The 57671-nt window shown below is 75.2% G+C and carries 47 protein-coding genes, 1 tRNA gene and 3 pseudogenes (2 of these 51 running past the window's edge); 29 read left to right on the plus strand and 22 right to left on the minus strand.

Annotation, left to right across the window (positions count from 1 at the left end; all coding sequences use genetic code 11):
• The 7 genes from QC029_RS03650 to QC029_RS03680 all read left to right on the plus strand — a co-directional run.
• Positions 1–460 carry the end of a LacI family DNA-binding transcriptional regulator gene (locus tag QC029_RS03650; protein WP_279553865.1) on the plus strand. The gene continues 548 nt to the left of window position 1, outside the view, so the window shows 460 of its 1008 coding nt (coding positions 549–1008); its start codon lies beyond the left edge, outside the window; the stop codon is at positions 458–460.
• Positions 461–629: 169 nt separating this feature from the next.
• Positions 630–2306 (plus strand): ABC transporter substrate-binding protein, encoded by a 1677-nt coding sequence (locus QC029_RS03655; RefSeq protein WP_279553866.1) that lies wholly within the window; start codon positions 630–632, stop codon positions 2304–2306.
• A 207-nt stretch (positions 2307–2513) separates the two neighbouring features.
• Positions 2514–3644, plus strand: coding sequence for an ABC transporter ATP-binding protein (locus QC029_RS03660; RefSeq protein WP_279553867.1), 1131 nt, complete (start codon positions 2514–2516; stop codon positions 3642–3644).
• On the plus strand, positions 3641–4621 hold the full coding sequence (locus QC029_RS03665; protein WP_279553868.1) for an ABC transporter permease: 981 nt from the start codon (positions 3641–3643) through the stop codon (positions 4619–4621). Before QC029_RS03660 ends, QC029_RS03665 begins: the two co-directional genes overlap by 4 nt.
• Positions 4622–4624: 3 nt before the next feature.
• Positions 4625–5659, plus strand: coding sequence for an ABC transporter permease (locus tag QC029_RS03670; protein WP_279553869.1), 1035 nt, complete (start codon positions 4625–4627; stop codon positions 5657–5659).
• Positions 5656–6723 carry an ABC transporter ATP-binding protein gene (locus QC029_RS03675; protein ID WP_279553870.1) on the plus strand — a complete coding sequence of 356 codons (1068 nt, stop codon included), beginning with the start codon at positions 5656–5658 and terminating at the stop codon, positions 6721–6723. The genes QC029_RS03670 and QC029_RS03675 overlap by 4 nt, the downstream gene beginning before the upstream one ends.
• 14 nt (positions 6724–6737) lie before the next feature.
• A complete protein-coding gene (locus tag QC029_RS03680; protein ID WP_279553965.1) occupies positions 6738–8150 on the plus strand; it encodes a GH1 family beta-glucosidase in 1413 nt (470 codons plus the stop codon).
• Here QC029_RS03680 and QC029_RS03685 read toward each other — a convergent pair.
• Together QC029_RS03685 and QC029_RS03690 are read right to left on the minus strand one after the other, a co-directional pair.
• Positions 8132–9097 (minus strand): 1-acyl-sn-glycerol-3-phosphate acyltransferase, encoded by a 966-nt coding sequence (locus tag QC029_RS03685; RefSeq protein ID WP_279553871.1) that lies wholly within the window; start codon positions 9095–9097, stop codon positions 8132–8134. The two genes, QC029_RS03680 and QC029_RS03685, sit on opposite strands and share 19 nt — an antisense overlap.
• 30 nt (positions 9098–9127) lie before the next feature.
• Positions 9128–9943 carry a GNAT family N-acetyltransferase gene (locus QC029_RS03690; RefSeq protein ID WP_279553872.1) on the minus strand — a complete coding sequence of 272 codons (816 nt, stop codon included), beginning with the start codon at positions 9941–9943 and terminating at the stop codon, positions 9128–9130.
• Between the two features lie 283 nt (positions 9944–10226).
• On the opposite strand from QC029_RS03690, the gene QC029_RS03695 reads away from it, so the two are divergent.
• Positions 10227–11252: a DUF3048 domain-containing protein gene (locus QC029_RS03695; RefSeq protein WP_279553873.1), complete on the plus strand. Its 1026-nt coding sequence runs from the start codon at positions 10227–10229 to the stop codon at positions 11250–11252.
• 101 nt (positions 11253–11353) lie between these two features.
• Here the strand turns inward: QC029_RS03695 and QC029_RS03700 are convergent, their stop codons facing one another.
• On the minus strand, positions 11354–12163 hold the full coding sequence (locus tag QC029_RS03700) for a PaaX family transcriptional regulator C-terminal domain-containing protein (protein WP_279553874.1): 810 nt from the start codon (positions 12161–12163) through the stop codon (positions 11354–11356).
• 114 nt (positions 12164–12277) lie between these two features.
• Here QC029_RS03700 and QC029_RS03705 point away from each other — a divergent pair, with 114 nt between their 5' ends.
• Positions 12278–13942 carry an acyl-CoA dehydrogenase family protein gene (locus tag QC029_RS03705; protein ID WP_279553875.1) on the plus strand — a complete coding sequence of 555 codons (1665 nt, stop codon included), beginning with the start codon at positions 12278–12280 and terminating at the stop codon, positions 13940–13942.
• 27 nt (positions 13943–13969) lie between these two features.
• On the opposite strand, the gene QC029_RS03710 is transcribed toward QC029_RS03705, so the two are convergent.
• On the minus strand, positions 13970–14797 hold the full coding sequence (locus QC029_RS03710) for an endo alpha-1,4 polygalactosaminidase (protein ID WP_279553876.1): 828 nt from the start codon (positions 14795–14797) through the stop codon (positions 13970–13972).
• A gap of 216 nt (positions 14798–15013) precedes the next feature.
• Between QC029_RS03710 and QC029_RS03715 the strand changes: the two genes are divergently transcribed.
• Genes QC029_RS03715 through QC029_RS03730 form a run of 4 tightly spaced genes read left to right on the plus strand, consistent with a single transcriptional unit; the run spans position 15014 to position 18517 of the window.
• Positions 15014–15514, plus strand: a complete 501-nt coding sequence (locus QC029_RS03715) for a helix-turn-helix transcriptional regulator (RefSeq protein WP_279553877.1) — start codon at positions 15014–15016, stop codon at positions 15512–15514.
• Positions 15511–16083 carry a hypothetical protein gene (locus QC029_RS03720; protein ID WP_279553878.1) on the plus strand — a complete coding sequence of 191 codons (573 nt, stop codon included), beginning with the start codon at positions 15511–15513 and terminating at the stop codon, positions 16081–16083. The genes QC029_RS03715 and QC029_RS03720 overlap by 4 nt, the downstream gene beginning before the upstream one ends.
• Complete coding sequence (locus tag QC029_RS03725) at positions 16080–17321, plus strand: MAB_1171c family putative transporter (RefSeq protein ID WP_279553879.1); 1242 nt, start codon at positions 16080–16082, stop codon at positions 17319–17321. The genes QC029_RS03720 and QC029_RS03725 overlap by 4 nt, the downstream gene beginning before the upstream one ends.
• A complete protein-coding gene (locus QC029_RS03730; RefSeq protein WP_279553880.1) occupies positions 17318–18517 on the plus strand; it encodes an NAD(P)/FAD-dependent oxidoreductase in 1200 nt (399 codons plus the stop codon). Before QC029_RS03725 ends, QC029_RS03730 begins: the two co-directional genes overlap by 4 nt.
• Before the next feature lie 74 nt (positions 18518–18591).
• Here the strand turns inward: QC029_RS03730 and QC029_RS03735 are convergent, their stop codons facing one another.
• The 6 genes from QC029_RS03735 to QC029_RS03760 form a co-directional block, all read right to left on the minus strand.
• Positions 18592–19500 (minus strand): LLM class flavin-dependent oxidoreductase, encoded by a 909-nt coding sequence (locus QC029_RS03735; RefSeq protein ID WP_279553881.1) that lies wholly within the window; start codon positions 19498–19500, stop codon positions 18592–18594.
• 374 nt (positions 19501–19874) lie between these two features.
• The gene (locus QC029_RS03740) at positions 19875–20123 is read right to left on the minus strand and encodes a WhiB family transcriptional regulator (protein WP_279553882.1); all 249 of its coding nucleotides are present in this window, start codon (positions 20121–20123) and stop codon (positions 19875–19877) included.
• A 495-nt stretch (positions 20124–20618) separates the two neighbouring features.
• Complete coding sequence (locus QC029_RS03745) at positions 20619–21470, minus strand: ABC transporter permease (RefSeq protein ID WP_279553883.1); 852 nt, start codon at positions 21468–21470, stop codon at positions 20619–20621.
• Positions 21467–22354, minus strand: a complete 888-nt coding sequence (locus QC029_RS03750; RefSeq protein ID WP_336621556.1) for an ABC transporter ATP-binding protein — start codon at positions 22352–22354, stop codon at positions 21467–21469. The genes QC029_RS03745 and QC029_RS03750 overlap by 4 nt, the downstream gene beginning before the upstream one ends.
• A gap of 384 nt (positions 22355–22738) precedes the next feature.
• A complete protein-coding gene (locus QC029_RS03755) occupies positions 22739–23878 on the minus strand; it encodes an alpha/beta fold hydrolase (protein ID WP_279553885.1) in 1140 nt (379 codons plus the stop codon).
• A gap of 206 nt (positions 23879–24084) precedes the next feature.
• Positions 24085–25047 (minus strand): iron-siderophore ABC transporter substrate-binding protein, encoded by a 963-nt coding sequence (locus tag QC029_RS03760; protein WP_279553886.1) that lies wholly within the window; start codon positions 25045–25047, stop codon positions 24085–24087.
• 83 nt (positions 25048–25130) lie between these two features.
• Here QC029_RS03760 and QC029_RS03765 point away from each other — a divergent pair, with 83 nt between their 5' ends.
• From QC029_RS03765 to QC029_RS03800, 8 genes are all read left to right on the plus strand, one after another.
• Positions 25131–26135, plus strand: a complete 1005-nt coding sequence (locus tag QC029_RS03765; protein WP_279553887.1) for an iron ABC transporter permease — start codon at positions 25131–25133, stop codon at positions 26133–26135.
• A 110-nt stretch (positions 26136–26245) separates the two neighbouring features.
• Positions 26246–27310 (plus strand): iron ABC transporter permease, encoded by a 1065-nt coding sequence (locus QC029_RS03770; protein ID WP_279553888.1) that lies wholly within the window; start codon positions 26246–26248, stop codon positions 27308–27310.
• Between the two features lie 89 nt (positions 27311–27399).
• Positions 27400–28203 carry an ABC transporter ATP-binding protein gene (locus tag QC029_RS03775; RefSeq protein ID WP_279553966.1) on the plus strand — a complete coding sequence of 268 codons (804 nt, stop codon included), beginning with the start codon at positions 27400–27402 and terminating at the stop codon, positions 28201–28203.
• Between the two features lie 64 nt (positions 28204–28267).
• A complete protein-coding gene (locus QC029_RS03780; RefSeq protein WP_279553889.1) occupies positions 28268–29182 on the plus strand; it encodes a carbohydrate kinase family protein in 915 nt (304 codons plus the stop codon).
• 92 nt (positions 29183–29274) lie between these two features.
• Entirely contained in the window at positions 29275–31158 is a 1884-nt protein-coding gene (locus tag QC029_RS03785; protein ID WP_279553890.1) for an RNA ligase family protein, read from the plus strand.
• Positions 31158–34175 (plus strand): poly(A) polymerase, encoded by a 3018-nt coding sequence (locus QC029_RS03790; protein WP_279553891.1) that lies wholly within the window; start codon positions 31158–31160, stop codon positions 34173–34175. The genes QC029_RS03785 and QC029_RS03790 overlap by 1 nt, the downstream gene beginning before the upstream one ends.
• Before the next feature lie 156 nt (positions 34176–34331).
• Positions 34332–34997: a nicotinamide riboside transporter PnuC gene (pnuC, locus tag QC029_RS03795; protein ID WP_279553893.1), complete on the plus strand. Its 666-nt coding sequence runs from the start codon at positions 34332–34334 to the stop codon at positions 34995–34997.
• Positions 34994–36091, plus strand: a complete 1098-nt coding sequence (locus QC029_RS03800; protein WP_279553894.1) for an AAA family ATPase — start codon at positions 34994–34996, stop codon at positions 36089–36091. Before pnuC ends, QC029_RS03800 begins: the two co-directional genes overlap by 4 nt.
• Positions 36092–36130: 39 nt before the next feature.
• Here QC029_RS03800 and QC029_RS03805 read toward each other — a convergent pair whose 3' ends face one another.
• Entirely contained in the window at positions 36131–36877 is a 747-nt protein-coding gene (locus QC029_RS03805) for a ThuA domain-containing protein (RefSeq protein ID WP_279553896.1), read from the minus strand.
• Between the two features lie 72 nt (positions 36878–36949).
• Entirely contained in the window at positions 36950–37942 is a 993-nt protein-coding gene (mgrA, locus tag QC029_RS03810; RefSeq protein WP_279553897.1) for an L-glyceraldehyde 3-phosphate reductase, read from the minus strand.
• A 654-nt stretch (positions 37943–38596) separates the two neighbouring features.
• On the opposite strand from mgrA, the gene QC029_RS03815 reads away from it, so the two are divergent.
• Positions 38597–39760, plus strand: a complete 1164-nt coding sequence (locus QC029_RS03815; protein ID WP_279553898.1) for a cellulase family glycosylhydrolase — start codon at positions 38597–38599, stop codon at positions 39758–39760.
• Between the two features lie 104 nt (positions 39761–39864).
• Here QC029_RS03815 and QC029_RS03820 read toward each other — a convergent pair whose 3' ends face one another.
• Positions 39865–41103 carry a right-handed parallel beta-helix repeat-containing protein gene (locus QC029_RS03820; RefSeq protein ID WP_279553899.1) on the minus strand — a complete coding sequence of 413 codons (1239 nt, stop codon included), beginning with the start codon at positions 41101–41103 and terminating at the stop codon, positions 39865–39867.
• A gap of 830 nt (positions 41104–41933) precedes the next feature.
• Between QC029_RS03820 and QC029_RS03825 the strand changes: the two are divergent.
• Positions 41934–44324 (plus strand): annotated as a pseudogene (locus QC029_RS03825) (AAA family ATPase); the annotation flags it as partial.
• 96 nt (positions 44325–44420) lie between these two features.
• Here QC029_RS03825 and htpG read toward each other — a convergent pair.
• From htpG to QC029_RS03840, 3 genes and pseudogenes are all read right to left on the minus strand, one after another.
• On the minus strand, positions 44421–46385 hold the full coding sequence (gene htpG, locus QC029_RS03830; protein WP_279553900.1) for a molecular chaperone HtpG: 1965 nt from the start codon (positions 46383–46385) through the stop codon (positions 44421–44423).
• Between the two features lie 584 nt (positions 46386–46969).
• Positions 46970–47131, minus strand: coding sequence for a hypothetical protein (locus QC029_RS03835; protein WP_279553967.1), 162 nt, complete (start codon positions 47129–47131; stop codon positions 46970–46972).
• A gap of 141 nt (positions 47132–47272) precedes the next feature.
• Positions 47273–47467 (minus strand): annotated as a pseudogene (locus tag QC029_RS03840) (hypothetical protein); the annotation flags it as partial.
• Here QC029_RS03840 and QC029_RS03845 point away from each other — a divergent pair.
• Together QC029_RS03845 and QC029_RS31055 are read left to right on the plus strand one after the other, a co-directional pair.
• Positions 47394–47648, plus strand: coding sequence for a Scr1 family TA system antitoxin-like transcriptional regulator (locus tag QC029_RS03845; protein WP_279553901.1), 255 nt, complete (start codon positions 47394–47396; stop codon positions 47646–47648). The pseudogene QC029_RS03840 and the gene QC029_RS03845 sit on opposite strands and share 74 nt — an antisense overlap.
• A pseudogene (locus QC029_RS31055) lies at positions 47645–47734 on the plus strand (DUF397 domain-containing protein); the annotation flags it as partial. The gene QC029_RS03845 and the pseudogene QC029_RS31055, both read left to right, overlap by 4 nt.
• 177 nt (positions 47735–47911) lie before the next feature.
• On the opposite strand, the gene QC029_RS03855 reads toward QC029_RS31055, so the two are convergent.
• From QC029_RS03855 to QC029_RS03865, 3 genes are all read right to left on the minus strand, one after another.
• A complete protein-coding gene (locus QC029_RS03855; RefSeq protein ID WP_279553902.1) occupies positions 47912–48472 on the minus strand; it encodes a DinB family protein in 561 nt (186 codons plus the stop codon).
• A 132-nt stretch (positions 48473–48604) separates the two neighbouring features.
• Positions 48605–49225: a restriction endonuclease gene (locus QC029_RS03860; protein WP_279553903.1), complete on the minus strand. Its 621-nt coding sequence runs from the start codon at positions 49223–49225 to the stop codon at positions 48605–48607.
• A gap of 810 nt (positions 49226–50035) precedes the next feature.
• Complete coding sequence (locus tag QC029_RS03865; RefSeq protein WP_279553904.1) at positions 50036–50767, minus strand: hypothetical protein; 732 nt, start codon at positions 50765–50767, stop codon at positions 50036–50038.
• A 279-nt stretch (positions 50768–51046) separates the two neighbouring features.
• On the opposite strand from QC029_RS03865, the gene QC029_RS03870 reads away from it, so the two are divergent.
• Entirely contained in the window at positions 51047–51952 is a 906-nt protein-coding gene (locus QC029_RS03870; RefSeq protein WP_279553905.1) for a helix-turn-helix transcriptional regulator, read from the plus strand.
• On the plus strand, positions 51949–52164 hold the full coding sequence (locus QC029_RS03875) for a DUF397 domain-containing protein (RefSeq protein ID WP_279553906.1): 216 nt from the start codon (positions 51949–51951) through the stop codon (positions 52162–52164). The genes QC029_RS03870 and QC029_RS03875 overlap by 4 nt, the downstream gene beginning before the upstream one ends.
• A gap of 136 nt (positions 52165–52300) precedes the next feature.
• On the opposite strand, the gene QC029_RS03880 is transcribed toward QC029_RS03875, so the two are convergent.
• The 3 genes from QC029_RS03880 to QC029_RS03890 form a co-directional block, all read right to left on the minus strand.
• Positions 52301–52385: transfer RNA gene (locus QC029_RS03880), tRNA-Leu, on the minus strand.
• 204 nt (positions 52386–52589) lie between these two features.
• Complete coding sequence (locus QC029_RS03885; protein WP_279553907.1) at positions 52590–53864, minus strand: NAD(P)/FAD-dependent oxidoreductase; 1275 nt, start codon at positions 53862–53864, stop codon at positions 52590–52592.
• A 132-nt stretch (positions 53865–53996) separates the two neighbouring features.
• Positions 53997–54677 carry an SDR family NAD(P)-dependent oxidoreductase gene (locus QC029_RS03890; protein WP_279553908.1) on the minus strand — a complete coding sequence of 227 codons (681 nt, stop codon included), beginning with the start codon at positions 54675–54677 and terminating at the stop codon, positions 53997–53999.
• A 185-nt stretch (positions 54678–54862) separates the two neighbouring features.
• On the opposite strand from QC029_RS03890, the gene QC029_RS03895 reads away from it, so the two are divergent.
• Entirely contained in the window at positions 54863–55783 is a 921-nt protein-coding gene (locus QC029_RS03895) for a formate dehydrogenase accessory sulfurtransferase FdhD (RefSeq protein WP_279553909.1), read from the plus strand.
• 272 nt (positions 55784–56055) lie between these two features.
• Positions 56056–57671: the 5' portion of a long-chain fatty acid--CoA ligase gene (locus QC029_RS03900; RefSeq protein ID WP_279553910.1), read on the plus strand. Its footprint extends 211 nt past the window's final position; 1616 of the gene's 1827 nt are visible here — the first part of the coding sequence; the start codon lies at positions 56056–56058; its stop codon lies off the right edge, out of view.

The following is a 57671-nucleotide window of genomic DNA, read 5'->3' on the forward strand; positions in this document are numbered from 1 at the left end:
CACCGGCCCGCGGCGGTTCGGCTGCGTGCGCGAGCGGCTGGACGGCTTCGTCCGCACCCTGGACGGGCACGGCGTCGGCCACGACCCCCGCCGCACCCTGGAGGGCGACTTCGGCGAGCGCTCCGGGGAGGAGGCCGTGGAGAAGCTGCTGGCCGACGGCGCCGCCGTGGACGCCGTCTTCGCCCACAACGACCTGAGCGCGATGGGCGCCCTGCGAGCCCTGCGCGCCGCCGGACGGCGGGTGCCCGACGACGTCGCCGTGATCGGCTTCGACGGCATCCCGCTGTCCGCGTACACCGATCCCCCGCTGACCACCGTCCGCCAGCCCCTGCGGGCCATGGGCGAAGCGGCCGCGGCCCTGCTGCTGGCCCGGGTCGGCGGCGATCCCCCGGACGGCGACCGCGTCGTCCTGCCCACCGAGCTGGTGGTCCGGGCGTCGGCCCCCGGCCCCACCCCCTAGAGCCCCGCCCCCCACCCCATCGCACCGCACTCCGCACCCCAACGCCGCGAAACCCTTCTGAGAGCGCTCTCATAAGCGGCGTCCCACCACTGTGAGAGCGCTCTCAGAACCATCGGCGATCGCGCCCTCACTCACCGCGATCGAACAGGAAGACCCAGGAGGAGACACCATGAGAGTCCGAGCCCGCACCAGAACCGCCGTCGCGGTGGCCCTGAGCGCCACCGTCCTGCTCGCCGGCTGCACCGCGGGCGCCCCCGGCGCGGGCGGCCCCTCGGCCAAGGGCGACAAGGGCGTGCTCACCGTCGGCATGCCCAACGGTCCGCAGACCAACAACAGCAACCCGTTCCTGGGCACCTCCGCGGGCGCCTCCCTGGGTTACCGCCACATGATCTACGAGCCGCTGGTGATGGTGAACGGCGTCCGCCCGGCCGACAAGGGCACGCCCTGGCTGGCCAGCGAGTGGAAGTGGTCGGACAACTACCGCAAGCTCACCCTGACCGTGCAGTCCGGGCCCACCTGGTCCGACGGGAAGAAGTTCAGCGCGGAGGACGTGGAGTTCACCTTCCGGCTGATCAAGGGGAACGGGGCGCTCAACATCAACGCCATCCCCTACGACGGCATCAGCCGCAAGGGCGACACCGTCGAACTGACCTTCCCCGAGCCGCAGTTCGTCAACCAGAGCAAGATCCTGACCACCTTCATCGTGCCCAAGCACATCTGGTCGAAGGTGAAGGACCCCGAGACCTGGCCCAACAAGGAACCGGTGGGCACCGGTCCGTACACGCTCAAGACCTTCACCCCGCAGACCATCACCCTCACCGCCCGCGACACCTACTGGCAGGAGAAGCCGAAGGTCGAGGAGCTGCGGTACACCTCCTACAACGACAACAACGCGCAGACCACGGCCCTGGCCAACGGCACCTGCGAGTGGTCCTTCGTCTTCACCCCGGACTACAAGAAGATCTACGTCTCCAAGGACCCCGAGCACAACAAGCTCTGGTTCCCCTCCGGACTCGGTGTCCACGGCCTGTGGTTCAACACCGCGAAGAAGCCCTTCGACGACCCGGCGCTGCGCCGCGCCATCAACCACGTGGTCGACCGCGAGGCCATCCACGTCCGGGCGCAGGCCACGCTCTACCCGAAGATCGAGAGCGTGACGGGCCTGCCGCTGCCGGCCGGTGAGCCCTTCCTCGCGCCCGAGTACAAGGACGCGAAGCAGACGGTGGACGTCGAGGCCGCCAAGAAGGAGCTGAAGGAGGCCGGCTACACCCTGGCGGGCGGCGTCCTGAAGGACCCCTCGGGCAAGCCGGTGACGATGACGCTCACCGACCCGGCCGGGTGGTCGGACTACCTCACCGGCCTGTCGATCATCAAGGACAACGTCAAGCAGATCGGCATCGAGGCCAAGGTCAGGACCCAGACGGTCGACGCCTGGACGACCGCGATGAACAAGGGCGACTTCGACGCCAGCCTGCACTGGACCAACAGCGGCGCCACCCCGTACGACATGTACCAGCACGTCATGGACGGCGAGCTGTACCAGCCGCTGGGCAAGGCGTCCCCCGGCGGCAACTTCGGCCGCTTCCGCAACGAGAAGGCCACCAAGGCGCTCAAGGAGTACGCCAACGCGAGCGACGAGAGCGTCCGCACCGAGGCGCTGAACGAGCTCCAGCGGATCATGGTCGAGGAAGTGCCGCTCATCGCCACCGCCGCCGCTCCCATCGGCGCCGAGTACACCACCCGCAACTGGGTCGGCTGGCCGACCGAGTCCGACCCGTACGCGCCGCCGCAGCCCACCCAGCCCAACTCCCTGGACGTCGTCCTGCACCTGCGCCCCGCCTCCTGACGGGAGGCCGACCGGCCGTCCGCCCCGCCGCGCATCCGATCCCATCCCCGCACGGCGGCGGGGCGGACCCCCGCCCCGGCGTCCCGCCGGGCGCCGCGGGCACGACACGGGCGGCGCGCCGCAGACAGCGCGCCGCGGGCAACACGCCACAGGCAGCACGCCGCAGGCAGCACGACAGCCACGACGACAGGGACCACAGGAAGAGCCATGTCCGAAGAACGCTCCGAAGAACACACGGCACCACCACCCGGCCCCGGCGAGCGCGTGGTGCTGGAGGCCCGGGGGGTGAGCAAGCACTTCCCCGTGCGGCGCGGCGCCCGCGCGCTGCTGGGCGGGCCGCGCCGGGCCGTCCACGCCGTGGACGACGTCTCGCTGCGGCTGCGCCGCGGCTCGGTGACCGCGCTGGTGGGCGAGTCCGGCTCCGGGAAGTCGACCGTCGCCCGGCTGCTCGCCCAGCTCTACCCGGTGACCGCCGGGGAGATCCTGCTGGACGGCGAGCCCGCACGGGCCGGACGGGGGCGGGCGTTCCGCGCGTACTGCCGGCACGTCCAGCTGATCTTCCAGGACCCGTTCGCCTCGCTCAACCCGGTGCACACCATCCGCTACCACCTGACCCGCGCGCTGCGCATCCACGGCCGGGCCGGGAGCGGTGCGGCGGAGCTGGAGAAGGCGCTGGCCGCGCTGCTGGAGCGCGTGCAGCTCACCCCGGCCTCCCGCTATCTGGACGCCTTCCCGCACGAGCTGTCCGGCGGGCAGCGCCAGCGGGTGGCCATCGCCCGCGCCATGGCCGCCGACCCCCGGGTGCTGCTGGCCGACGAGCCGGTGTCGATGCTGGACGTCTCCATCCGCCTCGGCGTGCTCAACCTGCTGCGCGACCTCAAGGAGCGGCTGGACCTGGCGATCCTCTACATCACCCACGACATCGCCTCCGCCCGCTACTTCGCGGACGAGACGCTGGTGATGTACGCGGGCCGGATGGTCGAGGGCGGCGACAGCGAGACCGTCACCCAGCGCCCGGCCCACCCCTACACCCGGCTGCTGCTGGCCTCCGCCCCCGACCCGGACCGGGTCACCGGGGACGGCACGGACGGGGACGGCGGGGACGAGCCGGCGGAGGAGGCCGACCCGTCGGCCGGCGAGCCGCCCAGCCTGATCTCGCCGCCCGAGGGCTGCCGCTTCCACCCGCGCTGCCCGCTGGCGATGGAGCGCTGCCGCACCCGGACGCCACCGCGCTTCGAGCTCGACGGCGGCCAGTGGGCGGCCTGTTGGCTGTACGACACCTCCGAGGGCGTGCCGGCCGCCGGCGCCTCCGGAGCCGGGCGGGGGGCCGCCTCGTGAAGTTCGTCCTCCAGCGCCTGGCGTTCTACCTGCTCACCGCGTGGGCGGCCATCACCATCAACTTCCTCATCCCCCGGCTGATGCCCGGCGATCCGGTGCAGTCGCTGCTCGCCCGCTACCAGGGCCAGCTCTCCAGCAAGTCCATCGCCTCCCTCGAGGCCCTCTTCGGTCTGGACCGCGACCGCTCGCTGTGGCAGCAGTACCTCGACTACTGGGGCAACCTGGCCCGCGGCGACCTGGGGACGTCGTTCACCTTCTTCCCCACCCCCGTCTCGGAGGTCATCGCCCAGAGCCTGCCGTGGACCCTGGCCCTGGTCGGCACCACGACCCTGATCAGCTTCCTGCTCGGCACCGGCGTCGGCATCTTCGCCGGCTGGAAGCGGGGCTCCTGGCTGGACGGGCTGCTGCCGGTGACCACCTTCATCTCGGCCATCCCGTACTTCTGGCTGGGGCTGATCGCCATCGCGCTGTTCGCGGTGCAGTGGCCCGTCTTCCCGGCGTCCGGCGGCTACGACACCTCCCTCGTCCCCTCCTTCAGCGGGGCGTTCGTCTCCAGCGCGCTGTACCACGCGGTGCTGCCGGGCGTGACCATCGTGCTCAGCGCGGTGGCCGGCTGGATCCTGGGGATGCGGAACATGATGGTGACCGTCTCCTCCGAGGACTACGTGATGGTCGCCCAGGCCAAGGGCCTGCCGGAGCGCCGGGTGATGTTCTCCTACGCCGCCCGCAACGCGATCCTGCCGAACGTCTCCGGCTTCGCCCTCTCGCTCGGCTTCATCGTCGGCGGCACGCTGCTGGTGGAGATGGTCTTCTCCTACCCCGGCATCGGCTACGTCCTCTTCCAGGGCGTCAACGCCAAGGACTACCCGCTGATGCAGGGCGTCTTCCTGATCATCACGCTCGCCGTGCTGGCCGCGAACCTCCTCGCCGACCTGCTCTACATGATCCTCGACCCGCGCACCCGAAGGGAGGGCTGACCGATGGCCGTCCAGGCGTCCGAGAGCGCCGCCACCGTCGCCGCCGCCCCGCCCGTGGCCCGCCGCGACCGGCTGCGCTTCCTGCGCAACGGCAAGACCGCGACCGGGCTGGCGATCCTGGGCCTGTTCGTCCTGCTCGCCGTCGCCGGGGAGTGGCTGGCCCCGTACGACCCGTCCGCGATGAGCGACGACGTGCTCCAGCCGCCCTCCTGGGCACACCCGTTCGGCACCACGCAGACCGGGCAGGACATCTTCTCCCAGGTGCTGGTGGGCACCCGCGGGGTGCTCGTGGTGGGGTTCGTCGCGGGCTTCTTCGCGACCGTGCTGTCGGTGCTGGTCGGGGTGAGCTCCGGTTTCCTCTCCGGGATCGGCGACGAGGTGCTCTCCGCGTTCACCAACATCTTCCTCGTCATCCCCGGCCTTCCGCTCATCATCATCATCGCCAGCTTCCTGCCGGACTCGGGCGACGTGATCATCGCGGTGGTCATCAGCCTCACCGCGTGGGCCTGGGGCGCGCGGGTGCTGCGCGCGCAGACCCTGTCGCTGCGCGGGCGGGACTACGTCCAGGCCGCGCGGGCCACGGGCGAGTCCACCTGGCGGATCATCGTCTTCGAGATCCTGCCGAACCTGACCGCCGTCATCGCCTCCGGCTTCGTCGGAACGGTGATCTTCGCGGTGCTCTCGGAGATCACCCTCGCCTTCATCGGCGTGGCCGACATCTCCCACTGGAACTGGGGAACCATCCTGTTCTGGGCGCAGAGCAACCAGGCGCTCGGCCAGGGCGCGTGGTGGTGGTTCGTGCCCGCCGGGCTGTGCATCGCGCTGCTGGGCACGGCACTGACGCTGGTCAACTTCGGCATCGACGAGTTCGTCAACCCCCGGCTGCGCACCTCCGTCCGGGTACGGGGCGGGGCCCGCATGCGGGTCGGCTTCACCCCCGTCGCCCGTACCCCGCGCGGCGGGGCGGGAGACGCCGAAGGCCCGGACGGCACGGACGGCACGGACGGCGCGCGCAAGACCGAGGAGACCCCCGTATGAGCACATCGGCCACCTCCCCCGTGAGCACCCCGCCGCACGCCGCGACGCGGCCGCCCGTGCTGGAGATCAGCGCCCTGTCCGTCGACTACGGCGTCGGGGACGGCGCGGTGCGGGCCCTGCACGACGTGGACCTGACCCTGCGGCGCGGCGAGGTGCTGGGCCTGGCCGGCGAGTCCGGCTCGGGCAAGTCCACCCTGGCCTACGCCGTCACCCGGCTGCTCTCCCCGCCCGGGGTGATCACCGGCGGGGACGTGCGGTACCACCCGCGCGAGGGCGGGCCGGTGGACGTCCTGGCCATGACACCGCAGGAGCTGCGGGCGTTCCGCTGGCAGGAGGTCTCCATCGTCTTCCAGGGGGCGATGAACTCCCTCAACCCCGTCCACACCGTCCGCACCCAGCTCACCGACGTGCTCAGGGCCCACCGGCCGCAGATGCCGCGGGCCGAGCGCGTCGAGCGGGCGCGGGAGCTGCTGTCGCTGGTGGGGATCTCCCCCGACCGGCTGGGCGCCTATCCGCACCAGCTCTCGGGCGGCATGCGGCAGCGGGTGATGATCGCGATGGCGCTGGCCCTGGAGCCGGAGATCGTCATCATGGACGAGCCGACCACCGCGCTGGACGTGGTGATGCAGCGCCAGATCCTGCGGCAGCTGGTGCGGCTCCGCGAGGAGCTGGACTTCTCGGTCGTCTTCATCACCCACGACATCTCGCTGCTGATCGAGTTCTCCGACCGGATCGCCATCATGTACGGCGGCCGGGTCGTGGAGCAGGCCGGGGCCGCCGACATCTACCGCGACCCCCGCCACCCGTACAGCCACGGGCTGCTGCACTCCTTCCCCGCGCTGCACGGCCCGCGCCGCGAGCTGACCGGCATACCCGGCTCCCCGCCGGACCTGCGGGCCATGCCGTCCGGCTGCGCCTTCCACCCCCGCTGTCCGAAGTCCTTCGAGCCCTGCGACCGGCGCACGCCCCGGCTCACGCCCGTCACCACCACCGACACCACCACCGACACCGGCCGCAGCGTCGCCTGCTGGCTCAACGACGACCGCCGATCTGGAGAAGCATGACCGCCACCACTCCCATGTCCCCCCCGACCGCCTCCGCCCCCGCGCCCGCGCCCGCGCCGATCGCCGGGCTGCCCGCGGACTTCCGCTGGGGGGTGGCCACCTCGTCGTACCAGATCGAGGGCGCCGTGGACGAGGACGGCCGCACCCCCTCCATCTGGGACACCTTCTGCCGGGTCCCCGGCGCCGTGGCCGGCGGCGAGAACGGCGACACGGCCTGCGACCACTACCACCGGATGCCGCAGGACGTGGAGCTGATCGCCTCCCTCGGCGTGGACACCTACCGCTTCTCGCTGGCCTGGCCCCGCATCCAGCCGGGCGGGCGCGGGAAGGGCAACCCGCACGGCATCGCCTTCTACGACCGGCTCACCGACGAGCTGCTGGAGCACGGCATCACCCCGTGGGTCACCCTCTACCACTGGGACCTGCCCCAGGAGCTGGAGGACGCCGGCGGCTGGCCCGCCCGCGACACCGCGTACCGCTTCGCCGACTACGCCGAGATCGCCCACGACGCGCTCGGCGACCGCGTCCGGCACTGGACGACGCTGAACGAGCCGTGGTGCTCGGCGGTGCTCGGCTACGACCAGGGGGTGCACGCGCCGGGCCGCCGCGACTTCGGCGACTCCATGCGGGCCGTCCACCACCTGCTGCTCGGCCACGGCCTGGCCGCGCGGCGGCTGCGCGCCGCCGGGCACGCGCCCGAGGAGCTGGGCATCACCCTCAACCTGGGCACCGCCACCCCGGCCACCGACAGCGAGGCCGACCGGGCCGCCGCGCGCCGCGCCGACGGCATGGGCACCCGGCTCTACCTGGACCCGCTGGTGCACGGGCGCTATCCGCAGGACGTGGTGGAGGACCTGTCCGCCAGGGGGGTGACCCTGCCCGTGGAGGACGGCGACCTGGAGGTGATCTCCACACCGCTGGACGTGCTCGGCGTCAACTTCTACTCCGGCCACGTCTTCTCCGGCACCACCGAGGACGGCGCCGCCACGGACGAGGACGGGCTGCCGGTGACACGGGTCGTCCCGCAGGGCCGGCCGCGCACGGCGATGGACTGGGAGATCGTCCCCGAGCGCCTGACCGAGCTGCTGGTGCGGCTGGAGAAGGACTACGGGCTGCCGACGGTGATCACCGAGAACGGCGCCGCCTTCGACGACGAGCCGGCGGCCGACGGCTCGGTGCACGACGCCGACCGCACCGCCTACCTCGCCGACCACATCCGCGCGGTGGCGGCGGCCCGGAGCGCGGGCGCGGACGTGCGCGGCTACTTCGCCTGGTCCCTGATGGACAACTTCGAGTGGGCCTACGGGTACGCCAAGCGGTTCGGCCTGGTCCACGTCGACTACGGCTCCCAGCGCCGCACCGTCAAGGACAGCGGGCTATGGTACCGGGACACCATCCGCCTCACCCGTCAGGCCGCCGCGGGCTGACGTCCGGACAGGTCCCGGCCGGTTCCCGTGCCGGTGGCGGGACCGGGCGGTGGCGGGCACGGACGACCGCCCGCCACCGCCGCCGTCTCCACCGCCGCCGTCAGGGCCGCCTCCACCGCCTCCCGCGCGGCGCCGGCCAGCGCGCGGCGGTCGGGGTGGGCGCCGGGCGGCAGCGGCGGCAGTACGGTCACCTCGGCGACCAGGCCCCGGGCGGCGGCCACCCGGCGCAGCGAGGCGGCCAGCGTGTCGTCGCCGACGAAGGCGGCCCGCGCGTCCACCGTGCCGCCCGCCTCCACCGCGCCGCCCGCCGCGCCGCCCGCCGCGCCGCGCGTCCGGTAGCGGATCGCCACCGGCTGCACGGGCACCCCGGCGTCCAGCGCGGCCTGGAACACCGCCCGCCGGAACGGCCCCCGCTGCCTGCCGCACCGGGTGCTGCCCTCGGGGAAGACCACCACGGTCGAGCCCGCGCGCAGGGCCGCGGCGATCTCCCCGACCGTTCCCGGCAGGGAGCGCAGCCGCTCCCGGTCGATGAAGAGGGTGCCCCCGCGGGCGGCCAGCCGCCCCAGCACCGGATACCGTCCGACCTCCCGCTTGGCCAGCATCCGGCCGGGCACGACGGCGGCCAGCAGCGGCACGTCCAGCCAGGAGACGTGGTTGGCCACCACCAGCGCCGGGCCGGCCGCGGGCGCGCCCGTGACCCGGACCCGTACGCCCAGCGCGGCGGCGATCGCCCGGTTCCACCGCCGCACCAGCCCCTCGCGGCGGGCCGGGGCGAGGCGGCGTACGGCCGGTGACAGCGCCACACCCGTCAGCAGGACGGCGGCCAGGGCCGCCCAGCGGACCGGCCGCAGCGCCGCCCCGGCCGCCGCCGGGCCGCGGGGCAGGCAGCCGGCCACGGTGCACGGCGAGAAGGGGAACCACGGGTTCGCCCGGCCTGCGGTGTCCATCGCTCCTCCCCTCTTCCGCCGCCGGTTCCGTCAGGCCGGGAGGAGGGCGAGGAAGTGGCGCAGGTAGCGCGGGTCGGTGTCGCGCAGCGAGAGCAGCACGTACAGGTCGGCGACGCCGAACTCCGGGTCGTGGGCGGGCTCCCCGCAGACCTTGGCGCCCAGCCGCAGGTAGCCGCGCAGCAGCGGGGGCAGCGCGGTGCGGGGGGCGGCGCCCGGCGCCTGCTCCACGCCCTCGGCGCGCCAGGGCAGCCGGGGGCGCACCCGGTACGCGACGGGCGCGAGGTGCCGTTCGGCGACCGTCTCCCACACGGCGGCGGCCGTCCTCCCGCCGTCGGCCAGCGGCAGGGAGCAGCACCCGCCGAGCCAGTTGTGCCCGGTGCGCGTCAGGTAGCGGGCGATGCCCGCCCACATCAGGGAGATGACGGCGCCGCCGCGGTGGTCGGGGTGGACGCAGGAGCGGCCCGCCTCCACCAGGTCGCCGCGCAGGCCCGCCAGTCCGTCCAGCTCGAACTCCCCCTCGGCGTACAGCCCTCCGGCGGCGCGCGCCCGTTCGGGCGGCAGCAGCCGGTAGGTGCCCACCACCTCCCCGGTCGCCCGCTCCCTCACCAGGAGGTGGTCGCAGTACGCGTCGAAGGGGTCGGCGTCCAGCCCCGGCTCGGGGGTGGCGAGGCGGGCGCCCATCTCCCCGGCGAAGACCTCGTACCGCAGGCGCTGCGCGGCCCGTACGTCCGCCTCGCCGCGGGCGAGGGAGACGGTGTAGCCGGTCCCGGCGGACGCGGACGCGGGGGCGGAGGGCTGGGCGGGGACGCCGGGGAGGGCGGTGGCGGGGACGGTGGGAACGGACACGACGGGTCCTCCTCATCCGGGCGGCGAGCGGAATCGCCGGACCACCGGGCGGCGGCCTGGCTCACCCCTTTCTTCGCCGGGCTGGCTGGATTCGGCGTGACCGCTCCGGGGAGCCGGGGTGTGCGCTGTCTGAACACACGCCCCCGGCGCGTCCGGGCCGCGGACGGCGCCGTGTCACCCGTTCGGAGCAGACGGACATGAAACCGCCCATCCCGGTCAAGGGATGGGGTGAGAGGTCATCACGGGGCGCGGCGGCGGCGCCCGGCCGGAGGGACGGCGAGCGATGCGGACGACACGGACGGCGGGGACGGGGGCGGCGCGGACGGCGGGGACGGCGGGAAGCAGGCGGGGCACGGGACGGCGGACCGCGCGGGCCCGGGCGCTGGCGGCGCTGCTGGTGTCCGCCGCGCTGCTGACGGGCTGCCCGGGCGGCGGCGACGGGGAGCAGGGGAGCCGCTCCCCGTTCACCGGCGAGGAGGTCCGGGACGCCTCGGCGCCGGTGCTCGCCGTGAAGATCGACAACGTGGCGGCGGCGCGCCCCCAGTCGGGGCTGGAGCAGGCCGACATCGTGTACGTGGAGCAGGTCGAGTCGGGGCTGACCCGGCTGCTGGCCGTGTACTCCTCCGACCTGCCGCCCTCCGTCGGCCCGGTGCGCAGCGCACGGGAGTCGGACATCGAGCTGCTGCGGCAGTTCGGCGAACCGGCGCTGGCCTACTCCGGGGCGCAGTCGAAGCTGGTGCCGGTGCTGGAGGCGTCCTCCCTCCGCCTGGTGCCGCCCGGCGAGGCGCCCGGCGCCTACTCGCGCAGCGCGGAGCGCTCCGCCCCGCACAACATGTACCTGGATCCCCGGGCCGCGCTGCGCGAGGCGCCCGACGGGGTGAGCGGTGCCTCCGACATCGGCTTCCGCTTCGGCTCGGCGCCGGAGGGCGGCCGGGCCGACACCGAGGAGGCCGTCCGTTTCCCGGCCGTCCGGTACGCCTTCGTCTGGTCGGCCGAGCACGACCGCTGGCTGGTGTCCATCGACGGCGAGGAGGCGACCGCCGCCGACGGCGGCCGGCTCGGGGCCCCCACGGTCGTCCTCCAGCGCGTGGTGATCCGCGACTCCCGCTTCCAGGACCGCGGCGGCAGCGTCAGCCCGTACTCGGAGACCACCGGCTCCGGCGAGGCGACGGTGCTGCGCGGCGGCCGGGCGTACGAAGCGCGCTGGTCGCGGCCGTCGGCGGAGAGCGGCACGCAGTTCACCACGCCCGGGGGCGACCCGGTGACCTTCGCCCGGGGGCAGGTGTGGGTGGTGCTCGCCCCGCGCTGAGCCGGCGCGGGCACGGGGCGGGCACGGAACGGGCACCGCCCCCGGGGGTGACCCGCTGCCCGCCGCCCGTCGCGCCGGCTGCCCGCTGCCCGCCGCGCCGGCTACCCCGGTGCCGCGTGGCGCTGGAGGACGGCGCGGAGATCCGCCTCGAAGGCGTCGTAGCGGGCGCGCAGCGCCGCGCCCGGCCAGTCGCCGGGCAGCAGACCGGCGGGGAGCAGGGGGTCGGCGAGCAGATGGCGCAGGACGGCGGCCGAGACGGTGAAGCGCCGGGCCAGGTCCCCGGCCTCCGCGGCGGCGTCGGCGGCGGCCGTCAGGGCGCGGGCGCCGGCCGCCCAGCCGTCCAGGTCCCACAGCGCGGCGGCCAGTTCGGCCGGGTCGCCGTCGGGGGCGCCGGTCAGCAGCGTGCACTGCTCGGCGACCACGGGCGGGCGGGCCCGCAGCAGGTTGGCGGGGCGCAGCCAGGTCCCCTCGCGCAGTTCGGCCAGGCGCAGGGCGGTCATGGCCTGGCGCAGGGCGCCCCGGTCGACCGCGGCCCGGCGCTCGGCGGTGACGACGGCGATCTCCCACTCGCCCCGCCAGTCGCGGGTGCGGGGCGCGCGGCTGTCGTCCTGGCGGGCCTGGCGCTCCAGCAGGCGCGCGGTGAGGCCGTACGAGCCGTCGGCGCGCTGGGCCAGGTCCCCGGCCGCGACCATCCGCGACAGCGCCACCCGCACCGTGCCCTCCGCGATCCCGAAGAGTTCGCCGACCCGGACCAGGGCCCTGGCGGGCAGGGCGGGCGGGTGGTGGCCGAGCAGGGTGCTGAGCACGATCGAGCGGGCCGTCAGGGGCCGCAGGGCGGGTGCCCGGGTGCCGTGGGTGCCGTGGGTGCCGTGAGTGCCGTGAGTGCCGTCCGGGCCTTCTGTGCCGTTCATGAGCAGCGCAATCCTAGCCGCCTGGGCCATTACAGCTTTCCGTCACGTATGCGGGATCTGTAATGTCAGAGTACGGGCACCGCCGTCCCGCCGCCGCTCCTGCCGGAGGTCGCCGTGAGCGCCACCCATGAAGTGATCAACCAGCCCCCGCCGCTGACCGGCTTCACCACCGCCGACGACCCCGCCGTACCGGAGGCCCTGCGCCGCCACGGCGCCGGGTGGGGCGAGGCGGAGGTCCGGGAGCTGGGCGCGCTGGCCGGCACGCCCGAGGTGCAGGACTGGGCCCGGATGGCCGAGGAGACCCCGCCCCGCCTGCGCACCCACGACCGCTACGGCCACCGCGTGGACGAGGTGGAGTTCCACCCCGCCTGGCACCGCCTGATGGAGACGGCCGTCCGGCACGGGCTGCACGCGGCGCCCTGGGCCGACGACCGCCCCGGCGCGCATCTGGTGCGCGCCGCCAAGTTCTACCTGTGGTCCCAGGCCGAGGCCGGGCACGGCTGCCCGGTCTCCATGACGTACGCCGCCGTCCCCGCGCTGCGCGCCCAGCCCGAACTGGCCGCCGCCTACGAGCCGCTGCTGGCCTCCCGCTCCTACGACGCCGGGCTGCGTCCGCCGCTGGGCAAGTCCGGGCTGATCGCGGGCATGTCGATGACGGAGAAGCAGGGCGGCTCGGACGTGCGGGCCAACACCACCGAGGCCGTCCCGGCCGGCGACGGCGGCTATCTGCTCACCGGCCACAAGTGGTTCACCTCCGCGCCGATGAGCGACGTCTTCCTGGTGCTCGCGCAGGCCGAGGAGGGGCTGACCTGCTTCCTGCTGCCGCGCGTCCTGCCGGACGGCACCCGCAACGCGATGCGCCTCCAGCGTCTGAAGGACAAGCTGGGCAACCGCTCCAACGCCTCCTCCGAGGTCGAGTACGACCGGGCCGTGGCCTGGCCGGTCGGGGAGCCGGGGCGCGGGGTGCGCACCATCGTGGAGATGGTGAACATGACCCGTCTGGACTGCGTCCTGGGCACGGCCGCCGGCATGCGCGCCGGACTGCGGCAGGCCCTCCACCACACCGCCCACCGGCGGGCCTTCGGCGCCGAGCTGATCGACCAGCCGCTGATGCGCTCGGTCCTGGCCGACCTGGCCGTCGAGTCGGAGGCGGCCACCACCCTCGGGCTGCGGCTGGCGGCGGCCGTGGACGCCGCGCACGCCGGGGACGCGTCGGAGGCGGCCTTCCGCCGCCTGGCCCTGGCGGTGTCCAAGTACTGGGTGTGCAAGCGCGGCAGCGCGCACGCGGCCGAGGCGCTGGAGTGCCTGGGCGGCAACGGCTACGTCGAGGAGTCGGGCATGCCGCGCCTGTACCGCGAGGCGCCGCTGCTGTCGATCTGGGAGGGCTCGGGCAACGTGGTCGCCCTCGACGTCCTGCGCGCCCTGGCCAGGGAACCCGCCGCGCTGGACGCCGTGCTGGCCGAGGTGGACGCCGCCGCCGGCGCCGACGCCCGGCTGGACGCGGCCGCGGCCGGGGTGCGGGCCATGCTGCCGGAGCTGCGCGACCCGCGGGTCGCGCAGCTCCGCGCCCGGGTCCTCGCCGAACGGCTGGCCCTCGTCCTCCAGGGCAGTCTGCTGGTGCGCCACAGCCACCCGGCCGTCGCCGACGCGTTCTGCGCCTCCCGGCTCGGCGGGGACTGGGGGTACGCCTTCGGCACCCTCCCGGCGGGCGCGGACCTCGGCGCGATCCTGGAGCGCGCCCGCCCGAAGGACGATGTCGCCCCGGCGCCCGCGCGGTGAGCGCCCGCGCGCCGGGGGCGGGCGCGGTCAGCAGGTGCGGAGCCAGGCGTCCAGGGCGGGGCGCTTGCGGATCGAGCTCAGGCGCAGCCGGCGCGAGGTGTCGCAGAACTCCCCGGTGGACAGGGCGTACTCGGCGTGCAGGACGGCCTTGCCCCGTTCGGTGAACGGGGAGAGCCGCGCGCACTCGCCGAACTCGGCGCACTCCTCGTTGACCGCGAAGTCGAAGTCGTCCACCAGCTCCGGGATCTGGTCGAGGTCGTTCTTCAGGCCGACCGAGAGCCCCCGCCGGTGGGCGAGTTCCGCGACCGTGCGGTTGAACGCGAGCTGGTGGGCGGCGGTGAGGGGGAAGCCGGTGTCGTTGCGGTAGCCGTCGAGCAGGTCGGGCTCGACCGCGTCGAAGCCCTTCCTCGCGCACATGTCGACGCGCGCGGCCAGGATCGGGCGCAGGACGTCCAGGCGGCGGATGTCCACCCAGCGCTCGCCGGGCCAGCCGTTGCCCCGGCCCAGGACGGAGGGCGGGTAGGCGTCCCGGTCGGGGCGGAAGTCCTCCCAGGCGCCGGCGTTGAGGTAGCAGATCACCCTGCGGCCGCGGGTGTGGAGGGCGGCCACGGTCGCCGCGCCGTTCTCGAAGCCGTCGATGTCGTAGACCTCGGCGTCCACGTCCGGGTCGACGCGGCCCTGGAGCTGCCACTGCCAGGTGGTGCCGGGCTCCGGCCGCCAGCGGGCTCCGTCCGGGGGCGCCCCGCCCGGCGGGGCGGGGCCCGAGCACGCCGCCGTGAGCAGCAGCAGGAGGCAGAGCAGCGGGGCGGCGAGGCGGCGGCCCCGGGGGTCCGGGCGGAAACGGCGGCGGGTCACGGGGCGATCATCCCGCAGCCGGGCGCGGGGCACTGCGGGCACTTCGGGTACCGCGGACACTGCGGGTGCCCGGACGGAAACGGTCCGCATCCGTCGCCGACCCGCACGGCTGGACTCCCCGTCGCCTTCCTGCCAACCTCTGTGCGTACAGGGGTCGTTGCCGCCGATCACGGGGAGGCCGCCCCGGTGGATCGCACGTGGTGGAGGTGAGGGTCGGTGCCCGACTCCGGTGGACGGCCGACGCTGGCCGCCAGGCTGGACCGGCTGTTCGACGAGGTGCGCCCGCACGGACCGCGGGGGCGCCGGTACACCAACGAGGAGGTGGCGGCGGCGGTACGGGAGGCCAACCCGGGCATCCGCGTGAGCGGCGCCTACCTCTCGGCGCTGCGCAAGGGCACCAAGCGCAACCCCTCCACCGAGTTGCTGACCGCCCTGGCCCGCTTCTTCGGCGTTCCCGCCTCCTCCTTCCTGGGCGAGGAGGACGCCGCGCCGGGAGCCGTGGAGGGCGAACTGGCCCTGCTGGCGGGCAACCTCGGGGTGCGCAACCTGGCGCTGCGCGCCCTGGAGCTGTCCCCGGAGGGCCTGGCGGCGGCCGCCGAGATCATCGAGCACGTCCTGGAACTGGACGGCCGGCACGGGTCCGGCGCGGCCCCCGCCGCCCCGGAGCCTCGACCGCTGACGACGGACAAGACGGACAGGGGGGACCGTTCTCCGTGAAGGAAAGGGAACTGCGCCGGCGGTGCCGACGGCTGCTCAACGAACTCGACATCCGGCCGCCCCTGGACGTGGCCGAGCTCTGCCGCCGGATGGGGCAGCGCCGCGGCAGGCCCCTGAGGCTGGTGCCCTACCCGATCCCCGTCCCGGGCCCGTTCGGCATGTGGGTCGGCGCTCCGGCGGCCGACTACATCGTCTACCAGCAGGAGACCAGCAGCGCCCACCAGCGCCACATCATCCTGCACGAGCTCGGCCACATGCTGGCCGACCACCGGAGCGACGAGCACGATCCGCGGGACCCCCACGAGGAAGCGCTGCTGACCGAACTGCGCCGCGGCACCGAGCACCTCCCGCCCGGCGAACTCCCCGACCTCGACCTCGACCCGGGCGCGGTACGGCGGGCCCTGCGGCGCACCGCCTACGACAGCGAGCAGGAGCGGGAGGCCGAGACGGTGGCCACGATCATCCTGGAGTGGGCCTCGGTACTGGACCACGTGGCCCCGCGGTCGTCCACCGACGCCGCCGCCGACCGCATCGGCACCTCCCTCGGCGACCGGCTGGGGTGGCTGTGAACCTGCTGCTGACCCTGTACGGCGCGGGCTCGTTCCTGGCCCTGGCCTGGATGGCCTACCGGCTGACGCGGGCGCCGCGCGACGTGCCGCTGTGGGCGGTGACCGGGCTGATCGCCTGCTGGGCCGCGGCCTACCCCTTCGGGCTGGCGGCCGACCGCGACGAGGTGTTCCTGGGCCTGGCGCCCATGACGTCCCGGCTGGTCCAGCACATCCTGGTGCTGGCCGCGGTCAACTGCATGGTGTACTTCTACCTCTTCTCCTCCCTGGAGCCCGCCCGGGCCCGCCGGCGCGCCGGCTGGTACGCGCTGGCGCTGATGGGCGCGGTGGCCGTCCTCATCGCGGCGGTGGCGGCCACCCCCGCCGGGACCCGCACCCGGGACCACACCGTCACCGGCGTGGCGGCGTTCTTCGTGACGGCCGACGTCTACCTCGGCGTCGGCTTCGCCCTGGGGTGGGTGTGGACCCGGCGCTACGCGCGGATGGCCGAGCCCCGGCTGGCGCGCGGGCTGCGGATCACCTCCCTGGGCATGGCGGCGATCGTCGTGGCCAACGCCCTGTTCGTCCCGGCCGTGCTGATGCGCTGGGCCGGTGGCGACAGCGCGCCCGAGTCGCTGGACACCGCCGGCGCCGCGGAGACGACGCTGGGCTGGTTCGGGGCGATGTTCTTCCTGCTGCCGGGCATCGTGCTGATCCTGGTCGGCGTCACCTACCCGGCCGCGGTGATGCGGCTGACGGCGCTGCGGGTGTGGTGGCGGCACCTGCGGGCGTACCGCGGGCTGGGACCGCTGTGGACGGCGCTGCACCGGCAGTTCCCCGAGGACGCGCTGCACCGGGTGCCCGTGCGGCCCTGGCGCGACGCGCTGAGCCTGCGCGGGGTGCACCGCCGCTACTACCGCCGGGCCATCGAGTGCCGGGACGGCCTGGTGCGCGTCAGCCCGTACCTCGCCGCCCTCGGCGGCGACGGGGAGGACGGCGGCGGGAAGGACGGCGGCGGGAGGGGCCGCGACGGCGGCGGCGACGGCGGGAAGGGCGCCCGTGCGGAGGCGGCGTCCCTGGAGGAGCTGGCGCTGCGGCTGCGGGAGGCGCTGCGGGCGCACGCCGCGGGCCGCCCGGTGGCCACCTCGGCGGTGCCCGTGGTCGTGCCGGCCGAGGGCGATCTGGACGCCGACGTGGAGCAGTTGGTGGCGCTGTCCCGGGCGCTGCGGGCGGTCGAGCACGCCGGGCGGGGCGCCGCGTGAGCGGCGCGGCCGGGCGCGTCCTGGTCGCCGGGGGCGGCATCGCCGGTCCGGTGGCGGCGATGGCGCTGCACAGGGCGGGCATGGAGGCGGTGGTGTACGAGGCGTACCCCACCGGCGCCGACGGCGCGGGCGCGTTCCTGTCGGTGTTCGCCAACGGCATGGACGCGCTGCGCGCGATCGGCGCGGACGGCCCGGTACTGGAGTGCTCCTTCCCCACCGAGCGCGTGGAGTTCACCGGCCGCACCGGGCGGCGGCTGGGCGAGGTGCCCATCGGCGGGGACGGCGGCGCGCGGGCCCCGCGCACCCTGCGCCGCTCCGACCTGTACCGGGCGCTGCGCGACGAGGCGGCGCGGCGCGGCATCCCCGTCGTGCACGGCAGGCGGCTCACCGGCGCGAGGACCGCGCCGGGCGGCGGCGTCACGGCCGTGTTCGAGGACGGCACCGAGGCGGAGGGCGATCTGCTGGTCGGCGCCGACGGGATCCACTCCGCCGTCCGCGCCCTCACCGACCCCTCCGCGCGCCGCCCCCGCCCGCTGGGCACGGCCGTCGTGTGCGGCCGGACCCGCCGCTCCCCGGTGACCGTTCCGCCGGGCACCTTCCGGATGGTCTACGGCAGGCGTGCGTTCTTCGCCCACCTCACCGCGCCGGACGGCGAGACCTGGTGGTTCGCCGACGTCCCCCGCGCCGGCACCGGGGAGGACGGCGGTCCCGCGCGGTGGCGGGAGCGCGCGATCGACGCCGTGGCCCGCGACCGCACCCCGGCCGCGGACGTCATCCGGGCCACCGGCGCGGAGGACGTCGTCGTCTTCACCGTCCACGACCTCGGTCCGGCCCCGCTGCCGCGCTGGTCCGCCGGACCGGTGGTCGTCGTGGGCGACGCGGCGCACGCCGCCTCGCCCAACGCCGGGCACGGCGCCTCCATGGCCATGGAGGACGGCGTCCAGCTCGCCCGGTGCCTGCGCGACCTCCCCGACCTGCCCCGGGCCCTGGCGGCGTACGAGGGGCTGCGCCGGGAGCGGGTGACGCGCCTGGTGGAGACGAGCGCGCGGATGAGCCGCCGGGCGGTGCCGGGGCCGGTGGGACGCGTACTGCGCGACCTGGCGCTCCCCCTGCTGCTGCGGCGCGGCCCCCGCAACGGCGCCGACTGGCTGATCGGTCACCACATCGACTGGGACGCGCCGGCCGGGGCCGCCTGACGACCCCGGCCCCTCTCCCGGGGAGGATTCACCGGCACACCGGCCGCGCGGTTCCGCCTCCCCGCCTGCTCCGTTCAGGGCACGAGCGGGCGGACCTCCTCGGCGGCGAAGCGCACAAAGCCCTCGGGGTCGGGCTCGTCGGCGGTGGGCTGGAGGACGACGGTGTCGGCCCCCGCCTCCGCCAGCCGCCGCACCGCTTCCGCGACCGCCGCCGCGTCCCCGGCCACGCCCAGGTCCGGTGCCGGTGTCAGTGTCAGTGTCGATGTCGGTGCAGGGGCCGGGGCGCCACTTCCGCGGCCGAGCTCGGCCGCGAGGCGCTCCCGCGCGTCGGCCCCGGTGGCGGTGTGGAGGTAGACGACCACCTCGTGCCGCCCGGCGCGCCCCACCGCCTCCCGCGCCTCGTCGACGACCCGCCGGGCCCGCCGTACCGCGTCGAGCGAGGCGGCGGCGTCCAGGATCGTCCCGTCGGCGGCCTCGCCGGACAGCCGCAGCGTACGCGGCCCGGTCGCCCCGGCGAGCACGGCGGGCGGCACCGGCGGCGGCCAGTCGAGGGCGACGCCGTCGAGCCGTACGTAACGCCCCTCGGTGGTGACCCGCTCGCCGCGCAGCAGCGCCCGCAGCGCGTCGAGGTACTCGCGCAGCAGCGTCATGGGCGACTCCGCCCGCGCCCCGACCTGCCCCATCCACGCCTGTACGCCGTGGCCGACGCCCAGCGCGAAGCGGCCGGGGAACAGCCGGTGCAGGGTGGCGGCCTCCATCGCCGTCAGCGCGACGTTCCGCAGGGGCACCGGCAGCAGCCCGACCCCGACGCGCAGCCTCTCCGTCCAGGCCAGGGCCGCGGCGGCGGTGGCGATGCCGCTCTCCAGGAAGCAGTCCTCCCAGAGCCACAGCTCCTCCAGGCCCGCCTCCTCCGCCGCGCGGGCCACGTCCCGCAGTCGTTCGGGGGGCAGTTGGGGCCGGAACACCGCGCCGAGAGCAGTCATGCGCCCCTTCCTACCCGTCCGCCGCCGGACGGACAACGGCTTTTCCGGGTGGCGGCGGGAGGCCGCGCCCCGGTCCCGTCCGCGATCCCGTCCACGGCCCCACCTCCGACCCCGTCCACAGTCCCGTCCGCGGCCCGGGCGCGATCACGGCGCGGACCCGCGTCGCCGGACCGGTCCGCAGCCTGGACGGACCGGTCCGGCGCGGCGCGTGCGCCCCGCGTCCGCAGCCCCACTGCGGACGCCGCCGACGGCGACGGCTGCCGCACCGCCCGGCGCGGTGCCCGACGCGCCCCCACACGCGTCGGACACCGCGCCGCCCCTCCCCCGTCCCCCCGCTCTCCCCGTCCGTCCCCCCGCCCGGCTCCGCTCGGCCGTCAGGCGCTGCGCCTGAGTCTGCGCCGCTCCTCCTCCGACAGCCCGCCCCACACCCCGTAGCGCTCGTCGTTGGTGAGGGCGTACTCCAGACACTCGATGCGCCCCTCGCACGACTGACAGATCTTCTTGGCGTCCACGGGTGTCCTGCCCGGTTCCGGGAAGAAGGGCTCGGAGCCGATCTGCGCGCACAGCGCGCGCTCCCACCATCCGGGCAACTGCCTGACCGGACCGGAGTAATCGATTGCCATGCGGCCACCCTGCCGAGTGCCGATCAACGAACCATCAACGTCCGATCAACGCGCGATGACCGGCCCCCGCACATCCCACCCTCCCACCTCCCCCGGACGCACGCCTCGGGGTTCGCCCGCCGGGCGTGTCCACGCACCGACGCGCGCGGAGCGAGACCGGTTCCGCACGGGACGCATGACGCACAGGCCGCAGCAGCGGCGGGGCCCCGCCGGCCACGGCGCCCCGCCGAACGCGCCGAACGCGGCGAGCGCCCGGCCGAGCGCCCCCTCACCCGGGTCGCCGCCCGGCTGCCGAAGCCCTTCCGGGACACGGCACGCCCCGCCCGTCTGCCGTGGTGCGCAGGAGCGAGCCCACCGGTCGGTGGTCCCCTTCCATCCCGGCGGCGACGGACCGGAGTTCGGGAAAGCGCCCGGCCGGAGCCGCTTCGGTTCCCCGCCCGACCAGGAGTGGGTCCCGACCGTCCGGCTCCGCCGGGCCGCATGCCCGGCGCATCGCTAACCGACCCGCTGCATCGCCTTCCGGTGCCGCTCCGCCATCGCGGCCCCGGACTCGCGGCGGGCCATCCTGCGCAGAACGGGCGGTGCGAGGAGCAGCCCGGCGACCGCCCAGGCGCCCAGGACGCCCACCGTCTCCAGGTGCCGCCAGGATTCGCCGATCTCGGCGGCGACCGCGTCGGCCGGCAGCAGCGCGGCCCGGAGACCGAGGCCGAGCCAGTACACGGGGAAGACCTGCCCGACGATCTGCAGCCACTCGGGCAGCTTCGACAGAGGGAAGTAGATCCCGGAGACCACGACGAGCCCCATCACCGGAAGCATCATCAGCCCGACGGTGCGGGGGCTGGTGACGAGTGAGCCGACGACAGCGCCCATCGGCAGGGTCGCCAGGAGACCCAGCGGCACCACCCACACCAGCGTCAGCAGCGTTCCTCCGCCCCGCTGCGCGACCCCGTCGACCAGGAACACACCGGCGGCGAAGGGGAGCGCCATGGAGACGAGGGCCATACCCGACACCATGACGACCTTGCCGACCAGATGGCCGACCATGCCGTGGGGCACGGCCTTGGCCCGCAGCAGCGTGCCGTCCTCGCGCTCGGTCGCGAGCAGCTGCGCCGTGGTCATCATCCCGGTGAACGCGAGGGTCATCCCCAGCATGCTCGGCAGCATGAACGCCCCCGCCGAGATGCCCGCGCCCTCCAGCCGATCGTCCCCGGCCAGGAACAGCGGCACGATGAGCAGGACCGTCCAGAGCACGTACCCGAACACGTCCTGGCCGCTGGTGAAGGTCTGCCTGAGCTCCGTCCAGCCGCGCCGCAGCCCCGTCCTCGCCGCGTACCACACCGGACTCATCGCGTCCCCTTCCCGAAGACGTCTGCCGCCCGCTCGCCGGGGGCGCCCTCCGCCTCCAGCTCTCGCACCATCGTCAGGTACGTGTCCTCCAGGCTCGCCCGGCGCACCTCCAGCCCGCCGACCGCGTCGCCGTGCTCCTCGAACAGCCGGCGGACGAACCGGGTGGGCTCGGCCGTCGCCTGCTCGAAGGGCCGTCCGTCCAGCGTCCAGCGCACGGTGGCCTCGGCCGACGCCTGCCGGGACAGCTCCGCGGCCGGGCCGTCGGCCACGATCCGGCCGCCGGCCAGGATGAGGATCCGGTCGGCGAGCTTCTCCGCCTCGGCGAGGTCGTGCGTGGTCATCAGAACGGTGGTGTCCTCGTTCGCGAGCCCGCGCACCAGGCCGTGGAACTCGTTCCTGGCCTCCGGGTCCAGACCGGCCGTCGGCTCGTCCAGGAACAGGAGCTCGGGCCTGCCCACGATGCCGACGGCCACGTCGAGACGCCTGCGCTGCCCGCCCGACAGGGTTCCGACCCGCTTGTGCGCCTGCTCGGTCAGCCCCACGGCGGCGATGAGCTCGTCGACGTCCCACGGCCGTCGCACGAGGGCGGTGGAGTACGGCGCGTAGTAGGCGCCCAGGTGGGCCAGCAGCTCCCGTACCCGCCACTTGCCGTGGTCGCGCCAGGACTGCAACACGATGCCCAGGCGCGCACGCCACCGTTCGTCCCCGTGAGCCGGATCGGCGCCGAGGACGGTCACGTCGCCGGCCGAGCGCATCCGGAAGCCTTCCAGGACCTCGATCGTGGTCGTCTTGCCCGCGCCGTTCGGACCGAGCAGCACGACGACTTCGCCCCGCCGGGCTGTGAAGCCCACTCCCTTCAGCACGTCCTGGCTGCGGTAGCGCATCCGCAGCTCCCGCACGTCGATGACCGTGTCGCTCCCCGGCGGCGGGCCGCCTCCGGTTCCGGGTATGGCGTGGTCGGCCGTCATCGGTGTTCCCCCGTCCGTCTCGTGCTCCGCCCTCCGGGGGCAGGGGCCGGAGGCTGTGCCGATGTCCGTGGTCATGGGACGACGCGTCCACGGCTGTCGCCGCCGTCGCCGCCCGGCAGCAGCCGCCCGGGCCCTCCCCGGACGGGCACACTACCGAACGACTGCCGGTGCGCCTCGGCGAGCGGGGGGTCGAGGAAGTCCTCCCGGCCGACGCGTACGCCTCCGCCCGGAGCGGGCCGGGCGCCACCGGCACCGCTGTGGCGCGGGGCACGGGGTGCGGCGGCCCCGGCACGGCACGGCCTACCCCTCCCGTCCCCGCCCCGTCCACCGGTCCAGCCAGGCGAAGGCGTCGTCCTGCATCCCGGGGGTGAAGACGTGCCCGAGGCCGGGGCGGACCTCCGTGTGCAGCCGCTCCCCCGCGTCCTGCGAGTGCCAGACCGCGCGCAGCTTGCGGTACGCCGTCTCCACTCCGGCGGCGGTGAACAGCGGGTCGTCCGCGCCGTCGGTGAAGTGGAGGGGCTTGGGGGCGGCGATGCTCGCCACGTCGGGGATGTCCAGGTGGCGCGGGAGGCCGGGGTGGAGCATGAAGTAGGCGGACTGGCCCCGCAGGGTGTTGTCGCCCGGCGCCATCATCTCCTTCAGCCCCGTCATCCAGCAGGCGGCCACCGCCGCGCGGACGTGGTCGGAGAGGGCGGCCACCTGCCAGGCCCGGTAGGCGCCCATGGAGAAGCCCAGCGCCGCGACCCGTTCCCCGTCCACGTCGGGGAGGGAGGCGAGGAAGGCGGCGGCGCGCTGGTCCTCGCGGGCCATGAGGCCGGCCGGTGAGGAGCCGAGGTTGAACAGGTTGCTCGCCAGGGCCTGCTGGCCCTCGTACGTCAGTCCGGAGCGATCGCCCCAGCCCGGGGCGTCGACGGCGAGTACGGCCCAGCCGCGGCGGGCGAGTTCGTCGCCGACGAAGCGTCCGCCGAAGTGCCGGTCCGCCCAGGCGCTCGCCGAGGACAGCCGCGTCCCGTCGTACCAGGGCCGTACGAGCTTCTCCTTGCCGATGTCGAACCGCGAGCCGTGGTCGTGCAGCAGGAGCACCGCCGGGTGCGGGCCCTTCCCCTCCGGCAGCAGCATCAGCGCGCGCACCCGGCTGAAGCGCGTCACGTTGAACAGGACGATTCGGCGGCGGTAGCCCTCGGCCCGCCGCTCGTCGGTGGTCTCGGGGGCGAACGGGGTGTGGTCGGGCGGCTGGAGGAGGTGCTCCTCGACCGTGGCGCGGGCGGTGCGGCGCCAGGTGCGGAAGTCCCGGATCGGGGAGGCGCCCCAGGCGAGGGGGAAGGTCAGCTCGTCCTTGAGGCGCTCGTGGAAGACCGGGAGGCCGCCGTCCACGACGGCCGGGGACTCGAAGCCGGAAGGGACCGGGGCGGTGCGGTCCCGCCCCCCGGTGTGCGTCATGCGCGTGCCCCCCCGGCCGTGGCCCCGTCGTGGGGTGAGACGAGTCGACGCGGAACCTAGCGGGCGGACGCCCGTGCGGGCAAGGGGCCCCGCCGGTCCGGGGATCGCCCGGACCGGCGGTCGCAGCCCGACGGTCGCAGTCCGGCGGCCACCGGTGGGGAGGGCTCGGGGACGGGCGTCCGGACGGCGCGGCGGCGCGGCCGGGCTCACCCGCCGTACGCGGCCTCGATGTCGTCGACGACCTTCTCCATCGCGAACGGTCCGGCGCTGCTGCTCCACACCTGGCCGTCGACGCCGCTGACCGCACCGTTCTCCACCGCCTTCAGCCGGGTGAAGGCCTTCTGCTCCTTCGCGGCCTCCAGGGCCTTCTCGCCCTCGGCGTTGAGGGTGGCGACGAAGACGCGGTCGGCGTCGATCTCGCCGAGGTTCTCCAGGGAGAGCGGGTCGGAGTGGGGGCTCTTGAGCTCCTGCGCGATCGGCATGACGGTGGCGCCCGCCTCCTTCAGCAGGGAGCTGGGCATGTTGGCGGCGTTCATCGCCATGGGGCCGGCGGGCATCCAGCGGACCACCACGGCCGTGCCCGGGTCCTTCCCGCCCGCGGCGCCGGCCGCGCGGTCCAGCAGGGCGCCGATCCTCTCGTCGAACGCCTCCTTCTCGCCCAGGGCCTCGGCGTAGGTCTCCGCCGGCCGCTTCCAGTCCCCGCTCTCCGGGACGACGGTGGGCGCCACGGCCTTGAGGGCCTCGTACTGGGACTTCTCCATCCTCGGCGAGGCGAGGATCAGGTCGGGGCCGGCCTTGAGGATCGCCTCGATGTTCGGCTCGTTCACGGTGGCGACCAGCGGGACGGACGCCGCCTTCTCCCCCAGGTAGCCGGGGGCGGCGTCCGCGCCGCGGGCGCTGCTCGTGCCGACCGGTTCGACGCCGAGGTACAGGGCGGTGTCCAGGGAGGTGTCACCGAGAGCGACGACGCGCCGGGGCTCGGCCGGAACCTCCACCACACCGAAGGCGGTCTCCACCGAGCGGGTGGACCGCGCCCCGTCGTCCGCCCCGCCGCCCGCGCCGTCGTCGCCCGATGCGGAACCGCCGCAGGCGCTCACCGCCATGAGCAGCGCGGATGCCGCGAAAGCCGGGACGAAACGGCCGGTTCTGGGCAGGGGGAAGCTGGGCATGACGCGCCTCCTGGACGGGGTTGGTGCCAGCGGATGAGCTTAGGCTAACCTAACTCATGTATCGACCATCGAGAAGGTGCCATGTGACGCTCCGTTATGTTCTGCTGCGCGGCCTGCTGCCGGTGGCCGGCGTACTGCTGGCCGTCGCGGTGGCCAGCCTGCTCGTAGGAGCCGGCGACGTCGGGCCCGCCCGGGCCGCCGCCGTGCTCCTCGGAGGCGGTGACGGCGACGCGGACGCCCGCTTCACCGTGCTGGAACTGCGGCTGCCGCGCACCGCCGTGGCGGTCGCCGTCGGCGCCGCGCTCGGCGTCGCCGGTGCCGTGCTCCAGGCCACCGCCCGCAATCCGCTGGCCGAACCCGGGCTGCTCGGGGTGAGCGCCGGGGCGTCCTTCGCCGTGGTCCTGGCGATCGTGCTCGGGGCGAGCGCCACGACCGTGGGCCCGTACGCCGCCGTGCTCGGCGCGGCGGCCGGCTGCCTGCTGGCCCTGGGGGCCGCCCGGCTGCGCGGCGCGGGCGACGACCCGGTCCGGCTGGTCCTGGCCGGCGCGGCGTTCAGCGGGATGGTGGGCGCGGCCTCCTCCGTACTGCTGCTGGTCGATCAGCGGGCCGCGGACGAGATCCGGTTCTGGACGGTGGGGTCGGTCGTCGGGCGCGGCACCGGCGACCTGCTGGCCGTCCTGCCCGTCCTGCTCGTCGGCCTGGCCGTGGCCGCCGCGGTGGGTCCCGCCCTGTCCGCGCTCGCCCTCGGGGACGACGTGGCCACCGGGCTCGGCCACCGCCCGCGCCGGGTGCGCGCGGCGGCCGTCGCCTCCGTCGCCCTGCTGGTCGGCGGGGCCACCGCGGTCGCCGGTCCGGTCGCCTTCGTCGGCCTGGTGGTGCCCTTCGCGGCCCGGGCGCTGGTCGGGCCGGACCTGAGGCGGCTGCTGGGGGTGTCGGTGCTGCTGGGCCCGGCCGTGGTCCTGCTCGCCGACGTCGTCTCGCGGCTGGTGGTCCGTCCGTACGAGATGCCGCTGGGCGTGATGACCGCGCTGTTCGGCGCGCCGGTCCTGGTCGCCGTCGTCCGATCGTCGAGGTTGCCGGCACTGTGAAGCTCCCGTCGAAGATTTCACCGAGGACCTCGCCGAAGACCCGGCCGAAGACCCCGGCCGGGGCGCTCGTCCCTCCGCAGCGGGAGCCGCGGGAGCCGCAGGGGCCGTCCGTGGCCGCCGTGCCGTCCGTGCCCGCCGCGCCGCCGGGCACGTTCCGCCTGGGCGCGGGCGGCCTCTCCGTCCTCGTGCCCCGCCGGCCGCTGCTCGCCGGCGCCGTGCTCGCGGCGGTCCTGGTCGCGGTGGGCGCGGTGTGCCTGTCCGCCGGGGAGGTCGCCGTGGCCCCACTGGACGCCCTGCGCGCGGCGGTGCTGGGGGAGGGAAGCCCGCGCGACCTGCTGGTCGTCGAGCGGCTGCGCATGCCCCGGGTCGAGGCCGGGATCGCGGTCGGCGCGGCCCTGGGGGCGGCCGGCTGCCTGATGCAGACGCTCTCGGGGAACCGGCTGGCCACCCCGGACACCGTGGGCCTGAACAACGGCGCGACCGCGTTCGCCGTCGCCGGGATCGTCGCCGTCCCCACGAGCCTGCTGCCGTCGGCGACGGCCCTCACCGGCGCGGCCACGGCCGCCGTGCTCACCCTCGCGCTCAGCGGCGGGGCCGGACGGCACGGCTACCGGTTCCTGGTCGTGGGGATGGGCGTGGGCGCGGTCTTCGGCGCGGTGACGAACCTGATCCTGTCCCGGGCGGAGATCGACGCGGCCAACGCCGCGTTCGCCTGGACCGTCGGCACCCTCAACGGCCGCTCGCAGACGGCGGTGACGGTGCTGGAGGCCGGGCTGCTGCTCTGCCTGCCGCTCGCGGTGGTCCTGGGCCGCCGTCTGGGCGTGCTCCGCTTCTCCGACGCGGTCGCCACCTCCCTGGGCGTGCGGGTGCGGTCCCTGCGCGCGGCGGTGCTGCTCACCTCCGTCGTCTGCGCGGGGCTGGCCGTGGCCGTCGCCGGGCCGCTGGGCATGATCGCCCTGGCCGCGCCCGAGGCGGCCCGGCGGCTGACCGGGCCCGGCCCCGTGCCCGTCCTGACGTCCGCGCTGGCCGGTGCCGTCCTCACGCTGCTGGCCGACCTGGTCGGCCGGACCGCGATGGCGCCGCTGGAGATCCCCGTGGGCCTGGTCACCGCCGTCGTCGGGGGCCCGTACCTGCTGTGGCTGCTGCTCACCACCCGCACGAGGAGAGTCCCGTGAACGCCGCGACACCCGCGACCGGCACCGCCGGCCCCGCCCCCGAGACCGCCCCCGAGACCGCGGACGGAGCCGCGGCCGGGGCCCACCGCCTGGAGGCCCGTTCCCTCACCCTCGCCCACGGACGCACGCCCGTCGTGCGGGAACTGGACGCCGAGCTGCCGCCGCAGCGGGTCACCGCGATCGTCGGCCCCAACGGCTGCGGCAAGTCGACGCTGCTCAGCGGGCTCGCGCGGCTCCTCGCGCCGCGCGGGGGCTCGGTGCTGCTGGACGGCCGGGAACTCGCCTCCGTCCCCACCCGGGAGGTGGCCCGCGTCATCGGCCTGCTGCCGCAGTCGGCCACGGCGCCGGACGGGCTGACGGTGCGCGACCTGGTGCGCTACGGCCGCCGCCCCCACCAGGGGCTGCTGCGCCAGTGGTCGCGTGCGGACGCCGAGGCGGTGGAGGCGGCGCTGGACGCGGCGGACCTGCGGGAGCTGGCGGACCGTCCGCTGGAGACGCTCTCCGGGGGCCAGCGGCAGCGCGCCTGGATCGCGATGGCGGTGGCGCAGGACACCGCCGTGCTCATGCTGGACGAGCCGACCTCCGCCCTGGACATCGGCCACCAGCTCGAGGTGCTGGAGATGGTCCGCTCCCTGGCCGCGCGGGGGCGCACGGTGGTGCTCGTCCTCCACGACCTGACCACCGCCTGCCGGTACGCCGACCACCTGCTGGCGATGCTGGACGGGCGGATCGTCGCGCGGGGCGCCCCGGCGGAGATCATGACGCCCGCCCTGGTGCGCACCCTGTACGGCGTGGAGAGCACCATCCTCACCGACCCCGTCCACGGCACCCCGGTGGTGTGCCCCACGGGCCTGGCGGCGGGTCCCGTGCCGGCGGGGCCCGCGGCGTCCTGACCCACCGCGGCGGGGCGGGCCGGGACCCATACTGGGGGGACGGCGGAGACGGGGAGGCGCGGCGGTGGCGGAACGGCACACGGAGTACGACGTCCTGGTGGTCGGGGGCAGCGGGGTGGACACCGTCGTCCGCGTCGACGCCCTGCCCGTCCCCCTCGCCGACTCCGTCCCCGTCGGCCCGATCGAGGAGCACCCCGGCCACACCGGCGGCTACGTGGCCCTCGGCGCCCGGGCGCTCGGCCTGCGCGTCGCGCTCCTGGACTTCGTCGGCGACGACCCGGCCGGCGCCCTGGTGCGCGAGCGGATGGCCGAGGGGGGCGTGGAGTTCCTCCCCCTGGTCTCCCCCGCCGGCACCCGCCGCGCGGTGAACCTGGTCGACGCCGCCGGCCGCCGGATGTCCTTCTACGACGGCCGCGACCCGGCCGGCCTGCGGATGCCGCGGGACTTCCACCTCCCCCACCTGCGGCGCGCCCGCCACGTCCACCTGTGCATCTCGCACTTCGCGCGCTTCCTCTACGACGACGTCGAGGCCCTCGGCGTCCCCGTCTCCACCGATCTGCACGACTGGGACGGACTGGCCGACCACCACCGGGAGTTCGCCCTCCGCTCCGACCTCGTCTTCCTCAGCGCGGCGGGCGCGGGCGAGGGCACGCCCGACCTGATGCGGCGGATCATGCGCGAGGGCCGGGCGGAGGCGGTGGTCGCCACGGCGGGCGCGGAGGGCTCCTACGTCCTCGTCCGGAACGGCGGTCCGGTCCCCCACCACGTCCCGGCGGCCGTCCCGCCCGCGCCGGTGGTGGACTCCAACGGCGCGGGCGACGCGTTCGCCTGCGGCTTCCTGTACGGCAGGCTCGCCGGGAGGGACGTACTGGAGTGCGCCCGTCTGGGCGCGGTGGCGGGCGCCCACGCCTGCACGGCGCCGGGGTCGGCCGCGCTCGCCGACGAGGAGGCGCTCCTGGCGGCGGAGCGGGGCCGCTGACCCGGTCGCGGCCGGCGGTTATTCGATGGATCGGCGCGCGCCGCGCTCCCTACAGTGACCCGCGTCCCCGACAGCGCGGCCAGGAGCGGAAGATGCGTGTGCCCTACCCCCGTACGCCGCATCTGCCGTGGTCGCCCGGGGCGTCGTCCGACGACGTGCGCGTCGCGGACCCGGCGGGGCTGCGGGGCGCGGAGGTGGTGGTCACCGAGAAGCTCGACGGGGAGAACACCACCCTCTACCGCGACGGGTTGCACGCCCGCTCGCCGGACTCCGCCCACCACCCCTCACGCGCCTGGGTGAAGGCGCTCCAGGGGCGGATCGGTCCCGCGATACCGCCGGGCTGGCGGGTGTGCGGGGAGAACCTGTACGCGCGCCACTCGATCGCCTACGAGGAGCTGGAGGGCTTCTTCCACGGCTTCTCGGTCTGGGACGACGGCGACCGCTGCCTGGACTGGGACCGCACCGTCCGCTTCCTGCGGCGCCTGGGGATACCGGTGCCGCGCGTGCTGTGGCGGGGCGTCTTCGACGAGCGGGCGCTGCGCGCCCTGCGCCCGGAGACCGCACGGCAGGAGGGGTACGTCGTACGGACCGCCGAGGGGTTCGCGCGCGGGGAGTTCGGACTGCGCGTGGCCAAGTGGGTGCGCCCCGGGCACGTGCGGACGGGCACGCACTGGATGTACGCCCCCGTCGTGGAGAACCGGCTGGGCCCGGCCGCCGCGCTGTGGGCCGTGCGGTCCGGGGCGGCGCCCGACGCGTCCGCCCTGGCGGCGGCGGTGGGCGCGGAGCCGGAGGACGGCGAGCAGGTCGTGAAGACCGGGCAGACCGAGCAGACCGGGAAGGCCGGGAAGGCCGGGAAGGCCGGGAAGGCCGGGAAGACCGGGCAGGCCGGGAAGAACGGGCAGGCCGGGAAGAACGAGCAGGCCGAGCAGACCGCGGCGGTCGTGGCCGGGGCCGCCGAGCGCCTCGACGAGCTGGGGCGGACCGGTGACGCCCGGCTGGCCGGCGTACTGGCCGCGCTGCTGCGCGACAGGCCGCGGGCGTCGACGGCCGCCCGCCTCGCCGCGCCGCTGGGCATGCCGCTGGCCCGGCGTGTGGCCGACCTCGTCGGACTCCACCCCCGCCTGCACCGCCCCCACCCCGACGAGGAGCGGCGGACCGGGCTGGTGCGCATGGCGTACGCCGCCGACCTGGGCGTGCTGCACGCGCTCGCCGCCGCGGTCCTCACCGGGCGCGGGGACGCGGAGGCGGCCGGGGCGCGCGAGCAGGTGGAGTGGTCCGCGCTCCACGCCGAGGCCGCCGGGCTGCTGGGCGAGGCGCCGCTCGCCGGTCTGCGGGCGGGGCTGCGCGAGGCCCTGGCCGGCCTGGACGCCGACGCCGCCGACCGGTGCTGGGCCGAGGCGCGGGAGTCGTACGCCCTCGGCCGCGTCGCCGACGTGCGGGGGGCCGTGGCGGCGAGCTGGCGGTGGCGGTCCGGGGCGTTCCCCCGGCTGGTCCAGCTGACCGGGCCGTCGGGCAGCGGCAAGAGCACCTTCGCCGAGCGCCTCGCGGGCGCCGACGCGTACGTCTGCCTCGACGTCCTGCGCCGGGAGCGGGGCTCCCGGCCCGGCCGGCGGGACGACGGGGAGGTCCTGCGCGACGGGCTGGACCGGCTCGACGCGGCCCTCGCCGGCGGCGGGACGGTGGTGTGGGACGCCACCTCCCTCACCCCGCACCAGCGCTCCGGGGTGCACGCGGTCGCGCGCCGCCGGGACGCGCTGGTCACGCACGCGGTCCTCCTCGTCGGCGAGGAGGAGCTGGAGCGGCGCAACGCGGTGCGCGCGCATCCGGTGCCGCTGCGGGTGCTCACCGCCCAGCTGCGCCGTTTCGCCCCGCCGTACCCGGGTGAGGCGCACCGCACGTGGTACGCCGGGGCGGACGGGGCGGTGGCGGACGCCGACGGCGTGCTGGCCCCGGCGCCCGGCGGAGAGGAGTGGTGATGCGCACCAGCGAGGAGGTCTACCACCAGGTCCGCTGGGACCCGCGCCTGGACCCGGCCCGCTTCGTGCTGGGGATCCGCCGGCGCGGCGCCGCGCCCAAGCGCATGCCGCTGACCGCCTTCACCCCCGGCGGCGACATCCCCTGGCACCGCGTCCTGTTCGTGGAGGCGGACGGCGAGGTGGTCTGGGACCGCGCCACGGGCGTGGACCGCGTCGGCACGTCCGCCGCCGGGCGCGTACGGGACCCGCGCCTGCTGCGGGCGCCGTTCTTCACCTCCCGCACGCCCCACGTCTGGGACCCGGCCGCCGGCTGGCGTCCCGCGGCCGGCGGCCGGGGGAGGCCCGCGGACGCTTCCCGGACGGGGGACGTCCGGGTCCTGACCTGGAACACCCTGTGGGACCGCTACGACAGCGACCTCATCGACACCGCCCGCCGCCGCCCCCTGCTGCTGGCGGCGCTGGAGGAGGCGGACGCCGACGTCATCGCGCTCCAGGAGGCCGAGGCCGGGCTGCTGGCCATGCTGCTGGACGCCCCCTGGGTGCGCGCCGGGTACACCCTGGGCACCGACCCGCGCGGGCGGGACGTCGACGACACCGGTCTGCTGCTGCTCAGCCGGCTGCCGGTGCGGGAGGCGGCGGTGCACGCCCTCAGCCCGCACAAGGCCGTCGCCGCCGTCACCGTGGAGACCGCCGCCGGCCCGCTCGTGGTCGCCGCCACCCACCTCACCAGCGACCACTCCCCCGACGGCCCGGCCCGCCGGAGCGCCGAACTCGCGCGGCTCGCCGAGGGGCTGGCCGGGGTGGGGGGAGGTCCGGACGGCGCCGCCGGGCTGGTCCTGGTGGGGGACTTCAACGACGGCGCGGACGGCGAGGCCGGCCCGGCCGCCGCGCTCGGCCTGCGGGACGCCTGGACGGAGGTCCACGGGCCGCACGACCGCACCCCCACCTTCGACCCCGGCGCCAACCCGCTGGCCGCCGTCTCCTCGCTCACCGGCCGGGCCTCCCGCCTGGACCGGATCCTGCTGCGCGGCGACGGCCCGCGCGTGACCGAGGCGGTGCTGCTCGGCGCCGCGCCCGCCGGGCAGGGGCTGTACGTCTCGGACCACTACGGCGTGGCGGCGCGGCTGCGGCTGGGCGGCGAGGGCGGCGAAGGCGCGGAGGGAGACAGGGGCGGGGACAGGGACAGGGGTGGTGACGGGGACGGGTCCGCCGTCCTCGACGCCGCGCCGACGGCCCGTACGGCGCTGGCGTGGACACCGCCCGGGGAACTGTGGCCGGTGCTCCAGGGGATCCGCCGGGAGCACGACCCGCAGATCCACCGCTGGCCGCCGCACGTCAACGTGCTCTTCGGCTTCGTGCCGGAGTCGGACTTCGAGCGGGCCGCGCCGCTGCTGGCCGCCGCGGTGGCCCGGACGGCTCCGTTCGTCGTGCGGCTGGAGGGGGTGCACACCTTCGGGCACCGCGAGGACGCCACCGTCTGGCTCGATCCGGCGGCCGGCGGCGAGGAGCCGTGGGCCGCGCTGCGGCGCGCGCTGGAGGAGCGGTTCCCGCGCTGCCGGGGGCACCGGAGGGGCTTCACCCCGCATCTGACGCTGGGCCGGACGGCGGACCCGCAGCGGGTCGCCGCCGAGTGCGAGGCCCGGCTGGAGGGCGTCCGGGGCGTCCCGGCGCGGGTCGGGGAGCTGGTGCTGCTCTCGCGCCGGGGCCGCGAGCCGATGCGGGCGCGGGCCTCGGTCGCGCTGGGGACGGGCGAGGTGCGCTGGCTCCCGGAGTCCGGGCCCGGCGGGGCCGACGGGTCCGGCGGGGCCGACGGGTCCGGCGGGGCCGACGGGTCCGGCGGGACCGACGAGCCTGCCGCCGAGTCCCCCGCCCGGAGCGCGCGGGCGCGGGAGACCGCGTGGCGCGTCGCCGGGGCGCTGGGCGAGGGCGCCGTGCACGTCGCCGGGTCGCGGCGCATGGGCTGCGCCGGGGCCGGGGCCGACCTGGACCTGGTGGCCGCGCTGCCGGGCCCGGCGGAGTCCCTCGACACGGCCGGGATCCGGGCCCGGGTGGCGGCGGCGCTGCCGGAGGCCGTCCGGGTGCGGCAGGTGACCGGGGCCAGGGTGCCGGGGCTGCGCCTGGCCGTCGGCGACCTGGAGGTCGATCTGGCCCTGGTCGCCACCGGGCCGCTCGACCCGGCCGATGCGGTGGAGCGCCGCGCGGAGCTGGGCGGGGCGGCGGCGGTCGCGCTGGGCGCGGTCGGCGACGCCGACGCCGTACGCGCCGCCGTACGGACCCCGGACGGCGACCGCCACGCCGCCTTCGCCCGGCTGGCCCGGCGGGTGAAGGCGTGGGCGAGGGCGCGCGGCCTGGACTCGGCGCCGTTCGGCGGGCTGCCCGGCCTGGCCTGGGCCGTTCTGGCGGCGGTGACGGTGCGCGAGGCCGGGGAGCTGTCCGACACCGATCTGCTGCGGCACTTCTACGGCACCTGGGCCGCCTGGGACTGGCGGGAGCCGGTGGGCCTGGCACAGGCGCCACCGGTCCCCCGCGCGGCGGTGACGGTCCTGACCCCGGCCGAGCCGGTCCGCTCCTGCACCGCGCAGGTCGGCCCCGGCGGCCGCGACCTGCTGGTCCGGGAGCTCTACCGGGCGTGGGAGGTCCTGGAGCCGGCGGCGGACGGCGGCGTCGTCCCCTGGTCCGAACTGCTCCGCCCGCCGCCCCTGCACCGCCGCCACGCGGCATGGGCCGTGGTGACGGTGGCGCCGCCCGGGGACGGGGATTTCGAGGAGGTCCTGGGCGCCGTCCGGGGCCGGATGCGGGCGCTGCTCACCGCCTTCGAGGAGGCCGGGGCGGCGGACGCACACGCCTGGCCCCGCCCCTTCGAGACCGGCCCGGCACTGGCGCGGTACGCGATCGGCCTGGGCCGCACCCCGCCGGACGCGGCCCGGGTCGCGGAGATCGCCGGGCGGTGGCGCGGGGGGCTGCCCGGCGTCGGGGTCGAGGCGGTGGAGTGCGGCGCGGTGCCGACCCTGCGCTGAGCGTCGTCCGGGGCGGGCCGCCCGTCACAGGCGTGCCCGCGGAGGGGCGCGCGCCCGTACGCCCCGTCCCCGCGCCCGTCCCGGCCGCCGGCAACCCGCTTGCCATCGGTGCACGGCCTCCCTTATCGTCAATCTGACATTTAAGGAGGTCGCCGCGTGGACACCGTCGCGGACCTGCTCGCCCCCCTCCAGCAGCCCCTCTTCACCCTGCTGGGCAGCCCCGTCAGCTGGGTGGAGGTGCTCGGCTTCGGCAGCGGGGCGCTGTGCGTGTGGCTCGTCGCCCGCCAGCACATCGCCAACTGGCCGATCGGCATCGCCAACAACCTGTTCTTCATCCTCCTGTTCGCCGGCGCCGGGCTGTACGCGGACGCCGGGCTCCAGGCCGTCTACATCGCGCTGGCCCTCTACGGCTGGTGGTCCTGGGTGGCCGGCGGCCCGGAGTCCGCCTCCGGCCGGCTGCCCGTCAGCCGCACCGGCGCGCGCACCTGGTGGGTCCTGGTCCCCGCCACCGCGGCCGTCACCGTCGCGCTGACCGTGCTGCTGGACCGGGCCACCGACTCCACCGTGCCCTTCTGGGACGCCCTCACCACCGCGTTGTCGCTGGCCGCCACCTACGGGCAGTGCCGCAAGAAGGTGGAGTCCTGGTACCTGTGGATCGCCGCCGACGTGGTCTACGTCCCCCTGTACGCCCACAAGGAGCTGTACCTGACCTCGCTGCTCTACGTCGGCTTCATGGCCCTGTGCGTGACCGGGCTGCTCGGCTGGCGGCGCGAGCTGACGGGGCGCACGGACCGGGTGCCCCCGCTGGAGGCCGTGGCGTGAGCGGGCGCGAGAAGGAGTTCGGGCACGGGCTGGTGCTGGGCAAGTTCTATCCGCCGCACGCCGGCCACCACCACCTGGTCCGCACCGCCGCCGCGCGCTGCCGCCGGCTCACCGTACTGGTGTGCGCCTCCTCGGCGGAGTCCGTGCCGCTGGCCGACCGGGTGGCGTGGATGCGCGAGGAGCATCCCGAGGAGGGGATAGACGTCGTCGGCACGGTGGACGACGTCCCCGTCGACTACTCCGACCCCGCCGTCTGGGACGCCCACATGGCGGTCTTCCGCGCCGCCGTGCCCGATCCCGTCGACGCCGTCTTCACCTCCGAGGCGTACGGCCGCGAGCTCGGCCGCCGCTTCGGCGCGGCGGCGGTCACCGTCGACCCCGACCGCGCCGCGCATCCGGTCTCCGGCACCGCCGTGCGCGAGGACCCCGTCGGCTGCTGGTCCCACCTGGCCGCCCCCGTACGCGCGGCCCTGGCCCGCCGGGTCGTCGTGCTGGGCGCGGAGTCCACCGGCACCACCACCCTCTCCCGCGCCCTGGCCGGGCACTACCGCTCCCGCGGCGGGGTGTGGGCCGAGACGGGCTGGGTGCCCGAGTACGGGCGGCGGTACAGCGGGGAGAAGTACGCGCGGCTGCTGGCGGAGCGGCCCGGCGCCCCCTTCGGCGAGGCCGTCTGGGAGCCGGAGGAGTTCGAACTGATCGCCGAGCGCCAGCTCGCCGAGGAGGACGCCGCCGCGCGGGCCGGCTCCCCCGTCCTGTTCTGCGACACCGACGCCCTGGCCACCACGGTCTGGCACGAGCGCTACACGGGCCGCCGCAGCCCCCGGGTGGAGGCCGTCGCCGCCCGCGGCCGCCACCATCTGTGGCTGCTCACCGACCACACCGGCGTGCCCTTCGAGGACGACGGCCTGCGCGACGGGGAGCACCTGCGCGCCTGGATGACCGGCCGCTTCCGCACCGAACTGGCCCGCCGCGGCCTGCCCCACCTGGTGCTGACCGGCTCCCGCGAGGAGCGCCTGCGCACGGCGGTGACCGCCGTCGACGAACTCCTCGCCCGCGGCTGGCACTTCGCCGACCCGCTCCCGGAACGCGGCTGACCGCCCGCGGCCCCGCAGAGGGCCGGCCCGCCCCGACCGTCACCGCTCGTACCATCCCCTCTCGCGCGGCCGCGACGTCCAGGGCGGCGCCGGGGCGGGGGCGGGGCTCCCGGCCGTCCGGGCCGCCCCGGCCGCCCAGAAGGCCGCGTTGGCCAGCACGGTGCGGACGTCCTCCCGGCGGTAGACGGGGTACTCCTCGTGGCCGGGGCTGAAGTAGAGGACCCGGCCGAGCCCGCGCCGCCAGGCGATTCCGCTGCGGAAGACCTCCCCGCCCGCGAAGGAGGAGAGGAAGACCAGCTCGTCGGGGGCGGGCACGTCGAACGGCTCGGCGTACATCTCCTGTTCGGGGATGACCATCGGCTGCGGCACCCCGGCGGCGACGGGGTGCGTGACGTCGACGGTCCACACCACCTCGCGGTCGCCGTGGCGCCAGCCGGAGATCCGGCCGCTGGTGCCCATGAGGGAGCGGAAGACCGCGGACTCCGCGCTGGAGTGGAGGGCGACCAGTCCCATGCCCTCCAGCACCCGGGCGCGCACCCGCGCCACGATTCCGCCGTCCACCTCGTCGTGCCGGTTGTGGCCCCACCAGAACAGCACGTCGGTCTCGTCCAGCACCGTGCCGCCGAGCCCGTGGTCCTCCTCGTCCATCGTGGCCGTGCGCACGCGCAGGTCCGCGTGGGGGGCGAGCCCGCCGGCGATGGCGCCGTGCATCCCCTCGGGGTAGACCGCGGACACCGCCGCGTCGTCCGGCCCGCACTCGGTCCAGACCGTCACCGAGATGGTCATGCCGTGCTCCTCTCCCGGTCTCCCCGGGCCCCGGACAGCCTCCGGAGCCCGGGTCCCCCCGGGGAGCCCGGCCTAACGGGCGAGGACCTTCTCGATCTCGGCGAGCTCGCCGTCGGTGAAGTCGAGGTTGCCGACGGCCGCGACGTTGTCCTCCAGCTGCCTGACGCTGCTGGCGCCGATGAGCGCGGAGGTCACGCGCCCGCCGCGCAGGATCCAGGCGATGGCCGTCTGCGCCAGGGTCTGGCCGCGCCGCCGCGCGATCTCGTTGAGGGCGCGGACGGTGGCGAGGGTCTCCTCGGTGATGCCCTCGGCGGTCAGGAACGGGCTGGCGCCCGCGGCCCGCGAGCCGGCCGGGATGCCGTCGAGGTAGCGGTCGGTGAGCAGGCCCTGGGCCAGCGGGGAGAAGGCGATCGAGCCGGCGCCCACCTCGTCGAGGGCGTCGAGCAGGCCGTCCTCCACCCAGCGGTTGAACATCGAGTACGAGGGCTGGTGGATCAGCAGCGGGGTGCCGAGGCCGGCCAGGATGCGGGCGGCCTCGCGGGTCTGCTCGGGGTTGTAGTTGGAGATGCCGACGTAGAGCGCCTTGCCCTGCCGGACGGCGGTGTCCAGCGCCCCCATCGTCTCCTCCAGGGGCGTGTCGGGGTCGGGGCGGTGGGAGTAGAAGACGTCGACGTACTCCAGGCCCATGCGGCTCAGGCTCTGGTCGAGGCTGGCCAGCATGTACTTGCGGGAGCCCCACTCGCCGTAGGGGCCGTTCCACATGTGGTAGCCGGCCTTGGTGGAGATGATGATCTCGTCCCGGTGGGGGCGGAGGTCCTGGGCGAACAGGCGGCCGAAGTTGGTCTCGGCGGCGCCGGGCGGCGGGCCGTAGTTGTTGGCCAGGTCGAAGTGGGTGACGCCCAGGTCGAAGGCGCGGCGCAGGATCGCGCGCTGCGTCTCCAGCGGCTTGTCGTCCCCGAAGTTGTGCCACAGGCCCAGCGAGATCGCCGGCAGTTTCAGCCCGCTCCGTCCGACGCGGCGGTAGGGCATGGCGTCGTAGCGCGCGTCCGCGGCGATGTAGGTCATGGCGCTCCTCAACGGGGGGACAACTGGGCATGGGGCGGGGCCGGCGGCCCGGCGTCCGCAACGTTATACCCCGCCCCGGCCGCTCCCGCCGACCGCGCCCTCCCGTGATCGGCGCGGACGGGCACCGGCGGGGGCGGGGCCGGGGGCCGGCCGGACGCGTTCCGCGGCGCCCGCCGCCTCCCGGACGGGGCTCCGGGTCCGTGCCCTCGCGGGGGCACGGACCCGCATCCGCCCACCGCGGGCCGAATCCCCCTCTTCCGCGCGGCCTCCGGTGACGGAGGGCGAAACACGGGTGACGCGCCTATTGACATGGCGGGAACAATCGGGGCCTCATATGGGGGCGGCGCTCAGCGTCTCCGCCGAGTCGCGGAGGGGCGTCACCACCGAACGGCGAGGCGGTCGACGCGGTGTCCGGGCGGTACGTCCGAATACGGTCTGACAACGTTGTCAAACGTAAGACAACGTTGTCTGCTCGATCGCCCCGCCCTGCCGGGAGACCCCCGGCGGGATGCCGTGCCCCACGGCCGTCCGGAGCCCGTCGACCGCCGCCTCCCGGAACCGCCCACCCCCTGACCCGCGGCCCACCGGCCCGGGCGCCCCGGGGACCCGACCCCCATGGGGTCCCCGGGGCAGGCACCCGTTGAGGAGAGAGACATGGAGAAACGTCCCGGAAGGAAGCTCCCGGCGGTCGTCACCGCGGCGCTCGCCGGTCTGGCAGGCCTGGCCGGCCTGCTGCTGCCGGTGTTCGGCCCGGCGGACGAGGCCGAGGCCGCCACCGGCATCCGCGTCGGCAACGGCCGGGTGTACGAGGCGAACGGCAACGAGTTCGTGATGCGCGGCGTCAACCACGCCCACGCCTGGTACCCGAACCGGACCGGCTCCCTCGCCCACATCAAGGCCAAGGGCGCCAACACCGTCCGGGTGGTGCTCGCCAACGGCGACAGGTGGACCCGGACCAGCGCCTCCGAGGTCTCCTCGATCATCGCCCAGTGCAAGCAGAACCGGCTGATCTGCGTGCTGGAGGTGCACGACACCACCGGCTACGGCGAGGACGGCGCCGCCACCACGCTCTCCCGGGCGGCCGACTACTGGATCGGCATCAAGAGCGCGCTGGTGGGCCAGGAGAACCACGTCGTCGTCAACATCGGCAACGAGCCGTTCGGCAACAGCGGTTACGAGCGCTGGACGGCCGACACCAGCGCGGCCGTCCAGAAGCTGCGCAACGCCGGCTTCGACCACGCGCTGATGGTCGACGCCCCCAACTGGGGCCAGGACTGGTCGAACACCATGCGGAACAACGCCTCGACGGTGTTCAACTCCGACCCCAGGCGCAACACGATCTTCTCCGTCCACATGTACGGGGTCTACAACACCGCTTCCAAGGTCCAGTCCTACCTGAACCACTTCGTCGCCAACCGCCTGCCGATCGTGGTGGGCGAGTTCGGCCACAACCACAGCGACGGCGACCCGGACGAGAACGCGATCATGTCGACCGCGCAGTCGCTGCGGGTGGGCTACCTGGGCTGGTCCTGGAGCGGCAACGGCGGCGGCGTCGAGTACCTGGACATGGTCAACGGCTTCGACCCGGGCTCGCTGACCGGTTGGGGGCAGCGCATCTTCAACGGCGCCAACGGCATCTCCTCCACCTCCCGGGAGGCCACCGTCTACGGTGGCGGCTCCGGCGGCGGCTCCGGCGGCACCGCGCCGAACGGCTACCCGTACTGCACGGGCGGCAGCGCCTCCGACCCCGACGGCGACGGCTGGGGCTGGGAGAGCAACCGGTCCTGCGTCGTGCGCGGCGGCGCGGCCGACGGCTGAGGCCGACGGCCGACGGTCCGCGCACCGGTGGCACCCGCGGCGTCCTCCCGCCCCGGAGCGGGGCGGGAGGACGCCGCGCGGCTCTCACCGCACGCCCGGCACCCTCAGCAGGTGCTCCTGCTGGTGTTGTTCAGGGTGAGGTTGCGGTAGGTGATGTTCGTGCCGCAGGGGCTCTCCCTGAGCGAGGTGTTGCTCAGCGTCAGGTTCTGCAGGGTGATGTCCCGGTTGCCCGGGAACTCGCTGCGGGCGGCCAGCCTGACCTCCCCGCCGCCGCTGATCGTGCCGCTCTGGCCGGCGACGGTCACGTTGTAGCAGTTCTCGATCAGGATGGCGTTGCCGCCGGTGTTGGTCAGCGTCACCCGGTCGATGACGGCGCCGCCGCTCTCGGACACGCAGAACACCCCGCGTCCGCCGCCGCGGGCGATGACCTCGCCGACGCGGATGTTGGTCGGGTAGCTGCTGCCCACACGGCCGTTGCGGTTGGCCATCCGGAACGCCGCGTAGCCGGTGCCGGTGCCGGTGTTGTCCGCGTCGACCTTCGCGACGGTGGCGTTGATCGTGTCGTTGAGCAGCAGTCCGGCGTAGCCGACGTTGCGGGCGGTGACCGTTCCGATCGTCAGCCCGTCCACGCCGTAGGTCTCCACGCCGTGGTTGCCGGTGCCCGAGACGTAGACGTTGTCGATGCGGATGTTGCGCGAGCGCACCGAGCGGTCGCCGTGGTTGTCGATCCGGATGCCGAGGCCGCTGGAGACCCGTATGTCGATCTGGCCCAGCACCACGTTGCTGACGTTGCGCATGAAGACGCCGTACAGCGGGGTGCCGGTGAGCTTCAGGTGCCCGACCTCGACGTTGGAGGCGCCGCGGGAGTAGATCGGCGCCTGGTCCCCGGATCCGGAACCGGTGACGTTGATGGTGCCGCAGACGTCGATCGCGGTGTTGCTGGGCAGCGACACCCGGGTCCCGGCGCTGATCGAGCCCGAACCCCGCACCACCACGCGCTCCTTGGAGGAGCGGTTCGGGGTGAGGCTGTTGACCGCGGCCTGCATCGCGTCGCGCATGCTGCCGCCGGTGTAGACGGTGCTGCCGCCCCGGCGCGCGGTCCACGTGCTCCCGCTCTGCACCGCCTCCGCCTGGTACGAGCCCTCACCGCAGGCGGCCATGGCGGCGGCCGGCGCGGCCTGGGCCGCCCGGGCGGCGGACCGCCGCGGCTGCTCGGCCTCCGCCCGGGGCTCGGCCGCTCCGGCCGTGGCCGCCACCGCCGCCAGCATGGCCGCCGCCAGCGCACCGGCCGTGACGGCGGCGATTCTGCGCTTCCCGACGGGCCTCGCGGTTCCGCTTCCCATCGTCGACTCCCTTCGTGGGGGGACGCCCACCGCACACGGCACGGGGCCGCTCGCGCCGGCCGGGCGGCATCGTTCCGCCGCGGTCACCCCACCGGAAAACGGCACGGGGCCGCACTGGGGCGGTGAGGGGGGTGCGAGAAAAGTGCAGTAAGCGCTTTCTTGGAGGCGCCAGTATTGCAACGTTTCATTCGAGGGGTCAAGAGCCGGTGCCGCGCCCGGGGAAACGCGTCGCGTCCGATTTCCCGCACGTACCACGATCGGGCCGCGCCGACGTCCATTGCCTCTCTCACCTGCGCTTTTCCCGATGCCTTTCCGGCGCCCGGCCCCGTTCCCGTATTTTCGGAGCACCCGCACCGAATAGCGGGCGGTTGCGAATGCAGCGAAACGTCCGCACTCCCCGCCAATGCACCACGCGCGCGGAACCGGATCGGGGGAGGAACCCGACGGCGCTCCGCCGGCTCGGGTCCAGCGGCCGGTGGACGGCGACGCGCGGGAGGCCCAGGGGCTCCGCACCGGCGCCCGTGCGCGCCGCAGCGGGCCGGCCTCCAGGGGGCGCGCGTCCCGCCCGAGCGCGCCGGAACCGGCCGCCGCGTCCCCGGCCTCGCCGCCGTCCCCGGCGCTGGGGACGTCCAGCGGCAGGCCCGCGCCCCCTCGTCTCCCCCGCCTCCCCTCCTCCTCCGTTTCCGGCAGTCCGGCGGTGCCGCCCCGCTCCCGGCCCACCGGCCCTCCCCGCCGGGTCGCGCAACCCTCCGCGGCGGACCAGACTGGGCCGTAGCCGGGGCCCGCGCCGGCCCCACCATGAGCGCCGCCCCCAGGTGATCCCCATGCCGATGCCCGTGTTCGGACCGCAGGAGCCGTTCGCCGAGCCGCTCAACCGCCTCCTCGGTACGAGTCCGCGCGCCTCCGCCCCGGCGGCCCGGCGGGAGCCCGTCGGCGGGTTCCTCGGCCCCGCCGCCCGGGAGCTGCTCTCCCTGGCGGCGGGGCGGGCCGCCCAGGGTGGCGGCCGTGAGCTGGACACCGGCCACCTGCTGTGGGCCGCCACCCGGCTGGGCCCCTCGCGCGGCGTGCTGGAGGACGCCGGGGTGGACCCGGACCGGCTCGCCGCCGACCTCCTCCCGGCCCTCGCCCGGAGCGGCGGCGGCGCCGAGCCGTCCCTGACGCCCGCGGCCGAGCGCGCCCTGCTGTCCGCCCACGCGAGCGCCCGGGCCGCCGGCGCCTCCCGGCTCGGCCCCGAGCACATCCTGGCCGCCCTGCTGGAGGACCGGCACAGCGGCGCGGGGCAGGCGCTGCGCGGCGAGGGGGTCCTGCCGGGGCCGGTCCGCGGGGCCGCGGCCGGCCCGCCCGGCCCCACACCCCTGCTGGACCGGTACGGCCGCGACCTGACCGCCCGGGCCCGCGACGGGCGGCTGGACCCGGTGGTGGGGCGCGCGGAGGAGATCGACCAGGTCATCGAGGTGCTCTCCCGGCGGACCCGGAACAACCCCGTCCTGATCGGCGAGCCGGGCGTCGGCAAGACCGTGGTCGTCGAGGGCCTGGCCCAGCGGATCACGGCCGGCGAGGTGCCGCGGGGCCTGGAGGACCGCAGGGTCGTCGGCCTGGACCTGGCCGCCCTGGTGACCGGGGCCCGGTACCGGGAGGAGATCGGGGAGCGGCTGCGCGGAATCGTCGCGGAGGTCGCCTCCGACGAGCGGATCGTCCTCTTCCTCGACGAACTGCACACCGTCGTCGGCATGGACGCGGGCATGGAGGCGGGCACGGACGCGGGCACGGGTACGGGCATGAACGCGGACATGGGCACGGGCGCGGGCGGTGAGGGCTTCGCGGGTCCCGGCGGCGTCCTCAGGGCCGCCCTCGCCCGCGGCGGACTGCGCGTCGTCGGAGCCACGACCATCGAGGAGTACCGCCGCCACGTCGAGCGGGACCTCGCCCTGCACCACCGCTTCCAGCCGGTGCTGGTCCCCGAGCCCACCGTCGAGGAGACCGTGCGCATCCTGGAGGGCCTGCGCGGCGCCTACGAGGCGCACCACCAGGTCCGCTTCTCCGACGAGGCGCTGCGGGCCGCCGCCGAGCTCTCCGCCCGCCATCTGACCGGGGACTTCCTGCCCGCCAAGGCCGTCGGCCTGCTCGACCAGGCCGGCGCCCGGGTGCGGCTGCGCGGCCTCGGCCGCAGCGGCGAGGCGCTGGACCTCGAGGACCGCCGCGACCGGCTGCGGCGCGGGATCGGCGAGGCGGCGGACCGGGGGGACCTCGAGCGGGCCGCAGCGCTGAGGGGGAGCGTGCGGGAGCTGGACCTGGAGCGGGCGGCCGTCGCCGAGAGGCGCGAGACCGCCGTGCGGGTGACGGTGGAGGACGTCGCCGACGTCCTCTCCCGGCGCACCGGCATCCCCGCCGACCGGTTGGCCCGCGGCGAACGCGAGCGCCTGCGGCACCTGGAGGAGCGTCTGCGCGCCAGGGTGGCCGGCCAGGACGAGGCCGTCGCGGCCGTGGCCCGGGCAGTGCGCCGGGCGCGGGCGGGGATGAGCGCCTCCGGACGGCCCGCCGCCGCCCTGCTGTTCACCGGCCCGCCGGGGGTGGGCAAGACCGAGCTGGCCCGGGCCCTGGCCGCCGAACTCCTCGGCGACGCCGGCCGCCTGGTGCGCTTCGGCGCAGGCGGCTTCCGGGAGGGCCGGGAGGAGGTGGAGCGGCTTGCCGGGGCGGTACGGCGCGGGCCGTACTCCGTCGTGCTGCTCGACGGGATCGACCGGGCCGGGCCGGACGTCCTCGGCCCGCTGCTGCGGGTGCTGGACGACGGCCGGCTGACCGATGCCCGGGGCCGTACCGCCGACTTCCGCGACACCGTGGTCGTCCTGACCGTCACCGTCGGCCCGCAGCGCGTCCTGGCCCATTCCGGCGATCCCGCCGCGCTGCGCGACGAGGCCGTGGCGCACCTGCGGGACCGGCTGCCGCCGGACCTGCTGGAGCGGGTCGACGAGACCGTCTTCTTCGGCCCCCTCTCCCGCGACGACCTGCTGCGCGTCATCGGCCTCCTGCTCGACGACAGCCGGCGCCTGCTCTCGGCCCAGGGCGTCTCGCTGGAGGTCGACCTCAGCGCCCGCGAGTGGCTGATCAACCAGGGCTACCAGCCCGACTCCGGCGCCCACCCCCTGCGCCGCACCATCCGCACCCACCTGGACGACCGCCTCACCGACCTGATCCTCGACGGCGCCCTGCGCGCGGGCGACACGGTGCTGGTGGGCATCGACGAACACGGCCTGACCTGCGAGGTCGCCGCCCCCCGGCCATCCCCCGGCCATGGCGCCCGGTGCGTCAGCGGGCGGTCACAGGGACCGCTCCAGGCGTTCGGCGAGGAGCCGGGTGAAGCGGGCCGGGTCGCCGGGGAGGCCGCCCTCCGCGAGGAGGGCCATGCCGTGGACGAGTTCGGCCATGCCCTCCAGGCCCGGGTCGGAGGGGCGGTCCGCGTGCGCCGTGCGCAGGCCGGTGATCAGGGGGTGGCCGGGATTGATCTCCAGGATGCGCTTGTCCTCGGGCATCTCCTGGCCCATGGCGCGGAGCATGTTCCGCAGGCCGGGCGTCGCGTCACCGCTGTCGGAGACGACGCAGGCCGGCGAGACGGTGAGGCGGGAGGACAGCCGCACGTCCTTCACCTCGTCGCCGAGCCGCTCGGCCAGCCACGCCAGCAGTCCGGCGTACTCCTCCCGCTGCCGCTCCCGCTCCGCCTTCTCCCGCTCCTTCTCCTCCTCGGTGCCGAACTCGGCCTCTCCCCTGGCGATGGACCGCAGCGTCCTGCCCTGGAACTCGGGCACCGCGTCGACCCACACCTCGTCGACCGGGTCGGTCAGGATCAGCACCTCCAGGCCCTTGTCCCGGAAGGCCTCCATGTGCGGCGAGCTCTCCACCGCGCTCCGGGACGGGCCGGTCAGGTAGAAGATGTGCTCCTGCCCCTCCTTCATCCGCTCGACGTACTCCTGGAGGGTCGTCGTCCCCTCCGCGTCGTGGGTGGAGGCGAAGGAGGAGGCCGCCAGGATCGCGTCGCGGTTGTCGGGGTCGTTCAGCAGCCCCTCCTTGACGACGGCGCCGAACTCCCGCCAGAACTCGGCGTACTTCTCGGGCCGCGCGGTCCGCATCTCCTTGAGGGTGGACAGCACCTTCTTCGCCAGCCGCCGACGCATCAGCTGGATGTGGCGGTCCTGCTGGAGGATCTCGCGGGAGATGTTGAGCGACAGGTCCTGGGCGTCGACGACGCCCTTGACGAAGCGCAGGTAGGGCGGGACCAGCTCCTCGCACTCCTCCATGATCAGCACGCGCTTGACGTAGAGCTGCACACCGCGCCTGCCGGACGAGAACAGGTCGCGCGGCGGCCGCGCGGGCAGGAACAGCAGCGCCTGGTACTCGAAGGTGCCCTCCGCGTGGATGCGGATGGTCTCCAGCGGATCGGTCCAGTCGTGGCTGATGTGCTTGTAGAGCTCGTGGTACTCCTCGTCGGAGACCTCGCTGCGGGGCCGGGCCCACAGGGCCTTGCGGGAGTTGACCGTCTCCGGCTCGGGCTTCCCGCCGTCCTCGCCCTTCTCGGCGTCCCCGGCCTCCCCGGCGTTCTCGGCGTTTCCTTCGGGAGCCGCCTCGACCAGCCGGATGGGCCAGGTGATGAAGTCGGAGTAGCGCTTGACGATCTCCCTGATCTTCCAGGGGGCCGTGTAGTCGAAGAGCCGGTCCTCGGTGTCCTCGGGCTTGAGCCGCAGGACGACCGACGTGCCCTGGGGCGCGTCGTCCACCGCCTCGATCGTGTAGGTGCCCTCGCCGGTGGACGTCCAGCGGGTGCCCGCCTCCTCCCCGGCGCGGCGGGTCAGCAGCGTGACCTCGTCGGCCACCATGAAGGCGGAGTAGAAGCCGACGCCGAACTGCCCGATCAGCGCCTCCGCGGACGCCGGGTTCCCGGCGTCCCCGGCCTTCTGGGCCTCCTCCAGCTTCCGCACGAACTCCGCGGTGCCGGACTTGGCGATCGTCCCGATCAGCCCCACGACCTCCTCGCGCGACATCCCGATGCCGTTGTCGCGCACGGTCAGCGTGCGGGCGTCCTTGTCGGTCTCGATCTCGATGTGCAGGTCGGAGATGTCGGCGTCCAGCGAGTCGTCGCGCAGCGCCTCGATGCGGAGCTTGTCGAGCGCGTCGGAGGCGTTGGAGACCAGCTCCCTCAGGAACACGTCCTTGTTCGAGTAGATCGAGTGGACCATCATCCGCAGAAGCCGGCTGGCCTCCACCTGGAACTCGAACGTCTCGGCCGTCATGGTCGTGGATCCCCCACCAGTCGTCGTCCGTGCCCGGAAGGCCGGTGCGCCGTCGGTCGGCGCGGGGCCTGCCGGAGATACCTTTCCCGGTGATGTTATGCCGGACGGACTCCGGTCCGTGCGCGCCGGGACGAGCCGGATCGGCCCCGGATTCCGCGAACCGCCGGTGAGGGGCGCCCACTGTCGGCAACATGTCTCCCGACCGGACGAGGCGAGGAGACGCATCACCACCGTGCAGGCCAAGGAAACCCGGCGCCGTCACCGCAGAACGAGGCGACGTTCCCCCGCCGGCTCGCCGTGGACGGCCGGCCGAACTCCCCACGCGCCTCAACGAGCGGGAAGGGGTCGACATCCCGGAGGGCAAGCTGGAGCCACGGCCCGGTTTCCGGCTGGCGGTACTGGAAGAGGACCGCAACCGCGCGCTGCTCTGCGAGACGCTGGACTGGTTCCGGGGGTGCTGGGAGAACAGGGAAGCGATCTGAAGGTTTCACCGGAGGCCGCACTTCGGGAGTCGTCCGCCCGTCCGCCGGGGAGCGGACGGGCGGACGGCGCGGCACGATCCCCCTCCGCACCGGCCAGGACCCTCACACCGGCCAGGAGTCGGCCGGGTCGTCCAGCCACGCCCGCTGCCCCCGCGGCGTGACGGTCAGCCCGAACCGCTCGTACCCCGGCCTGCCCCGCTCCCGCCACCGGCGGTGGGCGGCCTCGGTCTCGTCCCACAGGCGGCGGGGCCCGGACTGCCACACGCGCGCAGCCTCTCCGTCGCGGAACATCGCGCAGGCCCAGGAGCGGTCGTTCAGCCCGTACCACCAGACCGGCCGGGCCCCGTCGCGCTCTCCCCGTCGCGGGAGACGGTCAGCCGGGCCACGGCGTCGCCGTTGCCGTAGTGCGTCCCCCCACGGGGCGACGATCCGCCCGCCGGGACGGCACTGCTCCACCCAGGCGTACGGGACGGACCGCAGCCCGCACGTGGCGATGATCCGGTCGTAGGGCGCGCCGTCGGGGGAAATGGAGCGCAGCGGGCGGGTGCGGGTCCATGTGCTCCCCTTCTTCGCAGGTGCGCACGCGCTGCTGGAGAGCATGATCACCCTTGTGCGGTTCACCGACGCCCCTCCGGTGGCCTACGTCGAAGGCCTGCGCACCGGGCGTGTCATGGATGACCCGGACATGATCGGGGCCTGCCAGTCGGCCTACGACCTCGCCCTGGACGATGCCTTGTCGCCGGAGGAGTCACCGTCCCTGCCGGAGGAGTACAAGCGATGATCAACGAGCACAGCCTGACGTGGCGCGAGTCCAGCTACAGCGGCCCGGACAACGGCGACTGCGTCGAGAGCGCCGACGGGCTTCCCGGCGTGGTCCCCGTACGGGGCGGCAAGAACCCCGGCGGCCCGGCGCCGGTCTTCCCGGCGCCGGGCGTGGAACGCGTTCACGGCGGAGGCAAAGGGACGCGCGCGTCCCTGGCTCCCGGTCCGCCGGCGGAGCGAACACCGGAGGCGGGGCCGTGTCGGTCCCGTCTCCGCCCTACGTCACTGACCCACCCGTCCGTCGACGCACTCGCGCAGCAGGTCGGCGTGCCCGCAGTGGCGGGCGTACTCCTCGATCCCGTGCACCATCAGCTCCCGGATCGTGACCCCGTCCTTTCCCACGCGTTCGTCCAAGTCCGGGTGCTCGGCCAGTACGGCGTCGGTGGCGGCCTGTTCGCGTTCCAGATCGGCGTACGCGGCCTCGACCACTGCCTGGTCGGCGACGGCTCCGTCGAAGTCCGCGTCCTTCTCGCCGTACAGCTTCGGCAGTGGCTCGCCGTCACCGATCCAGTTGCGCCAGTCCCGTTCCACCTCGGCGAGGTGTCGGAGCAGGCCGAGCAGCGACATCGTCGAGGGCGGGACCGAGCGGCGGGCCAGTTGCTCGGCGTCCAGGCCCTCGCACTTCATCCGCAGGGTCGTGCGGTAGTCCTCCAGGAACTCCCGCAGCGTCGCGAACTCGCCCTCCGGGCCGGGGCCTTCCCTGTCGCGGGGGTCGTCGTCCGGGTCGGCCCACATGTCGGGGTAAACGGTCGCCTGGCTCCATCGCGCGGGTTGGTCACTCATGCAGCCATGCTCGTCCGCGACGGCCCGTGCCCGCCACCGGATTCTTCCGGAGGTCCCGTCGTGGCGTGCCGTGCCAGGCCGGGCCGGGGGCCGCAGGCCGCAAAACCGCCTCGCCACCGGTTCGCCGGTGCGCTACGTGCCGTAGGTCTTCCTCCAGCGTGCGCGGTGCTCCCGGTCGCCCTGGCCGGCGCCGTTGACGTCGGCCAGGGCGGGCAGGGAGGCGCCGTTGTTCCACAGGCCCAGGTGGTCGCGGTGCACGGCCAGGATGCCGTGCTCCACCGCCAGCGCCTGGGAGGGGCCGCTGAAGCGCGAGGTCGTCACGAAGACCGCCACGTCGGCCCCGAAGTGCACCTTCGCTCCCATCAGGTCGCGCATCTCGCGGCTGGCGACGGTGCGGGTCGGCGCGTACCGCTTGCACTGGACGACCATCGTGCGGCCGTCGGGCAGCCGCCCGACCACGTCCGCGCCGTTGTCGTGGGAGCCGCCCACGCGCCGGACCTCGGTGCAGCCGTCCCGGCGGCACAGCTCGGCCACCAGCTCCTCGAACTCGGTGCCGGACATCGCGTCCACCTCGGCCAGCGTCCGGCGTCCGGCCGCCACCGCGTCCGCCCGCCGCCACTCCCGGTCCCCGCCGCGGACGACCCGGTCGGTGCGCCACAGCCACCACGCCAGGCCGCCGAGGCCTGCGGCGACCGCGGCCCCCAGGAGGTAGGGCCAGACCGTCGACCAGGAGGCGGCGAGCAGGAGCAGCACCGCCGCGCCGCCGGCGACCGCCGATCTCCGCCTGGCCTCGCGCCTGCGCCGCGCCGCCGATCCGCGTCCGCGACCTCCACGGACCCCACGGATCCCACGGACCCCATGAGCCTCACGACCTCCACGCCGAGCAGCCATCCCCGGCCCCCTCTCCCCCGTGATCCGCCCAGCAGTCTGGACAGGAGGGAGGCGGGACGGAAGGACGCCCGTCGGCCATGGCCGGAAACCACGCGGCGGCCGGGCCTGGGCAGCTGCGGGGCTCGTCCGGCGGAGGCAGCGCAGGCGGCTGGAACCGTCCGCGCACCCACTGGTGCCGACGCGCGCCCCCTCCCCGGGTGCGGTCGGCCGGACGACGTGGCGGAGCCCGGGAGTCGTATCCAGCTCCCGGGCCCCTGGGGATGCCACCCAATTGCGCACGCCGGTGGCGTTCAAGAGGACGGATCAGTCGTCATGCCGTCGTGTTCTGCCTTTGAACTACCGCACCACGGGAGAGGTGCAGGCGAGAATCGAACTCGCATCCGACGGCGTTCGTCCGTCCCCGGTCGGTCCGGCGATCGGCGGCGATGCTGAGACTGGAGCGAGAGTCTGAGATTGACCGCGGCTGCCTCTGCCGTGTTGGGCTACCCCGGCCCGTCGGTGTGGTGCTGTGCCGGGGGAAGGACTCGAACCTTCACTGTCACCGCTTCTTCAGGCTGAACTTCAGTGTCAGCTTGCGCTCATCACGCGAACCGGTCCTCAGTTCCGGCCCGCGCCTGTCGCGCACCCCCGCGCTCGCACGCGGGGGCGATCAGGGATGCTACCCGCCCGGCGTCAGCCGAACAGGTAGCCGAACACCGCGTCGCCGGCGCGCCGGTCGGTGACCTCGGCGCCGTTGGCCTCCTCGCGGGCGAACTTCACCGCCTGCTGGAGCTTCTCGACCCGCTCCACCAGCTCGTTCACCCGCCGCGCCGGGAGCGCTCCGGAGAACTTCACGGTCGTCCAGTACCCGATGGGCACGTCCTCGTAGTACACCTCGACCTGCGCCGGGTGCTTGTCGGTCGCCTCCGCCTTGACGTGGTTGCGGGGGACCTTCTTCGTGCGGATCGTGCGCACCGGGTCCGTCTTCCACCAGTCCGTGGACGGGTCGTGCGACCAGGACTCGGCGGCGTCGAGCGTGGGAAGCTTCTTGACGAAGGCGTGCAGGTCGGTGAGCTGCTTCTCCAGGAACAGGAGGTAGGTGACCGGGACGTCGGCGAGGATCGTCCGCCCGTCGACGGTGACGTCGGCGCGGGCCGTGCAGTTCGCCCAGTCCTTGGTGGCGACCACGTCGAACAGCCGGGTCAGCGACGCGGACATCTCGCGCAGCACGTCCTCGGCCTGCACCTGCACCCGCGTGGACTCGGGCGGCAGCTGCTCGCCCTCCTCGTCCTTGGGCTGGTACGTGCGCGAGATGCCGGCCAGCAGCGCGGGCTTCTGCACCTTGTGGTGCGCCGCGTTGACGTCCTGGAGCGACTTGCTCTTGACGCCCTTCTCGACAGCGATGATCTGGTTCAGCTTCGCCACTTCGGTCCCCCTTCGAACAGGCAGGAACGTATCCCACGCCGTCGAAGACCCGCATGCCTTTTTCGGGCCGCCGAAGCCCAAGCGGGCGAGCACTTCCCCGAGTTCGCCGGCGGAGGGGAACCGCCCGCGCCGGAGGCCCTGGCTGCGGACGTCCTACGAGCCGCGACCGGTGGTTACGCACCTCGCGGGCCGGTTGTACGCGCGGTACGCGTGCGGGTACGAGGCATGCGGCGTGACCGCCTCCCGCGCAAGGGCGTTGGCCCGGTGAGGTGATGTCCGATGACGGAGCGTACGGACGGGGAGACCGTTCCGGGTGGCGGGGCGGTCGTGAACTTCGGTGACGGCTGGGAAGGCGACGGCGGGGCCGGGCGGCGGCCGGAGGACGAGGGCGGACGCGGTGTCCTCACGGCGTTCGGCCGGACCATGAAGACCCTGCGGGTACGGCAGGGCCTGGAGCGCGAGGAGTTCGGCAAGCGGATCGGGTACTCGGCCTCGACGGTCGCCTCGTTCGAGCAGGGGCGGAGGATTCCGTCACCCCGGACCATCGAGCGGGCGGACGAGGTGCTGGGCGCCGACGGGCTGCTGAACCTGTGGAAGGAGGAGGTGGAGCGGGCCCAGTACCCGGTCTTCTTCCAGGGGATGGCGGCGCTGGAGAAGGAGGCCATCGAGCTGGTCATGTACGACACGCTCGTGGTCAACGGCCTTCTCCAGACCGAGGAGTACATGCGGGCGCTGCTCGGCATGCGGCGCCCGCCACTCGACCCGGAAACCATCGAACTGCGGGTCGCCGTGCGGCTGGCCCGTCAGGAGGCCCTGGACAGGCGGCCCGCACCGCTGCTCAGTTTCGTGATGGACGAGTCGGTGCTACGGCGTCAGTACGGCGGAAAGGACGTGTTGCGAAGGCAGTTGGAACACCTGCTCCTGGCCGGACAGAAACAGAACGCCGAACTCCAGGTCATGCCGCTCGACTGTGAGGAGAGCTCGGGCGTGGACGGGCCGTTCACGGTCGTCACGCGCAAGGACGGCAGGAAGTTCATGTACGCCGAAGTCCAGGGGACCAGCGCTCTTCAGACCGACCAGGAACGAGCGGCTCTCGCGCACGCACGCTATGGGATCATCCGCTCACAGGCTCTCAGTCCGCGAGAGTCGCTGGAGTTCATCGAAGGGGTGCTGGGATCGCTATGACCAACACTGAGTCCTCGACCGTCGCCTCCGGCCTCGTCTGGTTCAAGAGCAGCTACAGCGGAGCCGAGGGCGGTCAGTGCGTGGAGGTCGCGGCCGGTACGGCCGCTGTGCACGTCCGGGACTCCAAGGCCGTTGCCGGGCCCGTCGTCACGGTGTCGCGTGAGGCATGGGCGGAGTTCGTCGCACTGGCCTCCTCGCAGCGGGACGTCTGACACCCGACAGGCCCACGAGAGCCCTGCCGCTCCTTCTCAGGTGGCAGGGCTCCGGCTCCCGCGCTTGCGGCGGCCCGGCGCGTCCGTGAACGCGAGAACCCCGCGGTCTCGGGGAGACCACGGGGTTCTGTGTCTGTGTCCGAGGGGGGACTTGAACCCCCACGCCCGATAAAGGGCACTAGCACCTCAAGCTAGCGCGTCTGCCATTCCGCCACCCGGACCGGTGTGCGTTCCACGGCCTTCCGGCCGCGGCGACGGGGAACACCATACCAAGCTTTCGGAGTGGCTCTCACCCACATAAGCCGTGGTCCGGCGGGGTGCGGAGGGAGGCCGGGGAGACCGTGCGCGCGTCCTCACGTCCGGTGAGGGCGCGCGCACGGGCCGGGACGGGCGGAGCGGGCGAGGCCGGCAGGGGCGGCCGGGGCTCAGGCGCGCAGGAACGCCGCCGCCTCGCGCGCCGCCCGCGCGCCGGAGGCGAGCGCGCCCTGCACCGAGCCGGTCGCCCGGTGGTCCCCGCACACGTACCGGCCCGGCGCGACGCGCGTGGTGCGCGACAGCACCAGCGGGGGCTCCATGGCGGGCAGCGCGTCGGGGATCGCGTAGGTGGCCAGGTGCTCCCAGCGGTCGGTGGCGGAACCGGTGCCGTACAGCTCGCCGAGGCGGGCCCGTACGCGCGGCTCGTCCGCCTCGCCGGCCGCTCCGAGGACGGAGGTGGACACCAGCGCCCTGGTGTCCGGGGAGCGGCCGGGGGCGACCTCGCTGAGCACCACGGTGTTCAGCACGTGCCGCTCGGTGTCGACCAGCAGGGTCGGCTCGGGCAGGGGCGACAGGGGCGCGGCGTGGTAGAAGGTCGTCACCGCGCGTCCGGCCGGGGCGTCCACGCCGGGCAGCAGCGCGGCGGCGGTACGGCCGTCGGTGGCGACGACCACGGCGCGCGCCGGCACCTCCTCGCCGTCGGCGGTGACGACCCCCTCCCCCGTCACCTCGCGCACGGGCGTCTCCAGGCGGACCGTGCCGGGCGGGAGCCGGGCGGCCAGGGCCCGGGGGACCGCGCCGATGCCGCCGGCGGGCAGGCACAGGGTGCCGCGCAGCATCGAGCGCCACACCAGGTGCAGGAAACGGGCGGAGGTGGCCAGCTCGTCCTCCAGGAACACCCCGGACAGGAACGGCCGCCACATCCGCTCGACGAACGCCGGGCTGAAGCCCGCCGCGCGCAGCGCCCGGCGGGCGTCCGGCTCCCGCCCGCCGGGACGGCCGCGCACGGCGGCCGCGGGCGCGAACGCGTCGCGCGCGCCGAGGGCGGCGAGGGCGGCCAGGTCGCGGGGGCCGGCCAGCCGGCCGCGCAGCAGGTCGCCCGCCTGGCGCGGACGGCGGGTGGGGTCGGCGAACCGCAGCCGCCCGTCCGGGGTGTGCAGCAGCATCCCCGGCGTGAACGGGCGCAGGCGCAGGGAGCGCAGGTCCAGGCGGCGGCGCACCTGGGGATAGGAGGTGTTGAAGACCTGGAAGCCGCGGTCGAGGAGGAAGCCGTCGCGCCGGTCGGTGCGCATCCGCCCGCCCACCGCGTCGGACGCCTCCAGCACGGTGACGGACAGGCCCGCCGCCGTCAGGTCCAGCGCGCAGGCCAGCCCGGCCAGTCCCGCGCCGACGACCACGGCGTCCGGACGTGCGCCGCCGCGTCCGGACGTGTGCTGTGCTGCCATGGTGGGCACCGTGCCTTCCCGACTCCCGGGCCGGGCCACGGGGCCCGGTCTGTGGATCCTCTGCCCGGTGCGCGCGGGTGCAGTCCGGTGACGGGGCTCCGCCGTCTCACACCGCCCTCCCACACCGCCGTCTCACACCGTCCTCGCGGGGGCGGACGGCCCCGGCCCGGGGTGGAAGGCGGCGACCATCCGCCCGACGACCTCCTCCAGCGGCGCGGGGCGCGGCAGCGGCGGCGGGGTGCCCGCGACCGCGCGTCCCGCCAGGCCGGTGTCGGTGTGCGGCAGGTGGAGGTCGGCCACCACCGGGCCGCCGCGGCGCCGCTCGGCGGCGACCGCCGTCAGCCAGGCGGACAGCGCGGCCTTGGAGGCGCTGTAGACGGCCATGCGCGGCTGCGGGCGCACCGCGACCACGCCGGTGGTGGCGGCCAGGGTGCCGGGCGGGGTCAGCGGGGGCAGCGCGGCGGAGAGCACGGCGACGGGCGCCAGGGTGTTGACGGCGAACAGGTGCTCGGCGACGGCGGCCCCGGTCTCCTCGGCCGGGCCGAACGCGACCGCGCCGATCGCCACCAGCACCCCGTCCAGTCCGCCCATCGCCCCGGCGGCCAGGGCGGGCAGGGCGGCCATGCCGTCCAGGTCGTAGGCGTCGCAGGGGGCGGATCCGGCGTCCAGCCGGCGGGCGGCCGCGGCCAGCCGCTCCCGGTTCCGCCCGGCGAGGAAGAGCCGGTCGCCCCGGCGGGCCAGGGCGTCGGCGGCGGCGCCCCCGAGCACTCCGGTGGCGCCGACGACCAGCAGACGCGACGATGTGTCCGGCATGTCCCCATGATGGGGTCCGGGGGCGGGTGCGGCAGCCCGGCCGCCCGCGCCCCGGCCCCCCGGACGTGGACGACGGCCGGAGGGCGGGTAGGCGTACGGCGGGAGCGGGGCACCAGCACAATGGGACGGCCGCGGCGGAGGGCGCCGCGGCCACGGAGCGTCGACCGAGGCGGGACTGATCTTCCATGGGCCGAGTCACCGAACGCCGCCGCGTCGTCCGCCTGCGCGACGGCGCGGTGAGCGAGCGTCCCGACACCCTGGTGGCCGAGGAGCCCCTGGAGATCCGCCTGAACGGCAGGCCGCTGGCGGTCACCATGCGCACACCCGGCGACGACTTCGCCCTGGCGGCCGGCTTCCTGGTCAGCGAGGGCGTGCTGGGCCGCCCGGAGGAACTGGCGAACATCGTCTACTGCGCGGGCGCCACCGAACAGGCCGACGGCACCACCCGCAACAGCTACAACGTCGTCGACGTCCGCCTCGCCCCCGGCGTGCCCGTCCCCGACATCACCCTGGAGCGCAACGTCTACACCACCTCCTCGTGCGGGCTGTGCGGCAAGGCCAGCCTGGACGCGGTGCGCACCACCGCCCGCTGGCCGATCGAGGACGGGGACGGCGGCACGCACGACGGCACGGGCGGCGGCGCGGACGATGGCAGGGACGACGGCGCGGGCGGCGCCCCGCTGCGGATCGACCCCGCCGTCCTGTCCGTCCTTCCCGACCGGCTGCGGGCCGCCCAGCGGGTGTTCGACCGCACCGGAGGCCTGCACGCGGCCGCCCTGTTCTCCCCCGAGGGCGAACTGCTGGACCTGCGCGAGGACGTGGGGCGCCACAACGCCGTGGACAAGCTGGTCGGGCGGGCGCTGACCGAGGGGCGCCTGCCGCTGTCGCGCACCGTGCTGCTGGTCTCGGGCCGGGCGTCGTTCGAGCTGGCGCAGAAGGCGGTGATGGCGGGCGTGCCCGTGCTGGCCGCCGTCTCCGCGCCGTCCTCCCTCGCCGTCGACCTGGCCGCCGAGGCCGGGCTCACCCTGGTCGGCTTCCTGCGGGGGACGTCGATGAACGTCTACGCCGGCGAGCACCGCGTCGTCCTGGAGGCGGCGCGGAACTGACCGCCCCCGCACGGGACCGGCCGACGCGGGACCGACCGGCGCGGGCGGACGGCGCGGGCGGACGGGCGGCACGAGCGGCGCCGGAGCGGTCGCGCGCGCCGGGAGATTCCGTGGAGACGTGCGGGATGAAGGGTGACGATCCGGTACGGCCGTTCCGAAGTGATCCCATTCGCCCCAACGGACGCCATCACCTCCCTTCCCGGTCAACCTCGCGATCGGATACCGTCGCCCCGCTGCGGCACCCCACGCCACAGCGCGACGAGGAGCGGCACGTGCGCGAGTTCACCGTCCCGGCCCTGGCGACGGCGCCTCAGACAGGAGGGCTGGCCGACGCCGTCTTCGACCGCGCCGACGCCGACCCCCGCCAGGTGGCGCTGGCGCGCAAGGACGCCTCCGGCGTCTGGCGGGACGTGACCGCGGCGGAGTTCCGCGACCAGGTGCTGGCGCTGGCCAAGGGGCTGCTGGCCGAGGGCGTGCGCTTCGGCGACCGGGTCGCCATCATGTCCCGCACCCGCTACGAGTGGACGCTCTTCGACTTCGCCCTGTGGTCCATCGGCGCCCAGCCGGTGCCGGTCTACCCCACCTCCTCGGCCGAGCAGGTCTACTGGATGCTGCACGACGCGGAGGTCTCGGCCGCCGTCGTGGAGAACGAGGACCACGCGATGACCGTCGGCTCGGTCGTCGACCGGCTGCCGCGCCTGAAGCGGCTGTGGCAGCTCGACTCCGACGCCGAGGGCGCGCTGTCCGCCGCCGGGGCGCACCTCCACGCCGACGCGGTGCACCGGCACCGGCTGGCGCTGACCCCGGACACCCCCGCCACCGTCCTGTACACCTCCGGCACCACCGGACGCCCCAAGGGCTGCGTCCTCACCCACGGCAACTTCATGGCCGAGTGCGACAACCTCGTCCTGCGCTACGAGGCCGTCTTCCCCTCCAGGGACGGGGAGCAGGCCTCCACCCTGCTCTTCCTCCCCCTCGCCCACGTCTTCGGGCGGATGATCGAGGTCGGGGCGGTCCGCGCCGGCGTCAGACTCGGCCACCAGCCCAACATGACCGCCGCCGCCCTCCTGCCCGACCTGGAGGCCTTCCGCCCCACCTTCCTGCTGGCCGTGCCCTACGTCTTCGAGCGGATCTTCCACGCCGCCCGGCGCAGGGCCGAGGCGGAGGGGAGGCTGGAGCCGTTCGACAGGGCCGTGGACGTCGCCGTCCGCTACGCCGAGGCGATGGAGGACAAGGCGTTCGGCACCGGCCACGGGCCCGGTCCGGCCCTGCGGCTGCAGCACCGGTTCTTCGACAAGGTCGTCTACTCCCGGCTGCGCGCCGCCCTCGGCGGCCGCTGCCGGCACGCCATGTCGGGCGGTTCGGCGATGGAGCGGCGCCTGGGGCTGTTCTACGACGGCGCCGGCATCCGCGTCTTCGAGGGCTACGGCCTCACGGAGACCACCGCGGCGGCCACCGCCAACCCGCCCGAGCAGACCCGCTTCGGCACCGTCGGCGTCCCCGTCCCCGGCACCACGGTGCACATCGCCGACGACGGCGAGGTGTGGCTGCGCGGCGGCCAGGTCTTCGCCGGCTACCTGGGCGACCCCCGCTCCACCCACGAGGTGCTGCGCGACGGCTGGCTGGCCACCGGCGACCTCGGCTCGCTCGACGAGGACGGCTACCTGACGATCACCGGGCGGAAGAAGGACGTCCTGGTGACCTCCGGGGGCAAGACCGTGTCGCCGACGGTGCTGGAGGAGCGGGTGCGGACGCACCCGCTGGTGGCGCAGTGCGTCGTCGTCGGCAACGACCGGCCGTACGTCGCCGCGCTGGTCACCCTCGACGAGGACGCCGTCCACCACTGGCTGACCATGCGCAACAGGCCGCACCCGGGCCCGGCCGAGCT

It is taken from the genome of Streptomyces sp. DH37 (genome assembly GCF_029813835.1).
Classification (GTDB): Bacteria; Actinomycetota; Actinomycetes; order Streptomycetales; family Streptomycetaceae; genus Streptomyces.

Excerpts from the sequence above, each read along its gene's own strand:
- QC029_RS03760 (WP_279553886.1), bottom strand. The coding sequence starts at position 25,047 with ATGCCCAGCTTCCCCCTGCCCAGAACCGGCCGTTTCGTCCCGGCTTTC.
- QC029_RS03735 (WP_279553881.1), bottom strand. The coding sequence starts at position 19,500 with ATGACTGCTCTCGGCGCGGTGTTCCGGCCCCAACTGCCCCCCGAACGA.
- QC029_RS03785 (WP_279553890.1), top strand. The coding sequence starts at position 29,275 with ATGCGTGTGCCCTACCCCCGTACGCCGCATCTGCCGTGGTCGCCCGGG.
- QC029_RS03675 (WP_279553870.1), top strand. The coding sequence starts at position 5,656 with ATGAGCACATCGGCCACCTCCCCCGTGAGCACCCCGCCGCACGCCGCG.
- QC029_RS03655 (WP_279553866.1), top strand. The coding sequence starts at position 630 with ATGAGAGTCCGAGCCCGCACCAGAACCGCCGTCGCGGTGGCCCTGAGC.
- QC029_RS03875 (WP_279553906.1), top strand. The coding sequence starts at position 51,949 with ATGACCAACACTGAGTCCTCGACCGTCGCCTCCGGCCTCGTCTGGTTC.
- QC029_RS03805 (WP_279553896.1), bottom strand. The coding sequence starts at position 36,877 with ATGACCATCTCGGTGACGGTCTGGACCGAGTGCGGGCCGGACGACGCG.
- QC029_RS03895 (WP_279553909.1), top strand. The coding sequence starts at position 54,863 with ATGGGCCGAGTCACCGAACGCCGCCGCGTCGTCCGCCTGCGCGACGGC.
- htpG (WP_279553900.1), bottom strand. The coding sequence starts at position 46,385 with ATGACGGCCGAGACGTTCGAGTTCCAGGTGGAGGCCAGCCGGCTTCTG.
- QC029_RS03740 (WP_279553882.1), bottom strand. The coding sequence starts at position 20,123 with ATGGCAATCGATTACTCCGGTCCGGTCAGGCAGTTGCCCGGATGGTGG.
- QC029_RS03755 (WP_279553885.1), bottom strand. The coding sequence starts at position 23,878 with ATGACGCACACCGGGGGGCGGGACCGCACCGCCCCGGTCCCTTCCGGC.
- QC029_RS03820 (WP_279553899.1), bottom strand. The coding sequence starts at position 41,103 with ATGGGAAGCGGAACCGCGAGGCCCGTCGGGAAGCGCAGAATCGCCGCC.
- QC029_RS03845 (WP_279553901.1), top strand. The coding sequence starts at position 47,394 with ATGGAGCGCAGCGGGCGGGTGCGGGTCCATGTGCTCCCCTTCTTCGCA.
- QC029_RS03855 (WP_279553902.1), bottom strand. The coding sequence starts at position 48,472 with ATGAGTGACCAACCCGCGCGATGGAGCCAGGCGACCGTTTACCCCGAC.
- QC029_RS03695 (WP_279553873.1), top strand. The coding sequence starts at position 10,227 with ATGCGGACGACACGGACGGCGGGGACGGGGGCGGCGCGGACGGCGGGG.
- QC029_RS03790 (WP_279553891.1), top strand. The coding sequence starts at position 31,158 with ATGCGCACCAGCGAGGAGGTCTACCACCAGGTCCGCTGGGACCCGCGC.
- QC029_RS03685 (WP_279553871.1), bottom strand. The coding sequence starts at position 9,097 with ATGGACACCGCAGGCCGGGCGAACCCGTGGTTCCCCTTCTCGCCGTGC.
- mgrA (WP_279553897.1), bottom strand. The coding sequence starts at position 37,942 with ATGACCTACATCGCCGCGGACGCGCGCTACGACGCCATGCCCTACCGC.
- QC029_RS03870 (WP_279553905.1), top strand. The coding sequence starts at position 51,047 with ATGACGGAGCGTACGGACGGGGAGACCGTTCCGGGTGGCGGGGCGGTC.
- QC029_RS03885 (WP_279553907.1), bottom strand. The coding sequence starts at position 53,864 with ATGGCAGCACAGCACACGTCCGGACGCGGCGGCGCACGTCCGGACGCC.
- QC029_RS03680 (WP_279553965.1), top strand. The coding sequence starts at position 6,738 with ATGTCCCCCCCGACCGCCTCCGCCCCCGCGCCCGCGCCCGCGCCGATC.
- QC029_RS03890 (WP_279553908.1), bottom strand. The coding sequence starts at position 54,677 with ATGCCGGACACATCGTCGCGTCTGCTGGTCGTCGGCGCCACCGGAGTG.
- QC029_RS03815 (WP_279553898.1), top strand. The coding sequence starts at position 38,597 with ATGGAGAAACGTCCCGGAAGGAAGCTCCCGGCGGTCGTCACCGCGGCG.
- QC029_RS03745 (WP_279553883.1), bottom strand. The coding sequence starts at position 21,470 with ATGAGTCCGGTGTGGTACGCGGCGAGGACGGGGCTGCGGCGCGGCTGG.
- QC029_RS03670 (WP_279553869.1), top strand. The coding sequence starts at position 4,625 with ATGGCCGTCCAGGCGTCCGAGAGCGCCGCCACCGTCGCCGCCGCCCCG.
- QC029_RS03750 (WP_336621556.1), bottom strand. The coding sequence starts at position 22,354 with ATGCGCTACCGCAGCCAGGACGTGCTGAAGGGAGTGGGCTTCACAGCC.
- QC029_RS03700 (WP_279553874.1), bottom strand. The coding sequence starts at position 12,163 with ATGAACGGCACAGAAGGCCCGGACGGCACTCACGGCACTCACGGCACC.
- QC029_RS03660 (WP_279553867.1), top strand. The coding sequence starts at position 2,514 with ATGTCCGAAGAACGCTCCGAAGAACACACGGCACCACCACCCGGCCCC.